The organism is Yimella sp. NH-Cas1 (genome assembly GCF_022359705.1).
In the GTDB taxonomy this organism is placed as follows: domain Bacteria; phylum Actinomycetota; class Actinomycetes; order Actinomycetales; family Dermatophilaceae; genus Yimella; species Yimella lutea.
Genome location: NZ_JAKSGG010000003.1, coordinates 3,090,747 through 3,138,836, shown reverse-complemented (window position 1 = coordinate 3,138,836; position 48,090 = coordinate 3,090,747). Strand labels below are relative to the sequence as shown.

The window sequence follows — 48,090 nt, the reverse complement described above, 5'->3', positions numbered from 1 at the left end:
AGGCTGGGGGCGACTCCCTTGGCGGTGAGCTCGTCGGCGATGTCCCAGTCGTCGGGTAGAGACCGGGTCAGGCGGTCGAGTTTGCTGACCATGAGCGTGTCACCGCGGCGGACGGCGGCCATCGCCTCTCCGAGCCCTGGTCGGGCTCGGCTGGTGCCAGTGAGACCGTGGTCGACGTAGATGTGTTCTGCCTGGATACCGAGGGAGAGGAGCCCGTCGTGTTGAGCGGTGAGGTCCTTCTCGGCGGTGGAGGCCCGGGCCAGGACACCGAACGGCTCGTGCACACCCCCTGGTGCGCTGAGCGATCGAGTGTCCGTGGTGTGTGGAGGCTCGCCGCGCGGAGGAGCACGATGCGGGCTACCATCAGCGCTCGTCAGCCTTCGAGGTAGGCGTCGGCATATGCGGCGCTCGGCGCGATGGGTTGGATGACGTCCAAGAGGACTCCGTCGGGGGCGGCGACGATGAAGTGTCGCTGTCCGAAGTCCTCATCGCGGAGGGTGAGGAGGGGCTCCAGACCGGCCTTGCCGGTGAGCCGGTCGTGGACGGCGTCGACGTCATCCACTTCAAGGTTGAGGATTACCCCCTGCGGGAGAGCGCGGTAGTCGGCGGGGATGGTCTCGTGCTGGTAGGCGAGGACGGCAAGCTCGAAGGTTCCGAGGCGCAGGCTGACGTACCAGTCGGATTCGTAGGTGACCTCGAAGCCGAGGGCGTCGCGGTAGAAGGCGGTCGCAGTGGCGACGTCGTGCGAGGTGACGACGGGGTAGAAGCTGGTGACGGACATGACGTTCTCCTTTACGTACACTGAGGATGTAAGGGAAGAGTACATGCACAACGTACGTAAAGGAAGAGTTCATGCCGCGTGCCTCCGCTGCGGATGCTGCTTTGACCGCCGAGCAAGTCCTGGATGCCGCGACCGCGCTGTTCGCAGCCGGCGGCTTCGCCAGTGTCTCGCTCGATGACGTCGCCCGGGCCGCGGGGGTGACCCGGGGCGCGGTCTATCACCACTACCGCAGCAAGCCGGGACTGTTCCGTGCGGTCGCCGCGAGACTCCAGACGCAGGTTGCCGCGGCGGTGGTGGCAACTGCCGACCGCGAGGCGGGCGCGGTGGAGCAGCTGCGGTCCGGCTCGCACGCGTTCCTCGATGCGATCACCGCGGCTCCGGCCGTGCGGATCCTCCTGATCGACGCGCCGTCTGTGATCGGATGGGAGGAGTGGCGGCGCCTCGACGCCGAGAACTCCGGGGCACAGCTGCGGGAGGCGCTTCGGGACGCAGGCGCCCCCGCCGAGCTCATCGAGGCGATGGCGGCGCAGCTGTCCGGAGCGATGAACGACGCCGCACTGTGGATCGCGCAGCACGACACCCCCGCAACCGCGCGAGAGCAAGCACACGCCGCGCTCGACCGGCTCATCGCCGCCGCGATGGCGTGACCGTCCCAGGACCGCTGTGATCCTTCCGGCGGGAGCGCTCATGTCCAATGTCTCGAACACCGTGCGCTTGGGGTACTCAATCCGTAGACCTCGCGCCTGGATCGCGATGTCCGCACTCGGCGTCGGTTCCGTCCGTCCTAACGTCATGTCGTGCCTCGGTCAGTTCATGGGCTTGAGGCGAACCGACGACCAGTTGTCGGAGAGCGAGATGTTGCCGTTGAGGGTCCAGCCGGACTCCTCGGCGCGCTTCCAGATGCTGTCGCGGTTGATGTCGGCCTTGTTGCCTTTGGGGTAGCCGATCCAGACGGCCTTCGGCGACGAGAGCAGCGGAAACACGCTGTTCAGCAGCGTGTCGAGTTCGTCGCGATCATGGGCGAACATCACCACGACGTCGGTGGTGTCGCGGTCTATCCCGTCGATGACGGTGACGTCCTCGGGGAGGGGGTCGAGTAGCCCTCGGTGCTCGGGCGAGGAACGGCCGAGCAGCAGCTCGGTACCGGGCTTGATCTGGAGCTTCTCCGCGATAGTGCGTGCCATGGTTGGCCTTCCTTGTTCTTATTCGTTCCCTGACATGTGTCAGCCGTGGTCGGGCGGCGCGGGTCGATTCGGTCCGGTCACCGCAGGTGCTGGAGCAGTTCGCTCAATCGGCGCAGGACGTGGCTTCGCCAGCCGCCGTTCATGAACTTCCGGGCGAGTTGCTGCGTGGGGTCGTCGAGATCGAAGCCAGCGTGCTCCAGGAACAGGCGGGTGCCCTTCCCCTCAGGCTGCAGCGTCCAGGTGACCGTGGTCGCCATCCCGTCAGTGTTCTCAGCGTCGGCCCAGCTGATCCGCAGCATCTTCTGGGGTCGCATGTCGAGCACCTGGCATGAGATCTGTCCGGAGAAACCGGTCTGCGCCACCGGACGTGCCCTGAAGGTGAACTTGTGGCCCACGACAGGTTCGAAGTCGTTGGGCATCAGCCACTGGGCCATGAGCTCCGGGGTCGTGAGCGCACGCCACACCTTGGGCGGCGGATGCTGGAAGTACTGGTCAACCTCGATCCGAGTCAGGTCGTCATGTGTGGTCATTCTTCATCCATCTCATCGAGAACGCCGCCGAGCGCGGTCATCCGGTCGCGCCAGAAGCGCTCATACGGTGTGAGCCAGTCGATCAGCTCGACCAACGGTTCACCCGTGACACGGTAGAAGCGGTGCCTGCCTTCCTGTCGCTCGTCCACAAGTCCCGACTCGCGCAGCGAGCGGAGGTGCTCGGAGACGCTGGGACGGGCCATGTCGAACTTCCCTGCGAGTTCCCCGGCGGTGTGCTCACCGCCCAGCAGCGCGTCGAGGATGTCACGACGAGTGGGGTTGGCGAGAGCGCCGAACACCTCGTCCAGCGGTCCACTCTTGAATCGCCGAGGCACAGCGCGTCGCCTTAGCCCTGCAGTACGAAGCCGTTGCCGTCCGGGTCTGAGAAGGTGGCCTGCCGACCCCACGGCATGTCGTTCGGTCCGTCGACGACCACGCCTGCCTCCTGCAGGCGTGCGACGTCAGCGTCGAGGTCGGAGCTGGCGAACAAAGTGCCCTGCCCGCCGCCGGCACTCATTCCGGGGAACGGCTTGTGCAACACGAGGGTGGTGCCGCTCGGGGCACCTACCTCAAGCCAACGGTTCTCGCCGAAGGTCTGGTCGGTCTTCACTTCGAGCCCGAGCGCGTCGACATAGAAGTCGTGCGCACGGTCCTGGTCGGAGACGAATACGGTCACTGTCTTCACTGTGTTGATAGCCATGCTTGCACCTTACGTAGGAAAAAACCTACACGTCAAGCTCAGTGCGCTCAGAGACGCGAAGCAGCAGCCTGCTGGACCTACTGCCTGTTGGACCTACTGATCGACCCCCAGCCCCCAGCGGTGTCACCGCTCAGCGATATCCATCTTCTCGCCGCCAGGCATGGTGTCGAACGAGAACGACAAGTGGTGTCAGGTGAACTCGACAGAATCACCGCCCGGACCAGGCGCACGAGATCGTCCTCACTCTCCAAACGACGACGAGTATTGAAGTCAACTGGCATGTGTCAACGGCACGTGAAAACTGACCCCCAAACGGCAACTGAAAGTTGACCCTCTCCGAGAGCCTGTCCTCGACGTCGAGGCAGGAGATGCGGAGTGTTGGCAGTGGAGGACTGGGCTGAGATCCGGCGGTTGCACCGCGCGGATGGAGTGCCGATCAAGGTGATCGCCAGATCGATGGGGATCTCGAAGAACACGGTGCGCAAGGCGCTGCGTGATGAGGGCCCGCCGCGTTACGAGCGGGCGGTGCGTGGGTCGTTGGTCGATGCGGTCGAGCCGCAGATCCGTGAACTGTTGCGGGTCACGCCGACGATGCCCGCCACGGTGGTAGCCGAGCGGATCGGGTGGGAGCACTCGATCCGGATCCTGCGGACCGGGTCAGCGATCTGCGGCCGGTGTACTTGCCGCCGGACCCGGCGTCGCGCACGACGTATGAGCCGGGCGAGTTGGCGCAGTGCGACTTCTGGTTTCCCGACATCGAGCTCCCGGTCGGGTTCGGGCAGACCAGGACGGCGAAGCGGTTGCCGGTGATGACCACGGTGACTGGCTATTCGCGGTGGTCGGGCGGCTTGTTGATCCCGTCCCGGGAGGCTGCGGATCTCTACGCCGGCTGGTGGCAGCTGGTGTCGACCCAGTTGCAGGGGGTGCCGAAGACACTGGTGTGGGACGGCGAAGGAGCGGTTGGTCGGTGGCGTGCACGCCAACCCGAACTCACCGGCGATTGTCAGGCGTTCCGGGGCGTGCTCGGCACCAAGGTCTACATCTGCAAGCCTGCCGACCCTGAAGCCAAGGGAATGCTCGAGCGGCTCCACGACTACCTGGAAAAGTCGTTCCTCTCCGGTCGCACGTTCACCTCGCCAGAGGACTTCAACACTCAGTTGGCTGAGTTCTTCGCGCGGGCCAACGCCCGTCGGATGCGGGTGCTGGGCTGCAGCCCCGGTGACCGGGTCGCCGCGGACCGCGCCGCGATGATGTCGCTGCCACCGGTGCCGCCCGAGGTCGGCTGGCGCAAGACGATGCGGCTTCCACGCGACCACTACGTCCGGCTCGACTCGAACGACTATTCGGTCCATCCGGCCGTGGTCGGACGCCGGATCGAGATCCACGCCGACCTGGAACGGGTGTGGGTGACGTGTGAGGGCGCGATCGTGGCCGACCATGCGCGGGTATGGGCCCAGCACCAGACCATCACCGACTTCGAGCACACCGTGGCCGCCAAGTTGCTGCGGCAAGGCCGCGGCGACTTGTTGCGGCCGGTCGCGGAGGCGGTCACCGGCGAGGAGGTCGAGGTCCGATCGCTCGGTGTCTACGACCAGATCCTCGGACTCGTTGACGAGCTTGTGGATGAGGAGGTGTCGTGATGGCTGCGCGCACCACCACGAAGACAGCCCCGAGGACAGGACGCGATGTCACCAGCGAGCTGGAGTACCTGACCCGGGCGTTGAAGGCACCGACCCTGCGCGAGTCGGTCGAACGGCTCGCCGAACGCGCCCGCGAGGAAGCCTGGACGCATGAGGAGTTCCTCGCTGCCTGCCTGCAACGCGTAGTGTCAGCACGAGAGTCCCACGGCGGCGAGGGACGAATCCGGGCCGCCCGGTTCCCCTCCAGGAAGAGCTTGGAGGACTTCGACTACGACCACGCCCGCGACCTGAAACGCGAGACCATCGCGCACCTGGGCACCCTGGACTTCGTCGCCGCCAAGGAGAACGTCGTCCTCCTCGGACCGCCAGGAACCGGGAAGACCCACCTGGCCACCGGACTCGCGATCCGGGCCTGCCAAGCCGGCCACCGGGTCCTGTTCGCGACCGCGTCCCAGTGGGTCGACCGACTCGCCGAGGCCCACCACGCCGGCAAGCTGCAAGACGAACTGCGTCGACTGGTCCGCTACCCCGTGCTGGTCATCGACGAGGTCGGCTACATCCCCTTCGAACCCGAAGCCGCCAACCTGTTCTTCCAACTCGTCTCATCCCGCTACGAACGGGCCAGCCTGATCGTCACGTCGAACAAGAACTTCGCCCGCTGGGGCGAGGTCTTCGGCGACGACACCGTCGCCGCCGCGATGATCGACCGGCTCGTCCACCACGCCGAGGTCATCGCCCTCAAGGGCGACTCCTACCGGCTGAAGAACCGAGAACTCGGCCGCGTCCCCGCGGCCGTCACCGAAGAAAACCAGTAACCGAGGGGGTCCGTTTTCGATTGCCGTGAGGGGGTCAGTTTTCAGCCACCGTTGACAGTTGCGACATCGGAGAAGGCGGCCTCCCAGACGCGGCCCTCCTGAACAGCAGTACCGCCGCCAGCCAGAAACATCACCACCCGGCGGATGCTATCGCCAGGTGTGGATCACGACGGGTGGCCTGCTTGGTATCGGAATCAACCTCGCTCATCCTCCCGTGCTCGACTCCCGCAATCGGTCCCATCGAAAATCGTTCACAGGCTATACGCGAAAGTAACTTGACATAACCACGGATCGAGAGGCCCGCACGCGTTTGACGTGCATGAATGCCAGCCATCAGATGCAGTGAGAATCATCCTCATCTGCTGTCGCCACTCATTCCCGCTCTCATAGTGGCGTCAAATGGGGCTGAAAGCGGTCGGAGATGAGCAGACTTCCAATTCTGCTCATCTTTCCTGCATCTCGACAGCAGCAGCTGTCGAGATGCAGCGAACTTTGATCAAACGGCGATTCGATCAAAGTGGGGCCTCGTTTTGGCTCTCATTGGGCATTGCGATTGCACAGATTGGACACTTGTCCGGTGTGAGAACTGTTCTCATCGTGGTCACGTTGCAGCATTCATGCAGGTCAACGAGTCGACGCATTCGCGTGGTCGAGTTATGTACCACAAGGTGTATTGGGCTCCTCTGTCCGAATGCACCGTGGTCCCAACGGGTTTGCGTTGCCATCGCGCCATGTCGAGGGCGTCGACGACCAGCTCGGTGCGCAGGTGGTCAGCGATGGACCAGCCCACGCAGCGGCGGGAATGCACGTCGATCACCGCCGCGCAGTAGACCCATCCCTCGCTGGTGCGGTGCTGGGTGATGTCGGTGACCCACAACCTGTTCGGGGCGTCCGCGACGAACTTGCGTTGCACGTGGTCCTCGAACACCGCCTCGGAGCGTTTCGCGTGCCGCCACCTGCGGCGGTGCACACCCTGCAGCCCGTGGACCCGCATGAGCCGTTCCACGCGTTGCCGGCCGCAGCGGCGGTCCTGACCGAGGGTGAGCTCAGCATGGACACGACGGACCCCGTACGTGCCACGGGCATCAGCGTGGACGGCGATGATCGCGTCGAGCAGGTGCGCGTCCTCAAGGTCACGGCTGCTCGGGCCACGGGTACGCCACTCGTAGTAGCCCGAGGTGGAGACCTTCAACACCCGGCACGTCACCGCCACAGGCAAGCCCTGAGCGGCGAGTTCGTGGACGAACCGGAACCCTATTTTGGGAGCACGTTCTCCCGCGCGAAGTACGCCGAGGCCCGCTTGAGGATCTCGATCTCCATCGCCTGGACTCGAGTCTCCCGGCGCAGCCGGACCAGCTCGGCCCGCTCGTCCTTGGTCAGGCCGTGGCCGGCGTCGATATCGGCTTGGTCCATCCACCGCCTCAGGCATGACTCACTGATCGAGAGGTCCTTGGCGATCTGGGCGATTGGCTTCTCCCTCAAACGCGCTAACTCCACGGCGCGCTGCCGGAACTCCGGCGACTTCGGTGCAGGCATCTCCTGTACTCCTTCCCGAGAGGATCATCCCCTCAAGATCGGTGCCCGGAAACCTCAGGACAGGTCATTGCCGAGTCAGGCCGTGCGGCTGCGGAGGGGAGGCGATCCCCGGAGTCGAGTCTTGAATATTGGCTAACGCCCGGGGAGTGGGAGGGTGAGTATGAGGCGTGTGCCTTCTCCCTGGCCGTCACTGTTGGCGGAGATGCTTCCATGGTGGGCGTCGATGAGAGCTTTGCTGATGGTCAGCCCGATGCCTGAACCTGTGCGGTCGCGGGTGCGGGCGGCGTCACCTCGATAGAACCGTTCGAAGGCGTGCTCGAGTTGTTCGGGGGTCATTCCGTCGCCGTCGTCGATCACGGAGATTGCCGCTTCTTCACCTTGGCGGTTGGCCGCCAGGATGACGGTTCCTCCTGGGGGGTGTGGCGGAGTGCATTGGTGAGGAGATTGGTCAGGACCTGTCCGATGCGGTTTCGATCGACGTGGACATCGAGCCCTGTGGCGGTTGGTGGCTCGACGACGAGGTTGATCCCCTTGGCGGCAAAGGCGTCACGCATGCCCTCGTGGGCCGCCCAGAGAAGATCCCTGACGTGGTGTGGGCGGAGGTCGAGCGCGAGTCGGCCCTCCTCGGCTGTGGAGACCTCGTCGATGTCGTCGGCGAGGCGCGCCAGCCGGCGGGTTTGCTCCTCCAGCGCCGCGCGAGATTCTGGCCCGAGGGCGGCGATGCCGTCGTGGAGCCCTTCGTGGTAAGCGCTCAGGGTCGCGATCGGTGTGCGGAGTTCATGGGCGAGGTCTGACAGCATCCGTCGACGGGTGTCCTCGATTCCTTCGAGCCTGCTGGCCATCGTGTTGAACGCGGTTGCGAGGGTCTCCAGTTCGGTGCCTGAGGCGCTGGTCGGCACGCGCGTGGAGTAGTGGCCACGGGTGAGTTCCATTGCAGCAGTGGTCACCTGTTCGAGAGGGCGGCGGAGCCGTCGGGTGAGGAACCATGTCACCGCGCCGGCAGCGATCAGCGAGATCAGAAGACCGACCCCGACGGAGATCAAGGACGCATCGCGGTAGGCCGTCTCGATATGGACGAGCTCAGGCGAGTTCTGTTGGTGGCCGGACTCGACGAGGTGCTGGTGGAAGATGGGTGGGCCGATCATGGCGGCGACCAGGCCGACAGTGAGGGCACCGGCGACCAGCACGATGGCCTGTCCAGCCAGGAGGCGGGTCGCCAGCCCAGCGCTGTTGGTGCGCGCTGGCGCCATCACCCTTGTCCCATCCGATAGCCCACGCCTCGGACCGTGGTGATGTATCTGCCAGTTTCGGGGTCGTCGCCGAGTTTGCGGCGCAGGTGAGCAACGTGAACATCGACGAGGTGCTCGTCGCCAACCCAGTCCGGTCCCCAGATGTCGTCAATGAGCTGGCGCCGGGAGAACGCCATCGACGGACGGCGCGCCAGAGCCATGAGCAGGTCCCGTTCGGTGGGGGTGAGGGCCACCTCGACGTCGCCCAGGTGCACACGCTGGCCGTCCGGGTCGACACGTAGTGCACCGAACACCCTGGTCGGTTCACTACGGGCGGTCCCGGAGGCGGTGGTGGATCCGGTGCGGGGTCGTCGCAGTACCGCTTGGACTCGTGCGACCAGTTCGCGGACGCTGAACGGTTTGGTGATGTAGTCGTCCGCGCCGACGGACAACCCGATGAGGGTGTCGATCTCGTCCTTTCGGGCGGTGACGACGATGACGTAGCAGTCGGTGAAGGTGCGGAGCTGACGGCACACTTCGATGCCGTCCAGCCCGGGGAGGCCCAAGTCCAGGATCACGACATCGGGTGCTAGATCACGCGCGGCTTGGACGCCGTCTGGGCCGGTGTGGACCACACTGGAGTCGTAGCCAGCGCGGGAGACGTAGGCGGCGATCATTCCGGCCAGCGTTGTTTCGTCCTCGATGATCAGGACTCGAGCGCCCGGTGGTGGTGTCGTGCTCACCCTGACAGTGTCCCTGCCCGCCGCCCACGCCACGACCTCTCTGACGGTGCCGGGGTAGATCTTCGTCAAACCTCAACCTCGCCGCGGTCCGGTCTTGAGGGTCGAGTTGCACTGTGGATCGTGACGGTGCAGCGCGCCACGACGACGGGAAGGGAGGGCGCTCATGATGTGGGGCAACGGGACCGGGATGGGCTGGTGGATGTGGCTCGTGATGGGCGGCGGCGCCCTCGCCTTCTGGGTCGTCATTGTGCTGGTGATCCGGGCCCTGCTCCCGGCCGCGCGCGTCAGGCAGGAATCGGCCCGACCGGATCCGCTCACTCTCCTCAAGGAGAGCCTGGCCCGCGGCGAGGTGAGCCTGGAGGAGTACGAACAACGCCGCCGCCTCATCGTCGATGGCCACTGACAGCGACCACCCAATGAAAGGCATCATGACTTCGCCCCTGCTCTCCCGCCGCAACGTCCTCCTCGGCGGGCTCGGCCTGGCCTCGACCGCAACGTTGGCCGCCTGCACCTCCAGTTCGTCAGGGACGGGGGTTATGCCGTCGCGCACCTTCGGCCCCCCGACGCCAGTCTCCCCCTCACCGGGACAGAAGGTGCTCGAGAAGACGTTGACCGCCCGACCGGTCAGCCTTGACCTGGGCGGGCGGACGGTGGCGACGTGGGCCTACGACGGTGCGCTTCCCGGCCCGTTGGTGCGAGCGACCGCAGGTGACTTCCTGCGCCTCACGCTCGACAACCAGCTCCCCGCAGACACCACGATCCACTGGCACGGCATCCGACTGCCAAACGCCGCCGACGGCGTCCCCGGCCTCACCCAGGATCCGGTCAAGACCGGCGGCAAGTTCGTGTACGAGTTCACCGCCCCGGATCCGGGAACCTACTTCTTCCACCCCCACGTCGGGGTCCAACTCGACCGCGGCCTGTACGCCCCAATGATCATCGACGACCCCACCGACCCCGGCCGCTACGACGCCGAATGGGTTGTGGTTCTGGACGACTGGATCGATGGCACCGGCACCACCCCCGACGAGGTGTTCAAGAAGCTGATCGCCGACGGTGGCCCCGCCAACGGAGGCGGCATGGGCGGAATGGGTGGCATGGACCACGGCTCGATGAGTCGGATGTCGATGGGGACCGGACCCTGGGGTGACGCCGGCGACGTCACCTATCCGCTGTTCTTGATCAACGGCAAACCCCCGACCGACCCGGACGTGCTGGCCGCCAAGCCGGGCCAGAAGGTGCGGCTGCGGGTCATCAACGCGGCTTCCGACACCATCTTCACCGTGGCCCTTGGTGGGCACCGGCTCACCATCACCCACAGTGACGGGCACGCGGTCGAGCCCACCGAGGTGGGCGCCTTCTACATCGGGATGGGCGAGCGGTACGACGCCATCGTCACCCTCGCTGACGGCGCCTTCCCCCTTGTGGCCCGACCGTTCGGCAAGACCAGCGGCGGCCAGGCCATGGCCGTGGTCCGTACCGGCGCCGGCGCTGCTCCTCCGGTTGCCGCTGACCCCAGCGAGTTGGCTGGCCAGGTCCTCATCGGCTCACAGTTGCGCCCGACCGAAGCAGCCAAGCTGCCGGGCAAGGAGCCGGACGCCACCGTCGACCTGGCCCTGCAAGGCTCGATGAAGCCCTACCAGTGGGGCATGAACGGCGCCAAGTACGGCGAGAACGAGCCACTGACCGTCAGGGCTGGGCAACGGCTGCGGATCAACGCCACCAACATGACGATGATGACCCACCCGCTGCACCTGCACGGGCACACTTTCGCCCTGCCCTCGGGGCTGCGCAAGGACACCGTGCTGATGGCGCCCATGCAGTCCTTCGCGATCGACCTCGACGCCGACAACGCCGGCGACTGGATGATCCACTGCCACAACATCTACCACGCAGAAGCGGGCATGATGATCGCCCTGGAGTACCGCTGATGATCACCACCACCCGACGCCGCGTCCTCGTCGCAGGGGGCGTACTCGTGACCACGACGATTCTGGCCGCGTGTGGCGCCACGACCACACCCACCGGCAATACGACGTCCATCGCGACCCCCACCGTGGCCGGAGGAGGGTCAACCTCCACCGCATCAGCAGCCAACCAACCGCCGGTCGCGATCACCCACATCCACGCTGTCGCCCGCGACCCCAAGACCGGTGACCTACTCCTGGCCACCCACGAGGGACTCTTCCGCTACGCCAACGGCGAACTCCTACAGAACGGACCGGTCATCGACCTGATGGGTTTCACCGTCGCCCCGGACGGCACCTACTACGCCTCAGGGCACCCCGGCGCAGGCGTCGACCTGCCCCAGCCGGTCGGGCTCATCACCTCCACCGACTCCGGTCGCACGTGGCGCGTCAGCTCTCGAGGCGGAGAGTCCGACTTCCACGCCCTCACCTCAAGCCCAACCAGCGTGGTCGGCTTCGATGGCACTCTTCGCAGCACCACCGACGGCGAGACCTGGACCACCCGCACCATCCCGGCTGCCCCCCGCACCTTGGCCGCGTCACCGCAAACCGGAGCACTACTCGCCACCACCGAAACCGGGCTCCTCCACAGCACCGACGACGGCCGCTCCTGGAAGGGCCTGACCCCACCCGCGACGGCCCTGCTCGCTGCGTGGGCCGACGAGCAAACCATCGTGATCGCCACCACGAACGGCCAGATCGCGACCAGCAACGACACCGGAGCGACCTGGACCCTGCAACCCAAGCGCATCGGAGCTCCACAGGCCCTGTTCGCCCAACGCGGCACCGACGGCCAGATCGAAACCATCCTCGTCGCCGACGGCGCAGTACTGCGCACCGCCGACGGGGGCGCCACCGTCGAGAAGCTCTTGTGAAGCCCGCATAGACCTAGACCAGATCTTCACCGAACCACGACCCGAGGGCCACATCGACCTCGCAGGCTGAAAGCACCCGGGGACAGCCCCGAGCACCGCAACCGAGACCAAGGGAGCAGCCATGCAACAGCAGAACACCCCGAACCCGACCTACGCACCCCTCACCCCACCCGCCGAGCCGACCCCCACCGAGTCATCCCCCACTGAGCCCGGTCGCCGCAGCGGCCACCACTGGCTGATGTGGCTCATGTGCGTGCCCATGCTGCTGCTCGTGGGCACCTTGATCACGACCGGCCGGCTCGGCGCCGGCGGCCTGCTCTACGCAATGGGCTGCCTGCTCATGATGGGCGTGATGATGGCCTGGATGAACCACGGCACCAACCACGAGCACAAGCCGTGAGAACCCCAACCGCCCCACGACCCAACATCAGGGAATACCCCTAGGGGGTATGCTTGTTGGGAGGGCGTCACCTACAGAAGAGGCCAGACCTGATGAACTCCACCCAGACGTATGCCGTCACTGGAATGACCTGTGGCCACTGCGAGAGCAGCGTCCGCGACAAGGTCTCCGCACTGCCAGGCGTGCAAGCCTGACCGTCAGCGCCGCCACCGGCGAACTGATCATCACTACTAGTGGTCACGTCTCCGACGACGCTGTCGTCAGCGCCGTCGTCGAGGCGGCTACACCGCCCGCCGCAACTGACCCACGCCTAGCCGTGGCGACCACAACGGGCGGCACGAGTTCTGCCGGAGGAGAACCTGGACATGCAGCACGACCATGAGCACCACCAGAGCGTCACCAAGACCAGCCATTCCGTGACCGACCCTGTGTGCCGGATGCAGGTCGATCCCAACACGGCGCTGACCCTCGATCACGAGGGCACGCCATACCACTTCTGCTCTGAGCGTTGCCGCGACCGCTTCCAGGGCGACCCGGCCAGCTTCCTCACGCCCCCACAAGACTCCGACGACGCGGCCTCGCGCAACCAAGACGTGAACGAAGACGTTGCCGAGTGGACGTGCCCGATGCACCCCGAGATCCGCCGTCCCGGTCCTGGGTCGTGCCCGATCTGCGGGATGGCTCTCGAGCCGGTCACCGTCACCGCCGACACCGGTCCCAGCCCGGAACTTGCCGACATGACCCGCCGCTTCTGGGTCGCCACCGCCTTGACCATCCCGATCGTGATCCTCGAGATGGGCCGCCACTTCGTCCCCTTCCTGCATGACCTGATCTCCGCGCGTGCCTCCGTCTGGCTCCAACTCATCCTGGCAACGCCGGTGGTGCTGTGGGCCGGGTGGCCCTTCTTCGTGCGCGGCTGGGCCTCGGTCCGCACCCGCAACCTGAACATGTTCACCCTCATCGCGATGGGCACTGGAATCGCGTGGCTGTTCAGCGTCATCGCGACCGTCGCGCCCGGGATCTTCCCCGCCTCCTTCCGCGGCGACGCGGGCACCGTCGATGTCTACTTCGAGGCCGCTGCCGTCATCACCACCCTGGTCCTGCTCGGGCAAGTCCTCGAGCTGCGTGCCCGCGAACAGACCTCCGGAGCCATCAAGGCCCTGCTGGATCTGACACCGAAGACCGCCCGCCGCATCACGGACAGTGGCGACGAGGAAGAGATCTCTCTGGACACGGTCCAACTCGGGGACCGGCTGCGGGTCCGCCCCGGCGAGGCCGTGCCTGTCGACGGGACAGTCGAGGAAGGCCGCTCAGCAGTCGACGAGTCCCTGGTCACCGGGGAATCCATGCCCGTGACCAAGACAAGCGGAGACACCGTCATCGGCGGCACCATCAACGGCAGCGGCGCCCTGATCATGCGCGCCGAGAAGGTCGGCCGCGACACCATGCTCGCCCGGATCGTCGCCATGGTCGCCGACGCGCAACGCTCCCGCGCCCCCATCCAGCGCATGGCCGACAAAGTCGCTGGCATCTTCGTGCCGGCCGTCATCGTCATCGCCGTCGTCGCGTTCATCGTGTGGGCGCTGGTCGGACCCGACCCCAAACTCGCGCACGCGCTCATCGTCGCCGTCGCGGTCCTGATCATCGCCTGCCCCTGCGCGCTCGGGCTGGCCACTCCCATGTCGATCATGGTCGGCGTCGGACGCGGCGCGGGACTGGGTGTGCTCATCAAGAACGCCGAAGCCCTCGAGCGTATGGAGAAGGTCGACACACTCGTGGTCGACAAGACTGGAACGCTCACCGAGGGCCGGCCCACCGTCACCAACATCGTCACCACCAGCGAACACTCCCAGGACGACCTGTTGCGCCTCGCCGCCGGCGTCGAGCGTGCCTCCGAGCATCCGCTCGCCCTGGCCATCGTCGAAGCCGCCACCGCCCGGAGCCTGCCCATCCCCGACGTCACAGACTTCGACTCACCAGTCGGCCGCGGCGTCATAGGCACCGTCGAAGGACAGGTCCTGGTCCTCGGCAGCTCCGACTTCCTCGACTCCCACCACATCGACACCACCGGCCTCAAGGACCGTGCCGATGAGCTGCGCGGCGACGGAGCCACCGTCATCTACATGGGAGCCGATGGCCGGCTCGTAGGCCTCTTCGCGATCGCAGACCCCATCAAGGCCACCACGCCCGCCGCGCTAAAGACACTGCGGGAGGAAGGCATCCGGATCGTCATGCTCACCGGCGACAACCGCGTCACCGCCCACGCTGTGGCCAAGACGCTCGGCATCGACCAGGTCGAAGCTGAAGTCCTGCCCGACCACAAGAGCGACATCGTCACCAAGCTCCGGAGCGAAGGCCGCGTGGTCGCGATGGCTGGCGACGGCGTCAACGATGCCCCCGCACTGGCTGCCGCTGACGTGGGCATCGCGATGGGATCGGGCACCGACGTCGCCATGAAGAGCGCTGGAGTCACCCTCCTCAAGAGCGACCTCACCGGTATCGTCCGTGCACGCGAACTCTCCGAGAAAACCATGCGCAACATCCGACAGAACCTGTTCTTCGCGTTCGTCTACAACGCCCTCGGCATCCCCATCGCCGCCGGCGTCCTCTACCCCGTCTTCGGGCTCCTGCTCTCACCCATCATCGCCGCAGCCGCCATGGCCCTCTCCAGCGTCAGCGTCATCGCCAACGCCCTACGCCTCCGCGCACAAACCATCGACTGACCCTCAGCAAACTCGAGGACTGGCGCGTCAGTCCAGAAGCACCGTTACCGGACTGTCACCCCGACGACTGTTCGCAGGTCGTTCACGACGGCGAGCTGGCTGCGAGGAACGCGCTCTTCTGGCCTCATATAGGAGGTGACCTCTCCAGATCACTCGCGGGCGATCTTGCACGACCCCACCGAGCGGGCCGATCTCGGCAATGTACGCCGCACGACATCGTGCAGTCTTGGCTGCATCTCGACACGCAGTCCAGCTGTCGAGATGCAGCGAGGACTGACGATGACACGCCTTGAAGATTGACCAAATTGCATCGTCTCACTCGGCCCAGCCAATCTGGCTCTTCGCCGTTGAGCGTGGGTCATAGGTTCAGCCCGCCGCCGATGAGGAGCATGCGCAGGCGGTAGTTGTCGCGGTTGCGGAAGCCGCGGGCGATACGGCGGTGGAGTTCGATGAGCCCGTTCATGGCTTCGGTGCCGCCGTTGCTCGCGCCATGGGTGTCGAAGTAGCCGAGGAACTCGGTACGCCACTGCTTGAGGGTGCGGCCCAGGCGGGCGACCTCACCGATCGGGCAGGTGGTGAAGGTGTCCAGTACTTGTTCGGCGATCTTGCGGCCGGCCGCGTGCGTGGGCTGGTGGTACACGGATCGGACCTGCTGCGCGCACTGCCACGCGAGTTCAACCTCGACGTGCGCCTCGTGCGCGGTGAACGCCGCGGCGAGACGTGCGCGTTGCCGGTCGGTCAGGTTCTCCTGCCCGGCGCGCAGGATGTTCCGGATCCGGTACAACGGGTCGTCACGACGGCCTCGGTGCCCGTGGAGTTGCTGCTGAACCCGGCGGCGGACCTCATCGACCATGTGGGTGGCGAGCTTGACGACGTGGAACGCGTCCAGCACCGCGCGGGCGTCCTCGAGACGATCATCGATCGCGTTCTTGTACCCGTGGAACGGGTCCAACGTCGCGACCTGCACTCGGTCACGAAAGTCTTCGCCGCGGTCGGTGAGCCAGTCGGTGTACACCTTCCCGGACCGCCCCGGGACGAGGTCGAGCAGGCGAGTTCGGTTGTGCCCGTTGGCATCCGGGGTCAGGTCGACCATCCCGGTCAGTTCTTTCGGGCCACGGCCGCCGTGCTCGACTGGCTTGGTGCTGACGTGGTGCCAGACATGCTCGTCAACACCCAGGATCGTGACGCCGTCGAATCGGGCCGGGTCGTCGGCAGCTGCTTGCAGCAGGGGCCGGATCGATTCCCACACGGTGCGCCACCCCGTGCGCCACCCGGTGCCGAGCTGCCGGCGGATCCCGTTGACACTGGCGTGCTCACGTCGGATCTGAGCGATCGCCCACCAACACGCACGCGTGGTCAGCTTGGCCCGTGGCGCCGCAACCCGGTCGTCCTGTTCGACGAACACCGTGCGGGGACAGGAAGGTTCCAGGCATCGCCAGCGTCGCTTACGCCACCGCACTCGGACCGGTCGCCCGAAACAGGGTGCGTCGACCAAGGTCACCACGTCCCGGCCGTGCCCGATCGCGACCACCCCGCATGCCGGGCACCCGACCGGTCCTGGTGCTGACTCGACCGTCACGACCACCCGGCCGGCGGTGTCGTGCTCAACGCCGATCACGTGCAACCCGGGCAGATCAACGAGCAGGTCACACCGGTCGCAGTAGCCGCCGGCAGCGCCGCAGCAGAACGTAGGCTCATCCATGTCGAGGTCCTTGAGGTCAGGGAGGTAGAAGTCCTCTGATCCTCAAGGACCTCGACCCACACCCACCGCACCCCACTCGGCGCGCCGCCTACTCACCCACGCTCAACGGCGAAGAGCCAGTTGTGCCTCGATCACGAGGCACCGAAAGGGGATTCACGATGTCCGACCAGACCGCCGCACCCGCCCGCCGACGCGGTGCTCTCCCGACCCCGCGGCACGTGCTCGCCGCCGCCCGGGCGTTCGCGCCGCCGGTGGCCGCGCCGCTGCAGTTCCTCACTGTGCCGGCCCAGATTTCCATGTGGGGCAACGATGTTCACGGCGACTGCGTGACCGCCGAGGAGGCGTTCGCCAAGGCATGCCACAACCCGGAGATCTTCATCACCGACGCCGAGGTGATCGGCTGGGCGACCTCGCACGGTGTGCTCGAGGGTGCGTACCTGCCCGACGTACTCACCTGGATGCAGCACGACGGTTTCCGTCGCGGCAGCACCGTCTACGACGACGGCGCTCACCTCGCGGTCGACTGGACGAACGCGTCAGCGCTGCGCGGCGCGATCACCCAGGGCCCGGTGAAGATCGGTGTCGCGCCGACCAGCTCGACACCGCCTGGCTGACCACCGGCGGCAGCAACGGGTGGTTCGGCACGGGCTTCCAGCCCGACTCGAACGAGGACCACTGCGTGTCGCTGTTCGGCTACGGCACGACCGGTTGGCTCGCGTCGCAGTTGCACGTGGCCGTGCCCGCAGGTGTCGACCCGAACGCACCCGCGTACGCGTTGTTCACCTGGAACTCGATCGGCATCATCGACCACCCGTCGATGGTCAACATCACCCACGAGGCGTGGGTGCGGCAGCCGACGACGGTGGTCCCGAGCAACCTGCAGCCGTGGCCCGTGCTGCGCCGCGGCGCGAACGGTCATCCTGTGCCGACGCTGCAGCGTCTGCTCAACGCGCACGGTGCGACCTTGACCGCCGACGGCTCGTTCGGTGCGCTGACCGACGCAGCGGTGCGGCACTTCCAGCAGGGTGCCGGTCTCGCCGTCGACGGCATCGTCGGCCCGATCACCTGGTCGCACGTGATCATCACGTGCCGGTCGGGCAGCCGCGGCTCGGCCGTCAAGGGAGTGCAGGTGGAGATCAACTTCCGCAACCTGTCGGGCAACCCGGCCACCGAACTCGCGGTCGACGGGCAGTACGGCCCACTCACGCAGAGCGCGGTGCGGGCCTTCCAGCAGGCGGTGCACGCCGACGTCCCGAACATCACGGCGGACGGCGTGTGCGGCACCCTCACCTGGCAGGCGCTGGTCAGCGGAATGCTGGCGGGCTGATCGCTTGTGCCGCAACGGGGCTCGGGGCCGTGCCGGCTCCGAGCCCTAGGCCTGCCACTGCGGGTCGCGCCCGGCCCGCGCGAGCACCCGGTCTAACTCGGTGGCGTCGTCGCCGACCTCCACCGCCGGACCGAAGATGCCCGGCGTGCCGCCGGTGTCGAAGCCCTGCACGTAGCCCGACAGGACGGCGAGCGTCGCGTCGTCGACGTCGAAGTTCTGGCCGGTGGCCTTGGCGAGATCCCACCCGTGCAGCGTCACTTCACCGAGGGCGACCAATCCCATGACCTCGGCGGGCAACTCGACTCCGCCGGCCCTGGTCATGCCGTCCCATGCGTCGGGCGCGACCCAGGCCTGCGCGAGGGCGTCGGCGCGGGCCGGGATCTGCTCGCGCCAGCCGGACGGCGCCTCGGGCCAGCCGCCCGCGTCCGGGTTGGTGTCGGTGAGCGGACCGAAGTCCTTGTCGGCGGCGGCACGGAAAGCCGCGGTGAGGCCGTCGATGTGGGCGAGCAACTGGGAGACGGTGCGCCCTTCGCACGGCGTGGGCCGCGCGAGGTGATCATCGGTGACTCCGTCGAGCAGACCGGTGAGGCGGTGGGCGGACGGGAGCAGGTCGGGCCGAGTGTCCATGACGCCCACGCTCCCACAGCGAGCACGATCGCAACAGGCCTCGCGGTTCAGCCGCCGACGCCGATCTCGTTGCCGTCGGGGTCGCGGTAGATGGTCTTGCGCACCCCGTTGTCGTACATCTCCTGCGACTCCGGCTCGACACCGCGCGCGGTTGCTTCCTGCACGAACCGGTCGAGGTCGTCGACGAACAGGGTGACCATCGAGTGCCCCGCCTGCTCGGGGCGGACGTCGACGTAGAGGTGCCTATGTTCGGCGATGGTCCAGACCCATTCGTCGCTGTTCGGCTCGAACGACTCGACCTCGCCCAGCAACCGGTCGAACCACTCGACGGCACGGTCGCGGTCACTCACGGCGACACCGGCGAAGAGGTCGGCTTCCATCCGTCGATGCTCCCACCGTCGACCGGCGCGCGGTCAGCCGACGCATCCTCGAATCCGCGCGGATTCGGTCAGCGCGCGGCCGGAGCGACTCGGATGCCCTCGGCGCGCATCGCCGCCAGCGCACGATCGTGATCGCGGAGGGTCGACGACGCGCACGCATCACCCACCACGGTCACGTCGTAACCGAGTCGATGAGCCGAGATTGCGGCGACGAAAACGCCGTGGTCGGTGAGCAGTCCGTCGATGACGACATTGCGGACGGCGCGCAGTTGCAGGTTGGCATGCAGGTCAGGGTTGTCGAACGCGTTGCGCGTCGCCTTGCTGAGCACGATGTCGCCGGGCTCGGGCGCCAGCGCCGGGTCGAACGCGGCGTCGCGACTCGTCGGATCGGCCCTCGGTCCGTCACCAGCATCGAGGTAGCGCAGGCAGAACACCGACGCGCCCTGTGCTCGCCAATGGTCCCTGGTGGCTCTTGCCCGTTTCGTCACTGTGCGGTCGTGCGCGAGGTCGACGATCCAGCCTTGGAAGTCGACCTCGAGCAGCGCCGTAGCGCCCATCAGTAGCGCGATCCCGTTGCTGCCGGCAGGTTGTCCAGCGACTGCAGGTCTTGCTCCGTCAGGTCGATCGCGGCCGCGGCCAGGTTTTCGTCGAGTCGGCCGAGCTTCGTCGTGCCGGGGATCGGGATCACGTGTTCGCCCTGCGCCAACACCCACGCGAGCGCGATCGTCGCCGGGCTGCAGGAGTGCCGGCGCGCGACGTCCCGTACGACCTCGACGATGCGCTCGTTCTGGCGCGCGCTGTCACCCGAGAAGCGCGGCAGACCTGCTCGAAAATCGTTGTCGGGCAACGTATTCACGTCGAGCTTGCCCGTGAGGAAGCCGCGTCCGAGTGGGGAGAACGGCACGAAGACAGCGTCGTGATCGGCACACCACGAGACGACATCGCCGCTGCTCGCGCCGTCGGAGTTCGTGCCCTCACCCAGCGCGTCGCGGGTCCAGAGCGACAGCTCCGACTGGACCGCCGCCACCGGGTGGAGCCGGTGGGCCAGGTCGGCCTGCTCGACCGTGACCTCGCTCAGACCGATCGCCGCCACCTTCCCGGACGCCTCCGCGTCGGCAAGAGCACCCCAGCTCTCCTCGAGCGGAACGGAGCGGTCGACCCGGTGCAGGTAATAGAGGTCGATCCGGTCGACGCCGAGGCGCTCCAGGCTGGCATCGATCGCGGCGCGCAGATGGTCGGGTCGGCCGTTGCGCTCGAGGTGCGGCTTGCCGTCGACGTAACTGGAGACGAGCCCACCCTTGGTCGCGACGATCGCCTCGTCGCGGCGTCCGGCGATTGCTTGCCCGACGAGTTGCTCGTTGTGGCCGGCCGCGTAGGCGTCGCTGGTGTCGAGCAGGGTGATCCCGCGGTCGAGCGCGCCGTGGATCACGACGGCGGCCGCGCGCGGGTCGGCCGACTCGGGCGTGTTGTAGGCCCACGACATGCCCATGCAGCCGAGACCGATCGCAGCCGTGTCGCGACTCAAGGCGGGAATTCGCCTGGTGTTCAAGAGATCTCCTTGGTGAGTGTGCGGTCGGTGGAGCGTTGGAGTCGGCGCACCGACGCCGCAACGGGACGGTTGTCGCAGTCGAGGCCGGCGTCGATCAGCTGCCGATAGTGGTCGACCTTGGCGTCGAGAGCGGCCAGCGCTTCGTCGATCTCGCGGCGGCGCGATTCCAGGCGTTCGCGCGACTCCTGCAGGACGTCGATGCGACGGCCGTGACTCGCAGCGCCCTCGGCGATCAACGCGACGAACTCCTTCATCAGCGAGGTCGGCATACCGGTCGCACGCAGTGCGGCCAGCAACCGGACGAGGTCACGGTCACGACCGCTGTAGGCGCGCCGTCCGTCGACGCCGCGACCGACCGGCGGCAGCATGCCTTCCTTCTCGTACCAGCGCAGCGTGTCCGGGGTCAGACCCGACATCTGCGCCATCTCCGCGATGCCGATCTCTCGGTCTTCGGTTGCCTCGACGAGCTCCATGCGTCGAACGTACGTGCTGGAGTGCACTCCAGCGCAAGTAACCTGCAGCGCCCATACCCTGGATTCGGCGCGACAGGTGGCCGCTTGTGCCCGGCGCAAACGACCATCTGTCGCGCGGATTCGGTGAGGAGGGCGGGCGGGTCAGGGCAGGCGCAGGTCGGTCCACCCCGCCACGTCGCACCGGCCGTCATCTCCGCAGCCGGCCGCGAGCGCGGTGCCGTCGCTGCGCCGGCCGATGGTGTGCTGCGATCCGGCGGCGATCGCGACGATGCCGGTCCAGTCGCCGACGTCGCACTGCCCGGCGCTGTTGTCACCGGCCGCGACGACGCGTCCGGACGATGTGAGTGCGACGCAGTGGTGGCTGCCGGCTGCGATCGCGGTGACGTCGCGCCACTCGTGCACCTCGCGCAAACCGGCCGACGGAGCGCCCGCGGCCACCACGCGACCGGCTCGAGTGAGTCCGAGGGTGTGCAGGTAGCCGGCTGCCACTGCGGCCAGGTCGCGCCACGTCTCGACCGCGCACTGTCCGCGGCGGTCGGCGCCGACGGCGACCGCCGAGCCGTCGGACCGTAGCCCCACCGAATGCCAGTCGCCGCACGACGCAGCCACGATGTCGGCCCAGTCGTCGACATCGCATGCGCCTTCGTCGCGGCGTCCGGTGGCTCGGACGGTGCCGTCGGCCAGCACCGCGAGCGTGCGCCGCCATCCGGCCGCGACACCGACGACGTTCGACCAGAAACCCACATCGCACTGGCCGTCGCCGTTCCAACCGGTGGCGCGCACCGTGCCGTCGGCGATCAGCCCGACGGTGTGCGACCGCCCGGTGTTGCGGAAGGTGTGCACGTTGCCGGCGGCGACGGCTTGCACGGTGGTCCAGTCGCCGACGTCGAGCTCACCGGCTCCCCCGTGCCCGACGGCCAGCACGGTTCCGTCGCGGCGCACGCCGACCGAGTGGCGGCATCCGACGGCGATGGTGGTCACCACTCGATCCTGTCAGCCGGCCGCAGCCACCCTCGAATCGGCGCGACAGATGGTCGCTTTCGACCGGCACAAGCGACCATCTGTCGCGCGGATTCGGTCAGGAGGGCAGCGGTCGAGGTCGGCGAGTGTCAGGCCGAGCCGCTCGGTGCGATCCACCCGGCGGTCACGCCCTGCACGCGGCTGCCGTCGAGGTCGGCGAGCGAGATGCTGGCGAACCGTTCGGCGGCCTCGGAGGTCTGCCAGCGGAAGCGGTAGGTGTCGGAGGTCGCGGCGTCGGCGATGGCGCGTCCGGCGTCGGCGGCCTGCTGTGCGGCGGCGAACGACACCTTGGTGCGGGCCAGGTAGGCGTCGAGCAGCGCGGCGTACGGCCCCTCGCTCGCGGTGCGGGCGGCGTTGTCGACGAACGAGCTGGCGACCGCGGCCGGTTCGACGACGCTCACCCAGACGCCGACCTCGCGGGCGACGACGGCGAGCGACTGCATGAAGCCCTCGACCGCGAACTTCGCCCCGCAGTAGGCGTCGGCGAACGGCTGACCCACCACGCCGCCGACGCTGGTGACGGTGAGGATGCGCCCCTGTCCGCGCTCGCGCATGGCGGGCAGCACCGCCTTGGTGAGGCGCACCGGGCCGAGGTAGTTGACCGCGAGTTGGGCTTCGATCTCGTCCATCGTGAGGTCTTCGGCGGTGCCGACGCAGCCGCGTCCGGCGTTGTTGATCAGCACGTCGATGCCGTCGTGTTCGGCGGCGATGGCCGCGAGGCGGTCGCCCGCGGCGGGGTCGGTGACCTCGAGTTCGGCGATGCTCACCGACACCCCGGCTTCGTCGGCGGCCTCGAGCAGAGCGCTCGCGCGGGCGGTGTCACGCACCGTGCCGACGACGTCGAGGCCGCGCTTGGCCAACTCGACAGCGGCGAACAGACCCATCCCGGACGACGCTCCGGTGACGACTGCGGTGGTGGTCACGCGAACTCCTCGAGCCGGGCGGGTGCGGACTCCGATCAACCTAGTGCCGCGCGGCCGCCTCCGGCTGGTGCTTCTGGGGCGCCGTCGAGCCGGGGCGCAGGTCGAGCCTGCGCAGCAGCTGAGCGTTGAGCGCGACCACGACCGTCGAGGCCGACATCAGCAATGCCCCGACCGACATCGGCATCACGAAACCGATGGGCGCGAGCACACCGGCCGCGAGCGGCACGGCGACCAGGTTGTAACCGGCGCCCCACGCGAGGTTCTGCACGCTCTTGCGGTACGTCGCACGCGACAGCTCGATCACCGACAGCACCGAGCGCGGATCGTCGGACGCCAGGATGATGCCCGCCGAACCGATCGCCACGTCGGTGCCGGCACCGATCGCGATGCCGACGTCGGCCGTGGCCAGTGCGGGCGCGTCGTTGACGCCGTCGCCGACCATGGCGACCTTCCGTCCCTCGCCCTGCAACTCGGCCACCTTCGACGCCTTGTCCTCGGGGCGGACGCCGGCGAAGACTCGGTCGATGCCGAGCTCGGCGCCCACGGAGTGCGCGACCGCCTCGGCGTCGCCGGTGATCATGACGACCTGCACACTGCGCTCGTGCAGCGCTTGCACCGCGGTGCGCGACTCTTCGCGGATCTCGTCGGCCAGGCGCAACGCACCGGCCACCGCACCGTCGACGACGACGTGCAGGATGATCGCGCCCTCCTCGCGCCAGTCGTCCGCGACGGCGAGTTCGTCGCCGCCGATCTGATCGAGCAGGGCCGGCCCACCGACGCGGACGGTGCGTCCGTCGACGTCCGCCGACACTCCGACTGCGGGGTGGGAGGTGAAACCGTCGGCCTTCGGCACGGTGAGCTCGTGCTGCTCGGCGGCCCGCACGATCGCGTGGGCGAGTGGGTGTTCGGAGTCGGCCTCGGCCGCCGCAGCCAGCGCCAACAGGTCGTCGGCGGAGAGCGGTTGCAAGTCGGCGGGCTGCACAGCGGTGACCGTCGGCTGGCCCTTGGTGAGCGTGCCGGTCTTGTCGAAGAGGACGGTGTCGACCGAACGCATCGACTCCATCGCGAGGCGGTCCTTCACCAGCACGCCGGCGCGCGCGGCGCGCTCGGTGGCGATCGAGATCACCAACGGAATGGCCAGGCCGAGAGCGTGCGGGCAGGCGATGACGAGCACGGTGATCGTGCGCACGACGCCGTCGTCGGGCAGGCCAACGAGGGCCCACACCACGAAGGTGATCAGGGCCGAGCCGAGCGCGAACCAGAACAGCCAACCGGCAGCCGTGTCGGCCAGCCGCTGCGCCCGCGAACCCGACGCCTGTGCGTCGGCCACCAACTTCTGGATGCCGGCGAGCGTCGTCCGGTCGCCCGTCGCCGTCACCTCGACCCGCAGACCGGAGTCGGTCGCGATCGTGCCGGCCACCACCGCGTCGCCGACCTCGCGGCGCACGGTGCGCGACTCACCGGTGATCATCGCTTCGTCCATCGCCGCCGAACCCTGCACGACGCGTCCGTCGGCCGGCACGCTGCCGCCCGGGCGGACGACGACGATGTCGCCGGCCCGCAGGTCGGACGGCGAAACGGTGGAGATCTCGTCGCCGTCGACACGCTCGGCCTCGTCGGGCAGCAACGCCGCGAGCGAGTCGAGAGCCGACGTCGTGCGGGCCAGCGACCGCATCTCGATCCAGTGACCCAGCAGCATGATCACGACCAGCAGCGCGAGCTCCCACCAGAAGTCGAGATGGTGCGGCAGCAGCCCGAGAGTCGCGCCCCACGACGCAACGAACGCGACCGTGATCGCCAGCGCGACGAGCAGCATCATGCCGGGCTGACGCGCCTTGACCTCGCCGACGGCACCGGTCAGGAACGGCCGCCCGAACCACACATAGAGGACGGTGCCGAGCACCGGCGGGGCGGCGTCGATCAGGACGTTGTGCGGCAGGTCGTAGCCGACGAGGTCGGCGAACATCCGCGACAGGAGAACGGTGGGAATCGCAACGACGAGCGAGCCCCAGAAGAGCCTCCGGAACATCGCGACATGGTCGCCGTGACCGCCGTGACCGCCGTGACCGCCGTGACCGCCGTGACCGCCGTGACCGCCGTGACCGCCGTGACCGCCATGGCCGCCATGCCCAGCGTGGTCGGCATGCCCAGCGTGACCGGCGTGTTCTTGGCTCGACTGCTCGGCACTGACGGCGCCGTGGTGTTCATGGCCGGCGTTCTGCGGTTCCGTACTCATGTCATCCTCTCGCATAATACCCCCTGGGGGTATTTGGTCATGGCTCGTGCAACCAACGACCGCTCGACACCGTTCCCGAGAACCATGGAGATTTCACGAAGATCGTGTGACGTGTCGATCGCTTCGGCACGGTCCTTCCCCCACGGACCCGACCGTGGTCGAGACTGGCCCGATGAAGGCGCCCCCGAATGACCACCGGACGCGGGTTCTCGTCGTTGACGACGAAAAGGCCCTGGCCGGCATGATCGCCAATTACCTCGATCGCGCAGGGCATCGGGTGCGCGTGGAACACACCGGCACCGACGCCGTCTCGGCCGCGCGCGACTGGGTGCCCGATGTCATCGTTCTCGATCTCGGGCTGCCCGGCCTGGACGGCGTCGAGGTATGTCGTCGGGTGCGCACCTTCTCGGACTGCATGGTCTTGATGGTCACCGCTCGGGACGACGAGACCGACACCCTGATCGGCCTCTCGGTGGGCGCCGACGACTACATGACCAAGCCTTTCAGCGTCCGCGAACTGGTCGCACGAGTGGGTGTGCTCCTGCGTCGTCCGCGCGGTGCATCCACACAAGTCGCGGCAACGCTGCGACTGGGCGACCTCACCGTCGACACTCACGCGCGCGAGGTACGCCTCGCCGACTCGCAGATCCAACTCACTCGCACCGAATTTGACTTGCTCGCAACGTTCTTGGGCCAACCACGACGTGCGTTCGACCGCCGAGCGCTCATCGAAGCCATCTGGGGCGTGGACTGGGTGGGCGATGAGCACCTCGTCGACACCCACATCGCGCACCTGCGTCGAAAGCTGGGCGACGACGCGTCCAATCCACGCTTCATCGAAACGGTGCGCGGCGTCGGTTACCGAGCGGGCAGCGGATCATGAGGACTGTCGGCAGCCGATCTCGAAGCCTGGTGACCTGGCTGCTGATCGCTCAGGCCGTTGTCCTGTGTGTCACTGCGGTCGTCGCCACGGTGGCCGCCGCGGTGATCGGCCCGCCCCTGTTCCATGAACATCTGCATCTCGCCGGATCCGACACCTCGGGGTCCACCTTCGACCACGTCGAGGAGGCATTCCGGTCCGCGGGGCTCCTCACCTTGGGGGCCGCACTCCTCGCAGCCATCGCTGCCGCCGGCCTGGTCACCGTCGTCCTCGGCCGACGACTGACCGGCCCACTGCAGGACCTCGCCTCAGCCGCCACGCGTCTCGCGGACGGCCACTACGGGGCAACGGTCGCGCAGCCGACCCGCCTGAGCGAGCTTGCTGCGGTCGGCACAGCGTTCAATCGAATGTCGGCCCAGCTCGCCAGCACCGAGCAGGTGCGCCAGCAGATGCTCTCCGATCTCGGCCACGAGTTACGCACACCGCTCGCCACGATTCAGGTCTACCTCGACGCGGCCGACGACGACGTGACGAGCGGTCACGAACTCACGGCCGTGCTGCGCGAACAGGTGACCCGTCTCGACCGGCTCACGAGAGATATCAACGCAATCTCGCGGGCGGACGAATCCGCGATCACCCTCGAACGCAACCCGATCGACGTCGCCGAGCTGCTCGCTTCGGTCACTGGCCCTCGCCAAGAACACCTCAGAGCGCGCGGCCTCACGCTGGACGTGTCCGCGCCGTCCGGGACGACGCTACGCGGCGATCGCCTGCGCCTGCAGCAGGTGCTGACGAACCTGCTCGACAACGCGGAGCGACACACGGCGGACGGCGGACGAATCCGGGTCACCGTCCGACCCGAGCCCCAGGCAGTGTCGATCGAGGTGGCCGACGACGGCGACGGCATCGGCGAGGAGCACCTGGCGCACGTTTTCGAACGGTTCTACCGCACCGACACCGCGCGCGACCGAGACCACGGAGGCGCGGGCATCGGCCTCGCGATCTGTCGTTCGGTGGTGCTCGCGCACGGCGGGTCGATCACGGCGCACAGCAACGGGTTCGGCACGGGCGCACGCTTTCGGATCACCCTGCCAACTCCATGAAAGCTCCATAGAACCTCGACCCGCACGTCAGATCGGTGGACGAGTCTTGTTGGTATGAAACACCTTTCGACGATCACCCTCGCCGGCGCCGCCGTGCTCGCACTCACGCTCACAGCATGCGGAAGCGACGACAGCAGCCACTCCGCGGGGCACGGATCGATGATGTCCTCGGCCGCGTCACCGGCGACTGCAGCCGGCAGGCAAGGTGACATCAGGTTCGCGCAGCAGATGATCCCGCACCACCGCCAGGCGGTGCAGATGGCCGACATGGCGCTCAACCGGCAGGGCGTCTCGGCCGACGTCACCCGCCTCGCGGCCGCCATCAAGAAGGCACAGGATCCCGAGATCAACACGATGACCGGGTGGCTGAAGTCGTGGGGCGCGACCGTGCCGACCGGCGGCGATCACTCGGGCCACGACATGAGCAGCATGAACGGCATGAGCGGCACGGGCGACATGACCGGAATGATGTCGCAACAGGACATGGACATGCTCGGCAAGGCGACAGGCCCGGCGTTCGACCGGATGTGGCTGACGATGATGGTCAAGCACCACCAAGGCGCGGTCACGATGTCGTCGGACGTCAAGAAGACCACCGACAACCCGGAGGTCAGCAGCCTTGCCGACTCGATCATCAAGGCTCAGAACGCCGAGATACGCACGATGCAGGACTTGCTGAAGACCCCCGCGGCCTGAGCTCTTGCGGATGGATCCGACCAGCAGGCAACCACCTTCGTGACCTAGGCAGCCAGTCGCGCCTTGCGCTTGTCGTAGGCCCAGCCCGGCCCGCGCAGCAGGTACGACCAGCGGTCGGCCCAGTTGTCGGCGGAGCTGACATCGGCGAACATGTCGGCCCACTCGTGACCGGCGATGCGCAGCGGGTTGAAGGTGTCGATGTTGGTGGTGCCCTGACAAGTGCGTCAAGCGGCCCGGTTCTGTCGGCCCGCAAGACGGAATCCGGATCATGTTCGACACCGTCCGCCACGAGAGTTTTCAACTGATCGCCGACGTTTCTCGTCCATGCCTGGCCGGAATCGGAGAAATAGTCTTTCATTCTCGCTGTACACTTCTTTGCCGGGTGGGTGACACCCGCGCGAAGCACAACATTGAACCGTTCAAAAATCAGTTCACCAAAATACTCCTCTACGAAAAGATCTTCCATTTCGGACTCGTTCATTCCAACAACGGAGACCACTGTGGCGTCTTGGTGCCTGAATCCCGGTTCCTTCTCCAAGGCCTCCAATGCTTTGCGACCAGCCCCGTCGTTATCCAGCAATGCATGTACACGGCACACACCGTCGTAGTACAGTCGATACTGATAGGCGACATTGGGGGCGCCAGTAGTGCACTCGATCCTCAGTGTCCCATTACTCAGTGCGGATGAAATCGCCTTACTGCGACGATTCAAGAATGTCGTGATGATGCGCTTGTCACCGTACCCCTCCACCAACAACACGACATTGGCAGATTGCAGATTGTCCGCAACTCGAACACCTAGAACATCACGAATCTGAGTCAGTGATGTCGCTTGCACCGCGCGGTTCTCTTGGATGATGATGTTCCCCGAGACATCACCCCGACCGACGAGCAAAGGACTGTGCGTTGTGATGACGACCTGCTGCTCTTGCGCAATCTCATCAAGGACCTTTCGGAGCTCGTGAACGGCCTTGGGTCGGTCGGGAGTCGGCGGCGTGCTCGACGATTTCCGACCGACCGGCTGAACCGTCCCAGCAGATGCCCAGACGACCAATCCCCGTCCCCGCTCCAGCAGTCGACGACATCGACTACCCGTGCACCTACCCGTGAGCTCACAGGCTGTACGCCCGAGTAACTTTACATAACTACTGCCGCGCCGATCGCCATGTTCCTGACCTGCAGAAACATCGCGACCCCTTGTCAGCGAGAACAGTTCTCACCTCGAACAAACTTCCAAGTTGTGCGATTCTCGATGCCAAAACGACCTGAAAACTGCCCCTACTTTGATCAAACCCCGATTCGACCAATGTTCGCTGCATCTCGACAGCAGCAGCAGGTCATCAACTCAGAAGTTCTGCGCCATGTCCTTGAATCGCGAGTAGTGGCCCTGGAACGCCACCGTGATCGTGTCGGTCGGGCCGTTACGGTGCTTGGCCACGATGACGTCCGCCTCGCCGACGCGCTCGGACTCCTTGTTCGTCTGGTCTTCACGGTGCAACAGGATGACCATGTCGGCGTCCTGCTCGATGGAGTTGTGGACGCTGATTCCGTTCGCCACGAAGTTGTGGGCGCCGAGCACGGTCGCGTCGAACGTCTCCTCCAGACCGTCGAGTTCGACCGACTTCACGGTGTCCCACATGACGTCGTTGATCGCGAACAGTTCGAGGTCTGCCGAATCCAGCACTGCCGCAACGCGGCCCAGGCGCTCGCGGCTCGGGGCGCGCTTCCACATGGTCGACCCGCAGAACTGCGAGTCCATGGCCGCGGCGAACTCACGGTGCGTCATCCCCTGATCAGACATGACCTGCTTGACGGTGTCCCAGACCTGCACCGGCACGGTGTCGACGTTGGTGTTGTTCTGCTTCTCACGAATGATCCCGAGCAGTTCGGCCGCCTGAACCGACCGCGCACCGTGCACCCCGATCTCCTGGAGGAATCGGCGCTGACTGTCCGATCCGGAGACGTCGATCGTGTACCCGTCGCGGTAGTTGCCCTCGCGGGTCACTCGCGTACGCGTCGAGATGCCGAACCGCAGCAGCAACTGGCTCAGGTCGTCCACGAGCCGGCGCGAAGTCGAGGCGTAGTAGATGCGCCCACCCGACTTCGACTTGTTGACGGTCACCGATCCGTCGGTCGCCCAGATGTGGTTGATGAACAACGCGATCTGACGCTTCGAAGCAAGGAACATCGACTCCGGCACGAATTTCTCGTGGCTACGAAGCCCGAACAGTCCGAGTCCGTCAAGCCATTCGGTGATCGGGTTTCGCTTTCCATGATCGAGCCGATACGGCGCGCGAAGTCGCAAGGTCGTGCAGCGAGCAGCCGCGTACTCGTCTCGCACCGAGACGATCCCGAAAGCGGACAGCGCCGCTTGAGAAACCACTTCCAGGTTCGCCTCGTCGATGGACGCGTACCGCAGCGGTTGACCCTTCACAAACGACCCGTCGCCGATGAGATGCGCGAGCAGAATGATCCGAGCCTTGTCGTCCCACGGTTCGAACCTCTCCGGCGCCGGCACGTGCCGTGGGACGGCGACCCGGTCGCCTTCCTTGAGGTCACCCAGCGCGCGCCATCCGTCGTACGACATGAGGGGGTGGTTCTCGGTGAGTCGCAACGTTTTTCCGGACACCAACGTCAACCGGAAGACCGGCTTCACACCGCTGCGGAACGCATGCGTCATCGTCCGAGTGACCAAACGCTGCCGGTCGTCCAGGGCCCAGACCGGGACGTCCTTCTCTCCCGATGCAACCAACTCACCGATGGTGATCTCAGCCCCGGTGTCGGCGCGCAGGATGCGGGAGTCGGCCGTCAGACAACCCGATTCGCGAAGGTCGCTCATCTGCGGACGCTTGTCGGTGCGCTGCTCCGGGCCTCGGTTCAGCTGCGAGATCGCGATGACCGGCACCTCGAGTTCCTTGGCAAGCAGCTTCAGCGCACGCGAGAACTCCGACACCTCCTGCTGACGCGATTCGACCTTCTTGCCGGACGTCATCAGTTGCAAGTAGTCGATGACGACGAGCTTGAGGTTATTGCGCTCCTTCAACCGGCGGCACTTGGACCGGATCTCCATCAGCGACATGTTCGGTGAGTCGTCGATGAACAGAGGAGCGTCGGAGATGCGGCCCATCGTCTTGGCGAGCTTGGCCCAGTCCTCGTCGCGCATCGTGCCCTTGCGCATGTGCTGCAACTGGATCTCGGCCTCGGCCGACAGCAGACGCATCGAGATCTCCACCTTGCTCATCTCCAGACTGAAGATGACCGAGGTCATGTTGTTCTTGATCGACGCAGCGCGCGCGATGTCCAGACCAATTGTCGATTTGCCGACAGCCGGCCGGGCGGCGATGACGATCATCTGGCCCGGGTGCAGACCGTTGGTCAAGGTGTCGAGGTCGTGGAAGCCGGTGGGCACACCGGTCATCTGACCGCCGTGCGAGGACGCGGCCTCGATCTCGTCGGCGGTCTGCTCGACCACCTCGCCCAGGCGCACGTAGTCCTCGGTGTCCTTGCCGGCGGTGACCCCGAAGATCTCCGCCTGCGCCGCATTGATGACGTCGACGACGTCTCCCCCGCCGTCGGACTGCCCCATCTGCACGATGCGGGTGCCGGCTTCGACCAGTCGGCGCAGCACCGCCCGCTCGGCGACGATCTGCGCGTAGTACCCGGCGTTCGCCGCGGTGGGCACCGACTGGATCAGCTCGTGCAGGTAGGGCTGGCCGCCGACCCGCTGCAACTCGCCACGCTTGGCGAGTTCGTCGGCGACGGTGATCGCGTCGGCCGGCTCACCGCGTCCGTACAGGTCGATGACCGCTTCGTAGATCATCTCGTGTGCCGGGAAGTAGAAGTCGCGGCCGTTGACGACCTCCGCCGAGTCGGCGATGGCGTCCTTGCTGATCAGCATGCCGCCGATCACCGACTGCTCGGCGTGCCGGTCCTGCGGCGGAACGAGGCCGGGCGCGTTGCCGCCGGAGTGGTCGGAGCCACCCGAGTCGGCGTACGCCGGGTTCAGATCGTCCACGACATGCCCTGCTTCCTGCTGCTCTGAACTCCCGACACCACTGCACCAGCCACCACCGACAACGACCTCATGCGCTGTTCGACACCGGGCTGACAGGGAACCGTACGACGCGGTTCACCGACCCGCCAAACAGTCGGCTCACCTCCCTGTGCGCAACCTGGGGACAACGTGTGTGACCGGCTGTGGAGCATTGCTCACAGGCTGTGGACAACGCTGTGCATAACGTGGAGAGGCGGCACTGACCTGCAAAAACAGATTGTTCACAGCTGTACCACTGGGTGAGACACACTCCGTTCCCCCTCTGAGGGTGCGAACACGAATCGGCCCGCACGACCGGATAGCTGGTCGTGCGGGCCGTGACCCGGGGGCTGGAATCAGCCGTTGGTGCTGGTGACGAACACGCCACTGGAGTAGTTCGTGCCACGCTCGACCGAGTTCGGCAGCGAGTGCGAGCGCCAGGTGTTGCAGTCGATCAGGCCGAAGTGCAGGTGCGGACCGGAGGAGTTTCCGGTGTTGCCCGACGTCGCGATGGGCTGTCCCTGCGCGATCGGCTGACCGGCCACCACGCGGTACGCCGACAGGTGGAAGTACACCTGGCACGCGCCGGAGGCGTCCTTGATCCGGACGTACATGCCGCCGCCCATCGAGGTGTACCCGGTGTCCTGCACCACGCCCGCACGCGAAGCCACGAGCGGGGTGCCGACCGGCATGCCGAAGTCGATGCCGTGGCGGTTGTAGGAGGTGTGATGCGACCAGGATCCACCCGGACCCTGGGTGATCTTGAACGTGCCGCCTTTGGCCCACGGCATGCGGTACGGACCGCTCGGGTCACCTACGGGCCGGGTGACCGGTCCGGTCGTGTCGGTGGTCGTGGTGCCGGGGGTGGTCGTCGTTCCGGTCCCGGTCGTCGGACCGCCGGTACCCACACACGGGAAGCCATCGAGTGCACGCCAGGTGGCCGAGTCCACGGTGCCGGTCACGGGAAGTGACTTGGACGCCTGGTAGGCACGCACCCGGGCCAGCGTGGCGGGACCGAACGAACCGTCGACGGTCAGCCCACCCAGGCGCTGCTGCGCGGTACGAACCAGATCGCCCGTGCTGCCGAAACGCAGCGTGGAGACACGGCAGACCTTGCCCTCGCCGGCCTTGCCCGGAAAACCACCGAGCGCCGCCCACGTGGCCGGACCGACGCGTCCGTCCACATACAAATTCTTGGACGCCTGGTAGGACATCAGACGGCTCTGCGTCGCCGGTCCGAACGATCCGTCGACGACCAGTCCGCCCAAGCGCTGCTGCAGCGTCTTGACCAGCTCACCCTCCGAACCGATGGACAGCCAGACGACGTTCTGCGCCGCAGGCGTGCGAACCACCGACGGTGCTGCCTTGGGTGCTGCCGCGGGTGCAGCGGTCGGAGCGGCCGCTTCTGCTGCTGGCGCCAGCACCGTCGCCGCACCGGTCGGGACGGTGACGGCGACACCGACTCCGGCCATCAGGCGGGGCGAGGTGATGGCACCGGCCGCCGGGTTGGGGCGTCGCTTCAGGTGGCGGGGTGCGGGGGAAGTGCGGAGCAAGATGTTCAGCCTTTCGGGGGTCGGGCGCGACGGTTCGCAGTCGGGGGGCTCGTCAGCTGACGAAGCGGCCGAAACCGGTGGGGGTGTTGTAGATCGGCTGCAGACGAACGACCTGGCCCGGGTACGGAGCCGCGATCATCCTTCCTTCGGACACCCAGATACCGACGTGGTAAGCAGGCGAACCGAAGAAGACGAGGTCACCCGGCTGCGGCGTGCTGACCTTGGTCAGGAAGCGCTGCTGCGCGCTGGCCACGCGCGGGATCGACAGACCGACTTTGGCATACACGTACTGCGTCAGGCCCGAGCAGTCGAAACCGCCGGAAGGAGTCGCTCCGCCCCACACGTACGGGATGCCGAGGTACTGCTTGGCGGTGTCGATGATGCGCTGGCCCACCGTGCCGTCGGCCGGCGGTTCGGGGGTGGTCGGGGGGTGTGCGATGTCGCAGGGGAATCCACCGATGGCCGCCCAGGTCGCGTCGTCGACGACTCCGGTGACCGGCAGACCCTTGGACGTCTGCAGCGCACGGACCGAGGCCAACGTTGCCGGGCCGAAGACACCGTCGACAAGAACGTTCCCACCCAGGCGCTTTTGCAGTTCGACGACCACGGCACCGGTCGAGCCGAAGCGGACGGTCGTGACATCGCAGGCCGCAGGAGGCGTGACCGGGGGCGGGGTCACCGGGGGAACGGGCGGCTCCGGGGTGGTCGGCGGCTCCGGAGTGACGGAGGTGGGGAAGCCACCCAGCGCCTGCCAGGTGACCGGACCGACGACACCATCGACGTACAAGTTCTTCTGCGTCTGGAAAACACGCACCGCACGCAGTGTGGCCGGACCGAAGTCACCGTCCACCACGATGTTCAACCGCTGCTGGACGACCTTCACCAACGCACCGGACGAGCCGTAACTCAGGCTCACGACACCGTCGGTCCGCGGCGGGGTGGTGGGCGTCCCCGGCGTAGGCGGTTGCGGGGTGGTCGGCGGAGCCGGCGGCTCCGCAGTGACGGAGGTGGGGAAGCCACCCAGTGCCTGCCAGGTGACCGGACCGACGACACCATCGACATACAGGTTCTTCTGCGTCTGGAAAGCACGCACCGCACGCAGTGTGGCCGGACCGAAGTCGCCGTCCACCACGATGTTCAACCGCTGCTGGACGACCTTCACCAACGCACCGGACGAGCCGTAGCGCAGGCTCACCACATTCGTCGGCGCCGTAGGAGCCGTCTTGACCGGCGTCGCGGCGATCGGCGTCGCGGCCGGTCGCGCTGCCTGAACCGGCGCAGCGGCTTGCGCCGGGGCTGTCATCGTGCCGACAGCCGTCGTGGGGACGGCGAGGGCCGTTCCACCGAGAACGAGGGACTTGCGGGCGGCAACCTTGCCCAGGAGACCCGGGCGCTGCTTCTGGTGCCGAGGCGTGGTGATCGTCATCGGGCCCTCTCGATACGTAGTCCGTCGTACGTGTCTTCGGTCAGCCGCTCGCTCCTGATCGGTCAGGGTGACGACGTCCCGGTGGACCGGGGACGGGCTGCCGGAAGGACTATGCCCGCTCTGGGAGTTCTGGGGTAGTCGTGAGTGATGTAAAGCGGCGTGTCAGTTCTTGCACATGGGATTCATGTGACGTATGTGGCAACAGCGACAACCCGGAAGACGGTGGTTGAACGTGCACATTTTCGCGCCATCATTGACATCTGGCGCCGCACGCATACCAGGGGCGCCGAACGGACGAATCGAACGACACGCCGAAACACGGGTTTCTTGTAATTATCTCGCATCTTGAGATATCGGACGTCACGGCGACGTCGACCGTCGACGAAGTAGCATGTGCGCAGCAATTTCCGCCGGCCCTGCGTGCGTCCCGATCACGGCCAACTCGGTTGTCGCACAGCCGACTTGGCCACCACGCCTGAGCGCACAAACGCGCCGATGTCGAACGACGTCCCGGCACACGATTCGGTTGGTCAAGCGTGCATCACGACTTCCCGACACAGCGCGAGGGCTGGCCTTCGTCGCCCGAAAACGCAGCTTGCCCCGCACCGATCAGGTGCGGGGCAAGCTGAGATGTCGAGCAGGGGCTGACGATCAGTAGCGACCGTAGTTCTTGTAGCCCCAGATCTTCTTGGTGACGATGGAGGTACCGGGCATACGCGCGGACACCTCGTAGCCGTTGCCGGCGTAGATCGACACGTGGTACGCCGGGAAACCGGAGAAGACTAGGTCGCCGGGCACCGGGCTGTAGACGCGGCGTGCGCCGGCCTGCTGGGCACTGGCGGTACGCGGAATGCTCTTGCCGGCCTTGCGATGGACGTACTGCGTGAAGCCGGAGCAGTCGAAGCCGTTCGGCGTGGTGCCGCCCCAGACGTAGGGAACACCGTGGTACTGCTGCGCGATGCGAACGATGGACGACCCGCTGGTGCTCGTGCGCGGTGCGCTACGCGAGACGTACCCGCCGCCGGGCACTCCACCGAGGGCGCGCCAGGTGGAGTCACCGACATAACCGTTGGCATAGATACCGGCTCGGCGCTGAACCGACTTGACCGCCCAGAGGGTCTGCGGACCGTACGAACGGTCCTTCGCGATGGCGTAGCCCTTGCGCTGCAGGCGGTACTGGAGCAGTTCGACCCAGTAGCCACGTGCGCCGTAGCTGACGTTGTAGGCACCGGCGGCCTTGATCGGAGCGGCCTTGGCCGACGATGCGACCGCGGCGGGAGCCGGAGCTGCGCTGGCGGACTCGGACAGAGCGACCGGAACCACGGTTACGGTGGCGGCTGCAACAGCCAGACCGCGGCGGCTCACGATGGAGGAGACGACGCTCTGCTCCTGCTTGAGATGGCGAGGCTTGTAGGAACCCATTGCGGGGAAGACCCTTCGGCACTTGACGACGTGTTGACAAAGCTGCGCGGTCGACCGGAAGTGGTCGGCCGCGGTACTGCTGAGCGCTTCTGCTTCCCCCAAGTCAGCGTGGCGCCCGCACTACTGTGCACCAAACTCGGTTCGGTTCCGAACCGGAGGCAAAATTTTCGTCAAGGCTGCACACAGGGCTCCGCAGGGGCCCTCGACGAGGAGTCGCTCAACGGCCAACCACCCGGCCGTGACCATTCCGTGATTATCCGCGCTATTGCAGGCATGTCGGGACTTCGGCTTAACCGCCCGACAGGGACCCTCCACACCCCTCTCGCGCGTCCACATCGTGGGATCTTTGTGTCCCAATATTCGAGATGGCACCCAGCCCGGTGGGCCGGTAGCGTGTCCCACATGCGCGATTCCGCTGCACAGGCGCCACCCATTTCACTTCAGTACCGTCGACCTCGGGCCGGCAGCGGCCTGTGAACCGCGACTCATCCGCGATGGACGTCGCCCCGGTCGATCCACGCGACGTCCTCCGTCTTGCCGTACCGGCTTTCCTCACGCTCATTGCCGAACCGTTGTTCCTACTCACCGACAGTGCGATCGTGGGTCACCTCGGCACCGTGCCGTTGGCTGCTCTCGGAGTTGCGTCCGCCGTCCTGCTCACTGCCGCCGGCGTATTCGTCTTCCTGGCCTACGCGACGACCTCGGTGGTGGCTCGTCGTATCGGTTCCGGGCGACGGACGGCAGCCCTCGAGGCCGGGGTGGACGGTATGTGGTTGGCGATTCTGCTCGGCGTCCCCACCGCTGCCGGGGTTGCGGTCTTCGCCGAGCCGTTGTGCCGGGTCATGGGAGCGGACGGCGCCGTCCTCGATCCGGCAGTCACCTACCTGCGGATCGCCGCACTCGGCATCCCGTCCCTGCTTGTCGTGTCGGCCGCCACCGGAGTCCTGCGGGGCTTCCAGGACACCCGCACTCCCCTGGTCATCGCCACCGCGGGCTTCACCGCCAACGCGATCCTCAACTATCTTCTGGTGTATCCGCTCGACCTCGGTATCGCCGGGTCGGCGATCGGCACGGTGATCGCGCAGAGCGGCGCCGCGGCGGCCTTCGCGTTCCTGGTGTTGCGCCGGGCAGGTGCGGCGGGTGCCCGTCTCGCCTTCCACCCCGGGGACGTCCTGGCGGCGGCCCGTGTCGGCGCCCCGCTGCTGGTCCGCACCATCGCCCTGCGTGCGGCGTTCCTGCTCACCACCTGGGTGGCAGCCGCCCTCGGAGTGATCCCGCTGGCTGCTCACCAGGTCGCGATGAACGTGTTCAGCCTCCTCGCCTTCGCCCTCGACGCCCTGGCCATCGCCGCGCAGGCACTCATCGGTACCGGCCTGGGCGCCGGGGACGCTCCCTACGCGCGGCGCGCCACGTCCTTGATGACCCGCTGGGGCTGGCTCGGCGGACTCGGGTTGGGCGTGATCACCGCCGCGTCCGCTTGGATCCTTCCCCCGCTGTTCACCTCCGACCCGCAAGTGCGCTCGACTCTCACGGTCGCGCTCCTGGTGCTGGCGGTCACGCAGCCGATCTCCGGAGCAGTGTTCGTGCTCGACGGCGTCCTGATGGGCGCCGGAGACAACAGGGCTCTCGCATGGCTGTCGATCGCCACCCTGGCCGCGTACGTGCCCGTGCTGCTGCTCGCGCGCGAGCTGGGCACTTCGAAGTCACCGCAGGTCGGCATCGCCCTGCTCTGGGGAGCGCTGGCCTGGTTCATGGCGGCGCGCTGGTTCGCGTTACGGCAACGCGCGCGTTCGGACGCGTGGCTGGTGGTCGGTGCGCGCTGAAACCGGGACAGAAAGGACTGCGACCCCGCTCGTGACGAGCGGGGCCGCAGCCGTGACTGCCGGGTCGAGCCTTACTTGGCGGCGACCACGTTCAGCTTGAGGGTGGCAGCGACCTCGGGGTGCAGGCGCACCTCGACCTCGTGCTCACCGAGCGAACGGATCGGCTGCTTGACCTGGATGGTGCGACGGTCGACGTTGCCGGCACCGGCGTCCTTGACCGCGTCGGCGATTTCGGCGGTGGTGACTGCACCGAACAGGCGGCCGGACTGACCGGAGCGTGCCTGCAGGTTGACCTTCGCGTTCTCCAGCGAGCCCTTGAGCGCCTTGGCGTCGTCGAGCGACTTCACAGCGCGGACCTCGCGGGCCTTGGTGATCGACTCGACCTGCTTCTGGCCGCCCTTGGTCCACGGGGTGGCCAGGCTGCGGGGAAGCAGGTAGTTGCGGGCGTAGCCGTCCTTGACGTCGACGACGTCACCGGCGGAACCGAGGCCGTGGACCTCGTGGGTCAGGATGATCTTCATGTCTGTGTCCTTTCCTACGCCGGGGCTCAGCGAGCCGACGACGAGTACGGCAACAGGGCCATCTCGCGCGCGTTCTTGACGGCGTTGGCGATCAGGCGCTGTTCCTGCACGGACACACCGGTCACGCGGCGGGCGCGGATCTTGCCGCGGTCGCTGATGAACTTGCGCAGCGTTGCGACGTCCTTGTAGTCGATCTTCTCGACCTTCGCCGCCTTCAGCGGGTTGGCCTTCTTCTTGGGCTTACGCACAACGGGCTTGGCCATCGTGGTGCTCTCCTTCTACTTCAGGGAGCCCGAGCGAACTCGGGATGGTGATGTTGATGAGTGGTGCGGGGTTCTCGCCCGCACCGGTTGAGTCAGGACTCGATCAGCGGTGGATCAGAATGGCGGTTCGTCGTAGCCGGGGCCGGCGTTCCATCCGCCGCCCTGCTGGCCACCACCGGAGTTGCCCCCGGAATTTCCCCCGGAGTTGCCCCCGCCGTAGTTGTTCGAACCACCGGTGGCCCACGGGTCCTCCTGCGGCGCACCGCCGCCGAAGTTGCCGCCCTGGCCGGAGCCGCCCTGCTGTCCGCCACCGAAGTTGCCGCCGCCACCGCGCTGGGTCTTGTTGACCTTTGCGGTTGCGTAGCGCAGCGAGGGGCCGACTTCGTCGACGTCCATCTCGACCACGGTGCGCTTCTCGCCTTCCTTGGTCTCGAACGAACGCGACCTCAGGCGACCCGACACGATCACGCGCGAGCCGCGGTTGAGCGACTCGGCGACGTTCTCGGCGACGTCACGCCACACCGAGCAGCGCATGAACAGCGTTTCGCCGTCCTTCCACTCGTTGGTCTGACGGTCGAACTGCCGCGGCGTGGACGCCACGGTGAAGTTCGCGACAGCGGCTCCGGACGGCGTGAACCGCAGTTCCGGATCCTGAGTGAGGTTGCCGATGATGGTGATGACGGTGTCGCCGGCGGCCATGGTGTTGTCCTAACTCGTGACGAAGAGGAATCAGGCGTCGGCGCGCAGCAGCTTGGTGCGCAGGATGGACTCGTTGAGACCCAGCTGGCGGTCAAGCTCCTTGGCGGTTGCCGACTCCGCGGTCATGTTGACCACGGCGTAGATACCCTCGGACTTCTTCTTGATGTCGTAAGCCAGGCGACGGCGGCCCCACAGGTCGATGTTGTCGACGGTGCCACCATCCTTGGTCACGACTGCGAGCATCTTGTCCAGCGAGGGCTGGACCGTGCGCTCGTCAAGCTCGGGGTCGAGGATGATCATGAGTTCGTACTGACGCATGCGTAAACCCACCTCCTTCGGTCTTGAGCGGCCACGTCGATCTGACGTGACAGGAGGTTTACTGCGTGTCCTGCGTCCCGGTAGCGGCGCCGACGGCGTCGTCCACGGTGAGCAGAACGTCGGTCAGTCTAGAGGCGGTCGCTGACAATCAGCGAATCGCGGCCGTCGCCTGTGGAGAAGCCGGTCCCTTCGTCCGCGGCTGTGGACGACTGCCGTGTCGTCCATTCCTCGTGCCGCGCGGCACCGTCCGGGTCATGGAAGTCCTGAAGTTCCTCGGCCGTCTCCCAACTGATCCAGGTGATCGCGCCCCAGGCGATCAACCGGATGAGAGCGAACACCAGGTACAGGGCTGCCGGGACGCCCTTGTCGACGTCGGAACGTGAGGCGATGTAGAGCATCGTCAACACGAAGTACGCGACCTCGACCCCGGCCCACAGCAAGTGTTCACGCCAACGGACGGCGGTGAGCGCGAGCAAGGGAAGGATCCACAGCGCCTGCTGCACCGGGAAGGTCTTGCCGGTGGCCATCACGATGACCAGCATCGTGAGCGCAAGGGGAGGCAGTGGCGTCAGGTGCCTGGGACGACGCACCAGGTACACGCCCACCAGCAGCGCCAGCACCCAGCCGGCGACCGCCAGCCAGGTCGCGGTGGACGCAGCGACCGGAACCTTCAGCAGGGTCAGCACGAACCACGGTGAGCCGTAGCCGGGTGCTGCCGCGTTCCAGGTGCGGTACACGGTGAAGGGATCGCCTCCGGCGAGATGAGCGACCCCGAAACAGGCGACGACCACGGCCGTACCTGCGGCGAGCAGACGGGTCAGGTCGGCCGTGCGCCGGTCGCGCAGGGCGACCAGCACAATGGCCGCCACGATGATCAACGGATACGTGCGCGCCATGACCGCCGCCCCGAGCAGCACGCCGGCGGCCAGCGAATTGTCCCGGAGCCAGAGGACCAGGCCGATGGTCGCGAGCGCGACACCGAACGCGTCGAAGGAGACGAGCGAGGCGGTGATCAGCACCGGGCTGAGCGCCAGGTGAGCGGCGAGCCAGGGGGTGTCACGCAGGGCGCCGGCCAGCGCGATGACTGCGGCCGCCACCGACAACGCGATCACGACTGCCCCGAACGCGAAGTAGTACTGCTGGACCGCGAGCGTCGAGCCGTCCGGCGTGATCTGTCGGATCACCCAGTGCAGGACAGCGGTCAGCACCGGCTGGTTGTCCCCTGCCGACCCCTTGGCCCACGGCCCACCTTCGGTGGTGAGCCCGACGGCCAGGTCGGAGTAACAGGTCCGCCACAAGGAGTCGGGCGCTCCCCAACCGTTGCTGATGCAATACGCCTTGCTCAACGCGCCGAGCGCGACCATCACAGACGCGAGCGCACTGAGCACCGTCACCGAGTAGGAGATGCCCCGTCGACCGACTGCGGCGTAGCGCCCGACGGGTCCGCCGATCACCTGACTGCTCCAACCGGCGACCCCCTCCCCGCGACTGGGGACGGTGAGGCGCAGGTCGTCGTTCGCGGGCCCGGTCACGCTGCGCAGGATACGACGGTCACGACGGACGAAGCGATCAGGGAGCCGGGACCGATGCCGGTGCGGCCGCCGGGGCTGCCGGTGCGGTGGGTTGGGCGGCCGGTGCGGTCGGCTGCGGCACCGTCGTGGTCGCCGGTGGACGCGTAGTGCTGGTCGGGACCGACGGCTGCGTCGTGCTCGGCGGCGCGGACGTCGTCGTCGGTGCCGTGGTGGTGGACGTGCTGCTCGACGTCGTGGTCGAGGGCGGCGACGAACTCGGCGTCGAGGTCGGGCTCGAGGTCGGCGACGACGTGGTCGTCGTGGTCGTCGTGGTCGTCGCGGGCGGCGCCGGCCTCGATGACGTCGCCGTCGGACGGCGGGTCGTCGCGGGCGGCGGCACGTACTTGGTGGCAGGCTGCTTGCCCTTCACGTTGCCGGGCTCCGGCAGCTTGGCAACCGGTTGCCCCTTCAGTGCCGCGTTCATGTATTCGGCCCAGATCGTCGCGGGCACGGCACCGCCGTAGAACTCGGCTCCGGCGGCTTCTCGCAAGGAATCGGTACCGTCGCCGGCGTACATACCGACCGACGTGGTGAGCTGGTTCGGGGTGAAGCCGGAGTACCAGGCGGCCTTGAACTCGTCGGTCGTGCCGGTCTTACCTCCCGAGGGACGCGTGAATCCGGCACCCTGCAGCGACGGGTAACCGGTGCCTCCTGCCTCGTTGACACCGGCCATCGCGTTGACGACGTCAGCGGCGACGTCCTTGTCGATGGTCTGTTCGGTCTTCGGCTCGGCCGCGTAGGAGTAGTCACCGGTGACGCTGGCGACCTTGCTGATGAAGTACGGGGTCGCGCGCTTCCCCTCGCTGCTGATCGTGCTGTAGGCGCGAGCCATGTCGATGACGCGCGTCGAGGCGGTACCGAGGATGTTCGTGGTGTCGTCGGCCAGACCGGGGCTGGTCTGCGGAATGCCGGCCTTGATCGCCGCGGCACGGGTCTTGGCCGGACCCATCTCCATGTTGAGGCGAAGGAATGCCGTGTTGACCGACTTCTTCATCATGAACGACAGATCCACCGAACCGTAGGACACACCGAGGTTGTTCTGCAGCGGCTTGTCGAGACCGGGCAGCTTGACCGGGCTGTTGCCGTCGAAGCGGCTGTTCAGGCTGTAGCCGTTCTCCAATGCACCGACCAGGCCGAAGGCCTTGTAGCTCGATCCTCCCTGCGGAGCGGCTTGGGTCGCGGAGTTGTAGTTGTTCTTGCGGTAGTCCTTGCCGCCGTACATCGCGACCACGGAGCCGTCCGGCTTCTGCGAGACCAGTCCGGCACGCAGCGGGATCGACGAGACCGCGGGGACGTTGTCCTCGACGGCCCGGACGGCAGCGTCCTGCGCGTTCTTGTCGATCGTCGTCGTGATCCGCAGACCACCGCGGTCGATGTCCTCGTCGCTGAGCTTCAGCGTGCTCTTCAACTCGTTGCGCACCGAGGCGGTGATGTAGCCGGTCGGCCCGCTGCCGTACGTCGGCGCCTTGCGCGGCTGCACCGCCGGGAAGCGGATCTGGTCCTTGGCCTGCTGAGTCATCCAGCCCATGTCCACCATGCCGTTGAGCACGTAGTCCATGCGTCCACGGACGGCGGTCTTCGCGCGCTCGCCGTTGGCCGGGTCGTAGATGCCCGGGGCGTTGATCACCGAGGCGAGGAATGCACCTTCGGCCGGGGTCAGCTTGGAGACGTCCTTGTCGAAGTAGACCTTCGAGGCCGACTGGATGCCGTAGGAGTTACGCCCGAAGAAGATGTTGTTCAGGTAGTTCTTGAGGATCTCGTCCTTGGTGTACTTGCGGTCGATCTTGATCGAGATCATGACCTCTTTCAGCTTGCGGCTGACGGTCCTGTCCTGAGTCAGGAAGTAGTTCTTGACGTACTGCTGAGTGATCGTCGAACCACCCTGCTGCTGACCGCCGCGCAGGTTCGTCCAGAACGCACGCACGATGCCGGTCGCACTGACCCCGTTGTTGGTGTAGAACTTGCGGTCCTCGGCGGCCAGGAACGCCCGCTGGACGTGCAGCGGCACCTTGGCGAGTTCGACGTCCTCGCGGTTGACCGAGCTGAACCGGTCAAGCTCGGTCTTCCCGTCGTTGTAGTAGACGATCGAGACCTGCTTGGCGGCGTCGGCGTTCGGTTGAGGGATTTCGGTGCGCATGTAGACGAACACGAGGGCGGCGAAGCCGAGCAGGCCGAGAATGACGAAACCGAGCATCGTGCGCAGCGCAACCTTGAGCCACAGCGGCTGGTTCCTGCGTCCGGAGCGCCTTGCCTCGCCACGTCGACCGCCGACGGCACGGCGACTGCTGCGCTGTGCGGGGCGGGATTCCTGCGAGTCATCGGTGTCTGCCACCGAACGAGCGTAACGCCAGATTCGGACAACCCCGGTCCGTGCGTTATCAGGTGACTCGGTCGCGAGTGTTCGCGGGTGACCGTCGACACGCCGATGTATCGACTCGATACATCGGATGAGCTATCGTCGTGCAGACAAAGTAGTTCCATGTCAGCTCCCACGAACATTGCACGTGTTTGTTTCTCGAAAGGTGGTCCCATGTCTCGCCGTGGCGCCACCCTCGAGTTGGCTGTCCTCGGGCTGCTGCACGAACAGCCGATGCACGGGTACGAACTGCGAAAGCGCCTGGGCGGAATCCTCGGAGCGTTCCGGGTGGTGTCGTTCGGATCCCTGTATCCGTGCCTGAAGTCACTGGTGTCCCGCGGATGGATCACCGAGCACACCGATTCGGCGGCCTCCAAGCGTGCCCGGATCAGCTACGAACTCACCGCCGAGGGCAAGGAGCAGTTCCAGACACTCATGGAACAAGCCGGCCCGGCGACGTGGGAGGACTACAGTTTCGATGTCCACTTCGCCTTCTTCGGTCGAGCCGACCGCGAGGTGCGACTGCGCATCCTCGAGGGCCGGCGCACCCGGCTCGAGGAGCGACTCGACACCGCACGCGAGCAGGCCAGGATCCGGCGCGAACGCAGCGACCGCTACACCGCCGAGCTGCACCGACATGGTCTGGAGTCGACCGAGCGCGAGGTGCGCTGGCTGACCGAACTGATCGAAACCGAGCGCAATTCATCACCCGACCCCTCCGGGTCACCGCACAAGCCCTGACAACAAGGAGATTCACTCATGGGTTCCATTCGCGTCGCCATCGTCGGCGTCGGTAACTGCGCCAGCTCGTTGGTGCAGGGTGTCGAGTACTACAAGGACGCGGACGCCACCGCGACCGTCCCCGGTCTGATGCACGTGAAGTTCGGCGAATACCACGTCAACGACGTGGAGTTCGTCGCTGCGTTCGACGTCGACGACAAGAAGGTCGGCAAGGACCTCGCCGAGGCGATCAACTCCTCGGAGAACAACACGATCAAGATCTGTGACGTCCCGACCTCCGGCGTCGAGGTGCAGCGCGGCCACACCCTCGACGGCCTGGGCAAGTACTACCGCCTGACCATCGACGAGTCCGCCGCCGAGCCGGTCGACGTGGTCAAGGCGCTCAAGGACGCCGAGGTCGATGTCCTCGTGTCTTACCTGCCGGTGGGTTCGGAAGAGGCCGACAAGTTCTACGCCCAGTGCGCGATCGACGCCGGCGTCGCCTTCGTCAACGCGCTCCCGGTCTTCATCGCCTCCGATCCGGAGTGGGCGGCGAAGTTCGAGGCTGCAGGCGTGCCGATCATCGGCGACGACATCAAGAGCCAGGTCGGCGCGACCATCACCCACCGCGTGATGGCCAAGCTGTTCGAGGACCGCGGCGTCGCGCTCGACCGCACCTACCAACTCAATGTCGGCGGCAACATGGACTTCAAGAACATGCTCGAGCGCGAGCGCCTTGAGTCCAAGAAGGTCTCCAAGACCCAGGCCGTCACCTCCAACCTGCACGGGTCCCTCGCCGGCGTCGGTGCCGACGACCGCAACGTGCACATCGGTCCCTCGGACTACGTCGCCTGGCTGGACGACCGCAAGTGGGCGTACGTGCGCCTGGAGGGTCGCGCCTTCGGTGACGTGCCGCTGAACCTGGAGTACAAGCTCGAGGTCTGGGACTCCCCCAACTCGGCCGGCATCATCATCGACGCCATCCGTGCGGCGAAGATCGCCAAGGACCGCGGCATCGGCGGCGCTCTGTTGTCGGCGTCGTCGTACCTGATGAAGAGCCCGCCCGAGCAGCGCGAGGACACCGAGGGCCGCACCAAGCTCGAGGCATTCATCAAGGGCACAGAAGAACGCTGACGAAGGAAGCGTGCTTCGTGGGTGCCCGCAGGTTGAGTAAGCCCTGCGGCTGAGGGACGAAGCCGCAACGGGCGCATCGAAACCCGGGCACAGAAGAACGCTGACGAAGGAAGCGTGCTTCGTGGGTGCCCGCAGGTTGAGTAAGTCCTGCGGCTGAGGGACGAAGCCGCGACGGGCGCATCGAAACCCGGGCACAGAAGAACGGTAGTTCGACGTGTCGAAAGGCCCCGGTCGCTCACGCGACCGGGGCCTTTCTTCTTTCAGCCGGAACCGACTCGGGTGTGAGACCCGTCACCTCTTCCGTGGGTGCGCAACCCGGCGCTCCACAGGAGGGGGTAAGTCATGAGGAACATGAAGATCACCGGTTCTTTGGCGGTTGCGGGGGCGATCGCGATCGGTGGGATCGGGCTGGCGAACGCCGGAGGTGCTTCGGCACACAGCGCGTCGGACGTCATCCGTCAGGGGTGCGGTTCGGGCTATTCCGTCGTGAAGGACGGACACCGAGGCATCTACAAGAATGGCAAGAAGTGGGGGGACGTCTACCTCACCTACAACGCATCCAACGGGATGAACTGTGTCGTCACCCGCAAGGTGGCCTGGCACGGCACGTACACCCCGACGCTCGCGCGTCTCGACGTGGCGAACGACGGTCGCGGCTACGTGCAGGACTGGAAGAAGTACAAGTACTTCGCAGCCACGAAGGCGTACGGCAAGGGCAAGTGCGTCGCCTACTGGGGCGACGTCCGTCCGGGCTGGGACGCCAGGCCGCACGCGTCCGCCGGCCGCTGGACCTGGGGTAACTGCGGCTGACACCCAGCACATGAGGAAGGCCCCGGCGTGATGCCGGGGCCTTCTTCATGCGTGCTCACAACTGCAGTTCGGACGTCTTCTGCTGGGCGAACTTCTGGCTGACGAAGGCGTGGCTGGCCAGGATCTGCTCGGCTCCGAGTTCCTCGGCCCGCTCCATCACCGCGTGGACGCCGTCGGACAACAGGTCGAGTTGCTCGTTGAGAAGGTCCTGACCGGTGCGTCCGTCGCGCAGCGGGCTGGTGTCGGCCCGTGCGGGCGACAACGCGAGGTAGGCCCCGATCGCCTCGACCGCGAAGTCGTGCTGGATCTGCTCGACCTCGAAGCGCAGCTTGTCGCCGGCCGGGCCGCGCTCGTCGATGTAGGCGAGCGCCTCGAAACATTGCAGGTTGAGCGCCTTGGCGCGTTTGGCACTGTCGGACGGCAACCGCGGGTGCTGCGAGAGCACGGTGAGGTTCTGCGGCTGCGGCATCGGCTGGGCGCCCATGTGGGAGAACGCCTGCGGCACCGGCTGCGTGACCGGCCAGGCCAGCGGTGGGGGCCAGCTGTTGGCGACGGCCTTGCCCTTCGGCTTGGTGGATTTCGAGCCGTTCATCAGCGAGATCGCCGTCGCGACCACGAGCGGGATGAAGACCCACCCCGCCCCGAAGACACCGAAGGCGGCGGCCGTTGCCAGCACCCGCAGACCGTGGTTGCTGTGCTTCTTCAGGATGTTGCCGCCGGCGAACGCGAAGCAGGCCGCGAGTGTGATTCCTGCCGCCGGGTGCACCACCCAGCCCGCACCGAGGACGGTCAGCATCAGCATCAGTACGGCGAGGATGATCGCGCGCCGGTTGCCGTCGTGGCCCTTCTGCCAGACCACGCCCGCGTACATCGCGAGCAGCAGACCGGCGATCGGGTGGACGATCCACATGACAGCTCCCTTCGACGCGGGCTCACCTGTCGTTTCAGAGTACGTCGCGTGGACGGGGTTGGACAGGTGCCGACAACTACTGTCGGGTCAACGCCCGGACGGCCTGTCGGGTTTCCCCGAACCTCAGCAGGTCCTCGGTGAAGGCGTTGAGGTCCTTGGTAGTGCTGACGAGCGCCCCGGCAGCACCGAACACCGACGGGTCGAAACTGTTCAGCGGGTAGGTCTGTTGCCGGCGAACGCGGTACCGACCAGGAACGGACCCTTCGTGCCGGCGGTCGTCGGGTAGCTGGTCTGATTCACCCCGGCCGGCTTGAACACACGGCGCTCGAGCAGTTGCGGGAGCTTCTGTGGCTCCGGCTGATCTGGCGACATTGACGTTTTCGGATCGGCCGCGCCGACGGACCCGGCGGCATAGGCTCACCACAGTCATCTGGTCACCTGCTTGGTCACATTCGGAACGAGGAACACCGTGCGCACCGACACCTTCCTGCT

Annotated in this window: 47 protein-coding genes and 2 pseudogenes (1 of these 49 cut by a window edge); 18 read left to right on the top strand and 31 right to left on the bottom strand. The window is 66.7% G+C overall.

The genetic code is table 11. The annotated features are described in order from the left end of the window. Positions 1-284 (bottom strand): recombinase family protein (locus MF407_RS15455; RefSeq protein WP_239702828.1); only part of this gene is annotated, 284 nt, incomplete at its 3' end. A gap of 89 nt (positions 285-373) precedes the next feature. Then, positions 374-781 carry a VOC family protein gene (locus tag MF407_RS15450; protein ID WP_239702827.1) on the bottom strand — a complete coding sequence of 136 codons (408 nt, stop codon included), beginning with the start codon at positions 779-781 and terminating at the stop codon, positions 374-376. 71 nt (positions 782-852) lie between these two features. On the opposite strand from MF407_RS15450, the gene MF407_RS15445 reads away from it, so the two are divergent. After that, positions 853-1,428 (top strand): TetR/AcrR family transcriptional regulator, encoded by a 576-nt coding sequence (locus MF407_RS15445; protein WP_047312964.1) that lies wholly within the window; start codon positions 853-855, stop codon positions 1,426-1,428. A 159-nt stretch (positions 1,429-1,587) separates the two neighbouring features. Here the strand turns inward: MF407_RS15445 and MF407_RS15440 are convergent, their stop codons facing one another. From MF407_RS15440 to MF407_RS15425, 4 genes are all read right to left on the bottom strand, one after another. Next, entirely contained in the window at positions 1,588-1,965 is a 378-nt protein-coding gene (locus MF407_RS15440) for a DUF3052 family protein (protein ID WP_129627208.1), read from the bottom strand. 77 nt (positions 1,966-2,042) lie between these two features. After that, the gene (locus MF407_RS15435; protein ID WP_239702826.1) at positions 2,043-2,495 is read right to left on the bottom strand and encodes an SRPBCC domain-containing protein; all 453 of its coding nucleotides are present in this window, start codon (positions 2,493-2,495) and stop codon (positions 2,043-2,045) included. Continuing rightward, a complete protein-coding gene (locus MF407_RS15430) occupies positions 2,492-2,830 on the bottom strand; it encodes a metalloregulator ArsR/SmtB family transcription factor (RefSeq protein WP_129627202.1) in 339 nt (112 codons plus the stop codon). Before MF407_RS15430 ends, MF407_RS15435 begins: the two co-directional genes overlap by 4 nt. An 11-nt stretch (positions 2,831-2,841) precedes the next feature. Then, complete coding sequence (locus tag MF407_RS15425) at positions 2,842-3,195, bottom strand: VOC family protein (protein ID WP_129627199.1); 354 nt, start codon at positions 3,193-3,195, stop codon at positions 2,842-2,844. Positions 3,196-3,570: 375 nt separating this feature from the next. On the opposite strand from MF407_RS15425, the pseudogene istA reads away from it, so the two are divergent. Together istA and istB are read left to right on the top strand one after the other, a co-directional pair. Beyond that, a pseudogene (gene istA / locus MF407_RS15420) lies at positions 3,571-4,835 on the top strand (IS21 family transposase). Next, positions 4,835-5,650 carry an IS21-like element helper ATPase IstB gene (istB, locus tag MF407_RS15415; protein WP_129627193.1) on the top strand — a complete coding sequence of 272 codons (816 nt, stop codon included), beginning with the start codon at positions 4,835-4,837 and terminating at the stop codon, positions 5,648-5,650. Before istA ends, istB begins: the two are co-directional and overlap by 1 nt. Before the next feature lie 601 nt (positions 5,651-6,251). On the opposite strand, the gene MF407_RS15410 is transcribed toward istB, so the two are convergent. The 4 genes and pseudogenes from MF407_RS15410 to MF407_RS15395 all read right to left on the bottom strand — a co-directional run bounded on the left by MF407_RS15410 (position 6,252) and on the right by MF407_RS15395 (position 9,158). Continuing rightward, entirely contained in the window at positions 6,252-6,863 is a 612-nt protein-coding gene (locus MF407_RS15410) for an IS3 family transposase (RefSeq protein ID WP_239702932.1), read from the bottom strand. Positions 6,864-6,904: 41 nt separating this feature from the next. After that, positions 6,905-7,186 carry a transposase gene (locus MF407_RS15405; protein ID WP_129627187.1) on the bottom strand — a complete coding sequence of 94 codons (282 nt, stop codon included), beginning with the start codon at positions 7,184-7,186 and terminating at the stop codon, positions 6,905-6,907. A gap of 132 nt (positions 7,187-7,318) precedes the next feature. Beyond that, positions 7,319-8,436: pseudogene (locus MF407_RS15400) on the bottom strand (ATP-binding protein). Continuing rightward, the gene (locus MF407_RS15395; protein WP_239702825.1) at positions 8,436-9,158 is read right to left on the bottom strand and encodes a response regulator transcription factor; all 723 of its coding nucleotides are present in this window, start codon (positions 9,156-9,158) and stop codon (positions 8,436-8,438) included. Before MF407_RS15395 ends, MF407_RS15400 begins: the two are co-directional and overlap by 1 nt. A 163-nt stretch (positions 9,159-9,321) precedes the next feature. Here MF407_RS15395 and MF407_RS15390 point away from each other — a divergent pair, with 163 nt between their 5' ends. The 5 genes from MF407_RS15390 (at position 9,322) to MF407_RS15365 (ending at position 15,123) form a co-directional block, all read left to right on the top strand. Next, positions 9,322-9,561, top strand: coding sequence for an SHOCT domain-containing protein (locus tag MF407_RS15390; protein WP_115921511.1), 240 nt, complete (start codon positions 9,322-9,324; stop codon positions 9,559-9,561). Positions 9,562-9,586: 25 nt separating this feature from the next. Beyond that, the gene (locus tag MF407_RS15385) at positions 9,587-11,089 is read left to right on the top strand and encodes a multicopper oxidase family protein (protein ID WP_165584943.1); all 1,503 of its coding nucleotides are present in this window, start codon (positions 9,587-9,589) and stop codon (positions 11,087-11,089) included. Then, positions 11,089-12,000 carry a F510_1955 family glycosylhydrolase gene (locus MF407_RS15380; RefSeq protein ID WP_239702824.1) on the top strand — a complete coding sequence of 304 codons (912 nt, stop codon included), beginning with the start codon at positions 11,089-11,091 and terminating at the stop codon, positions 11,998-12,000. Before MF407_RS15385 ends, MF407_RS15380 begins: the two co-directional genes overlap by 1 nt. A gap of 121 nt (positions 12,001-12,121) precedes the next feature. After that, the gene (locus MF407_RS15375; RefSeq protein WP_129627175.1) at positions 12,122-12,400 is read left to right on the top strand and encodes a hypothetical protein; all 279 of its coding nucleotides are present in this window, start codon (positions 12,122-12,124) and stop codon (positions 12,398-12,400) included. Between the two features lie 365 nt (positions 12,401-12,765). Next, the gene (locus MF407_RS15365) at positions 12,766-15,123 is read left to right on the top strand and encodes a heavy metal translocating P-type ATPase (RefSeq protein ID WP_239702823.1); all 2,358 of its coding nucleotides are present in this window, start codon (positions 12,766-12,768) and stop codon (positions 15,121-15,123) included. A gap of 358 nt (positions 15,124-15,481) precedes the next feature. Here MF407_RS15365 and MF407_RS15360 read toward each other — a convergent pair whose 3' ends face one another. Next, on the bottom strand, positions 15,482-16,825 hold the full coding sequence (locus MF407_RS15360; RefSeq protein WP_239702822.1) for an ISL3 family transposase: 1,344 nt from the start codon (positions 16,823-16,825) through the stop codon (positions 15,482-15,484). A 158-nt stretch (positions 16,826-16,983) separates the two neighbouring features. Here MF407_RS15360 and MF407_RS15355 point away from each other — a divergent pair, with 158 nt between their 5' ends. Together MF407_RS15355 and MF407_RS15350 are read left to right on the top strand one after the other, a co-directional pair. Next, positions 16,984-17,439, top strand: a complete 456-nt coding sequence (locus MF407_RS15355) for a hypothetical protein (RefSeq protein ID WP_239702821.1) — start codon at positions 16,984-16,986, stop codon at positions 17,437-17,439. A 65-nt stretch (positions 17,440-17,504) separates the two neighbouring features. Continuing rightward, positions 17,505-18,152 (top strand): peptidoglycan-binding protein, encoded by a 648-nt coding sequence (locus tag MF407_RS15350; protein ID WP_239702820.1) that lies wholly within the window; start codon positions 17,505-17,507, stop codon positions 18,150-18,152. Between the two features lie 45 nt (positions 18,153-18,197). On the opposite strand, the gene MF407_RS15345 is transcribed toward MF407_RS15350, so the two are convergent. The 8 genes from MF407_RS15345 to MF407_RS15310 all read right to left on the bottom strand — a co-directional run bounded on the left by MF407_RS15345 (position 18,198) and on the right by MF407_RS15310 (position 25,375). Further along, positions 18,198-18,779, bottom strand: coding sequence for a TIGR03086 family metal-binding protein (locus MF407_RS15345; protein WP_129627157.1), 582 nt, complete (start codon positions 18,777-18,779; stop codon positions 18,198-18,200). A 47-nt stretch (positions 18,780-18,826) separates the two neighbouring features. Then, complete coding sequence (locus MF407_RS15340; RefSeq protein ID WP_129627154.1) at positions 18,827-19,159, bottom strand: VOC family protein; 333 nt, start codon at positions 19,157-19,159, stop codon at positions 18,827-18,829. Between the two features lie 68 nt (positions 19,160-19,227). Beyond that, on the bottom strand, positions 19,228-19,716 hold the full coding sequence (locus MF407_RS15335) for a cysteine hydrolase (RefSeq protein WP_129627151.1): 489 nt from the start codon (positions 19,714-19,716) through the stop codon (positions 19,228-19,230). Beyond that, entirely contained in the window at positions 19,716-20,708 is a 993-nt protein-coding gene (locus MF407_RS15330) for an aldo/keto reductase (protein WP_239702819.1), read from the bottom strand. Before MF407_RS15330 ends, MF407_RS15335 begins: the two co-directional genes overlap by 1 nt. After that, positions 20,705-21,181, bottom strand: a complete 477-nt coding sequence (locus tag MF407_RS15325; RefSeq protein WP_205744797.1) for a MerR family transcriptional regulator — start codon at positions 21,179-21,181, stop codon at positions 20,705-20,707. Before MF407_RS15325 ends, MF407_RS15330 begins: the two co-directional genes overlap by 4 nt. Positions 21,182-21,322: 141 nt before the next feature. Beyond that, complete coding sequence (locus tag MF407_RS15320; protein ID WP_129627148.1) at positions 21,323-22,162, bottom strand: chromosome condensation regulator; 840 nt, start codon at positions 22,160-22,162, stop codon at positions 21,323-21,325. Between the two features lie 128 nt (positions 22,163-22,290). After that, a complete protein-coding gene (locus tag MF407_RS15315) occupies positions 22,291-23,124 on the bottom strand; it encodes an SDR family NAD(P)-dependent oxidoreductase (protein ID WP_205744795.1) in 834 nt (277 codons plus the stop codon). Positions 23,125-23,164: 40 nt separating this feature from the next. After that, positions 23,165-25,375: a heavy metal translocating P-type ATPase gene (locus tag MF407_RS15310; protein ID WP_239702818.1), complete on the bottom strand. Its 2,211-nt coding sequence runs from the start codon at positions 25,373-25,375 to the stop codon at positions 23,165-23,167. 157 nt (positions 25,376-25,532) lie between these two features. Here MF407_RS15310 and MF407_RS15305 point away from each other — a divergent pair, with 157 nt between their 5' ends. The 3 genes from MF407_RS15305 to MF407_RS15295 are packed head-to-tail and all read left to right on the top strand — an operon-like array spanning position 25,533 to position 28,039. Then, positions 25,533-26,243 carry a response regulator transcription factor gene (locus MF407_RS15305; protein ID WP_141927172.1) on the top strand — a complete coding sequence of 237 codons (711 nt, stop codon included), beginning with the start codon at positions 25,533-25,535 and terminating at the stop codon, positions 26,241-26,243. A gap of 29 nt (positions 26,244-26,272) precedes the next feature. Then, positions 26,273-27,343: an ATP-binding protein gene (locus tag MF407_RS15300; RefSeq protein ID WP_170221638.1), complete on the top strand. Its 1,071-nt coding sequence runs from the start codon at positions 26,273-26,275 to the stop codon at positions 27,341-27,343. A 54-nt stretch (positions 27,344-27,397) separates the two neighbouring features. After that, on the top strand, positions 27,398-28,039 hold the full coding sequence (locus MF407_RS15295; protein ID WP_141927175.1) for a DUF305 domain-containing protein: 642 nt from the start codon (positions 27,398-27,400) through the stop codon (positions 28,037-28,039). A 1,345-nt stretch (positions 28,040-29,384) separates the two neighbouring features. Here the strand turns inward: MF407_RS15295 and MF407_RS15290 are convergent. From MF407_RS15290 to MF407_RS15275, 4 genes are all read right to left on the bottom strand, one after another. After that, positions 29,385-32,054, bottom strand: a complete 2,670-nt coding sequence (locus MF407_RS15290) for a replicative DNA helicase (RefSeq protein ID WP_170221639.1) — start codon at positions 32,052-32,054, stop codon at positions 29,385-29,387. Positions 32,055-32,428: 374 nt separating this feature from the next. Next, positions 32,429-33,625, bottom strand: coding sequence for a peptidoglycan-binding protein (locus MF407_RS15285; RefSeq protein WP_239702817.1), 1,197 nt, complete (start codon positions 33,623-33,625; stop codon positions 32,429-32,431). Positions 33,626-33,677: 52 nt separating this feature from the next. Beyond that, positions 33,678-35,051 (bottom strand): peptidoglycan-binding protein, encoded by a 1,374-nt coding sequence (locus MF407_RS15280; protein WP_239702816.1) that lies wholly within the window; start codon positions 35,049-35,051, stop codon positions 33,678-33,680. Between the two features lie 651 nt (positions 35,052-35,702). After that, a complete protein-coding gene (locus MF407_RS15275; RefSeq protein WP_239702815.1) occupies positions 35,703-36,473 on the bottom strand; it encodes a peptidoglycan-binding domain-containing protein in 771 nt (256 codons plus the stop codon). Between the two features lie 494 nt (positions 36,474-36,967). On the opposite strand from MF407_RS15275, the gene MF407_RS15270 reads away from it, so the two are divergent. After that, positions 36,968-38,296: an MATE family efflux transporter gene (locus MF407_RS15270; RefSeq protein WP_129626471.1), complete on the top strand. Its 1,329-nt coding sequence runs from the start codon at positions 36,968-36,970 to the stop codon at positions 38,294-38,296. 71 nt (positions 38,297-38,367) lie between these two features. Here MF407_RS15270 and rplI read toward each other — a convergent pair whose 3' ends face one another. The 6 genes from rplI to MF407_RS15240 form a co-directional block, all read right to left on the bottom strand. After that, the gene (gene rplI, locus MF407_RS15265; RefSeq protein ID WP_129626473.1) at positions 38,368-38,817 is read right to left on the bottom strand and encodes a 50S ribosomal protein L9; all 450 of its coding nucleotides are present in this window, start codon (positions 38,815-38,817) and stop codon (positions 38,368-38,370) included. A gap of 26 nt (positions 38,818-38,843) precedes the next feature. Next, positions 38,844-39,080, bottom strand: coding sequence for a 30S ribosomal protein S18 (gene rpsR, locus MF407_RS15260; RefSeq protein WP_115921520.1), 237 nt, complete (start codon positions 39,078-39,080; stop codon positions 38,844-38,846). Between the two features lie 114 nt (positions 39,081-39,194). After that, the gene (locus MF407_RS15255; RefSeq protein ID WP_239702814.1) at positions 39,195-39,779 is read right to left on the bottom strand and encodes a single-stranded DNA-binding protein; all 585 of its coding nucleotides are present in this window, start codon (positions 39,777-39,779) and stop codon (positions 39,195-39,197) included. A 30-nt stretch (positions 39,780-39,809) separates the two neighbouring features. After that, positions 39,810-40,097 carry a 30S ribosomal protein S6 gene (gene rpsF / locus MF407_RS15250; RefSeq protein WP_129626477.1) on the bottom strand — a complete coding sequence of 96 codons (288 nt, stop codon included), beginning with the start codon at positions 40,095-40,097 and terminating at the stop codon, positions 39,810-39,812. A 128-nt stretch (positions 40,098-40,225) separates the two neighbouring features. Further along, positions 40,226-41,629, bottom strand: a complete 1,404-nt coding sequence (locus tag MF407_RS15245) for a glycosyltransferase family 87 protein (protein ID WP_239702813.1) — start codon at positions 41,627-41,629, stop codon at positions 40,226-40,228. A 37-nt stretch (positions 41,630-41,666) separates the two neighbouring features. Continuing rightward, positions 41,667-44,000, bottom strand: coding sequence for a transglycosylase domain-containing protein (locus MF407_RS15240; protein WP_129626481.1), 2,334 nt, complete (start codon positions 43,998-44,000; stop codon positions 41,667-41,669). A gap of 198 nt (positions 44,001-44,198) precedes the next feature. Between MF407_RS15240 and MF407_RS15235 the strand changes: the two genes are divergently transcribed. The 3 genes from MF407_RS15235 to MF407_RS15225 all read left to right on the top strand — a co-directional run bounded on the left by MF407_RS15235 (position 44,199) and on the right by MF407_RS15225 (position 46,688). Continuing rightward, positions 44,199-44,765, top strand: a complete 567-nt coding sequence (locus MF407_RS15235; protein ID WP_239702812.1) for a PadR family transcriptional regulator — start codon at positions 44,199-44,201, stop codon at positions 44,763-44,765. Between the two features lie 18 nt (positions 44,766-44,783). After that, positions 44,784-45,878 carry an inositol-3-phosphate synthase gene (locus MF407_RS15230; protein ID WP_141927186.1) on the top strand — a complete coding sequence of 365 codons (1,095 nt, stop codon included), beginning with the start codon at positions 44,784-44,786 and terminating at the stop codon, positions 45,876-45,878. A 342-nt stretch (positions 45,879-46,220) separates the two neighbouring features. Beyond that, the gene (locus MF407_RS15225; RefSeq protein WP_129626487.1) at positions 46,221-46,688 is read left to right on the top strand and encodes a hypothetical protein; all 468 of its coding nucleotides are present in this window, start codon (positions 46,221-46,223) and stop codon (positions 46,686-46,688) included. A 55-nt stretch (positions 46,689-46,743) separates the two neighbouring features. On the opposite strand, the gene MF407_RS15220 is transcribed toward MF407_RS15225, so the two are convergent. Next, the gene (locus tag MF407_RS15220; RefSeq protein WP_129626489.1) at positions 46,744-47,598 is read right to left on the bottom strand and encodes a hypothetical protein; all 855 of its coding nucleotides are present in this window, start codon (positions 47,596-47,598) and stop codon (positions 46,744-46,746) included. Positions 47,599-47,808: 210 nt separating this feature from the next. After that, positions 47,809-47,970, bottom strand: coding sequence for a hypothetical protein (locus MF407_RS15215; protein ID WP_168990273.1), 162 nt, complete (start codon positions 47,968-47,970; stop codon positions 47,809-47,811). 97 nt (positions 47,971-48,067) lie between these two features. On the opposite strand from MF407_RS15215, the gene MF407_RS15210 reads away from it, so the two are divergent. Continuing rightward, positions 48,068-48,090: the start of an alpha/beta hydrolase gene (locus MF407_RS15210; protein ID WP_239702811.1), read on the top strand. Its footprint extends 925 nt past the window's final position; 23 of the gene's 948 nt are visible here — the first part of the coding sequence; the start codon lies at positions 48,068-48,070; its stop codon lies off the right edge, out of view.

Coding starts and splice junctions, on each gene's coding strand:
- MF407_RS15450 (WP_239702827.1), bottom strand. CDS start 781: ATGTCCGTCACCAGCTTCTACCCCGTCGTCACCTCGCACGACGTCGCC.
- MF407_RS15445 (WP_047312964.1), top strand. CDS start 853: ATGCCGCGTGCCTCCGCTGCGGATGCTGCTTTGACCGCCGAGCAAGTC.
- MF407_RS15440 (WP_129627208.1), bottom strand. CDS start 1,965: ATGGCACGCACTATCGCGGAGAAGCTCCAGATCAAGCCCGGTACCGAG.
- MF407_RS15435 (WP_239702826.1), bottom strand. CDS start 2,495: ATGACCACACATGACGACCTGACTCGGATCGAGGTTGACCAGTACTTC.
- MF407_RS15425 (WP_129627199.1), bottom strand. CDS start 3,195: ATGGCTATCAACACAGTGAAGACAGTGACCGTATTCGTCTCCGACCAG.
- istB (WP_129627193.1), top strand. CDS start 4,835: ATGGCTGCGCGCACCACCACGAAGACAGCCCCGAGGACAGGACGCGAT.
- MF407_RS15405 (WP_129627187.1), bottom strand. CDS start 7,186: ATGCCTGCACCGAAGTCGCCGGAGTTCCGGCAGCGCGCCGTGGAGTTA.
- MF407_RS15390 (WP_115921511.1), top strand. CDS start 9,322: ATGATGTGGGGCAACGGGACCGGGATGGGCTGGTGGATGTGGCTCGTG.
- MF407_RS15385 (WP_165584943.1), top strand. CDS start 9,587: ATGACTTCGCCCCTGCTCTCCCGCCGCAACGTCCTCCTCGGCGGGCTC.
- MF407_RS15380 (WP_239702824.1), top strand. CDS start 11,089: ATGATCACCACCACCCGACGCCGCGTCCTCGTCGCAGGGGGCGTACTC.
- MF407_RS15375 (WP_129627175.1), top strand. CDS start 12,122: ATGCAACAGCAGAACACCCCGAACCCGACCTACGCACCCCTCACCCCA.
- MF407_RS15365 (WP_239702823.1), top strand. CDS start 12,766: ATGCAGCACGACCATGAGCACCACCAGAGCGTCACCAAGACCAGCCAT.
- MF407_RS15360 (WP_239702822.1), bottom strand. CDS start 16,825: ATGGATGAGCCTACGTTCTGCTGCGGCGCTGCCGGCGGCTACTGCGAC.
- MF407_RS15355 (WP_239702821.1), top strand. CDS start 16,984: ATGTCCGACCAGACCGCCGCACCCGCCCGCCGACGCGGTGCTCTCCCG.
- MF407_RS15345 (WP_129627157.1), bottom strand. CDS start 18,779: ATGGACACTCGGCCCGACCTGCTCCCGTCCGCCCACCGCCTCACCGGT.
- MF407_RS15340 (WP_129627154.1), bottom strand. CDS start 19,159: ATGGAAGCCGACCTCTTCGCCGGTGTCGCCGTGAGTGACCGCGACCGT.
- MF407_RS15335 (WP_129627151.1), bottom strand. CDS start 19,716: ATGGGCGCTACGGCGCTGCTCGAGGTCGACTTCCAAGGCTGGATCGTC.
- MF407_RS15325 (WP_205744797.1), bottom strand. CDS start 21,181: ATGGAGCTCGTCGAGGCAACCGAAGACCGAGAGATCGGCATCGCGGAG.
- MF407_RS15310 (WP_239702818.1), bottom strand. CDS start 25,375: ATGCGAGAGGATGACATGAGTACGGAACCGCAGAACGCCGGCCATGAA.
- MF407_RS15305 (WP_141927172.1), top strand. CDS start 25,533: ATGAAGGCGCCCCCGAATGACCACCGGACGCGGGTTCTCGTCGTTGAC.
- MF407_RS15295 (WP_141927175.1), top strand. CDS start 27,398: ATGAAACACCTTTCGACGATCACCCTCGCCGGCGCCGCCGTGCTCGCA.
- MF407_RS15280 (WP_239702816.1), bottom strand. CDS start 35,051: ATGACGATCACCACGCCTCGGCACCAGAAGCAGCGCCCGGGTCTCCTG.
- MF407_RS15275 (WP_239702815.1), bottom strand. CDS start 36,473: ATGGGTTCCTACAAGCCTCGCCATCTCAAGCAGGAGCAGAGCGTCGTC.
- MF407_RS15270 (WP_129626471.1), top strand. CDS start 36,968: ATGGACGTCGCCCCGGTCGATCCACGCGACGTCCTCCGTCTTGCCGTA.
- rplI (WP_129626473.1), bottom strand. CDS start 38,817: ATGAAGATCATCCTGACCCACGAGGTCCACGGCCTCGGTTCCGCCGGT.
- rpsR (WP_115921520.1), bottom strand. CDS start 39,080: ATGGCCAAGCCCGTTGTGCGTAAGCCCAAGAAGAAGGCCAACCCGCTG.
- MF407_RS15255 (WP_239702814.1), bottom strand. CDS start 39,779: ATGGCCGCCGGCGACACCGTCATCACCATCATCGGCAACCTCACTCAG.
- rpsF (WP_129626477.1), bottom strand. CDS start 40,097: ATGCGTCAGTACGAACTCATGATCATCCTCGACCCCGAGCTTGACGAG.
- MF407_RS15235 (WP_239702812.1), top strand. CDS start 44,199: ATGTCTCGCCGTGGCGCCACCCTCGAGTTGGCTGTCCTCGGGCTGCTG.
- MF407_RS15230 (WP_141927186.1), top strand. CDS start 44,784: ATGGGTTCCATTCGCGTCGCCATCGTCGGCGTCGGTAACTGCGCCAGC.
- MF407_RS15225 (WP_129626487.1), top strand. CDS start 46,221: ATGAGGAACATGAAGATCACCGGTTCTTTGGCGGTTGCGGGGGCGATC.
- MF407_RS15220 (WP_129626489.1), bottom strand. CDS start 47,598: ATGTGGATCGTCCACCCGATCGCCGGTCTGCTGCTCGCGATGTACGCG.
- MF407_RS15215 (WP_168990273.1), bottom strand. CDS start 47,970: ATGTCGCCAGATCAGCCGGAGCCACAGAAGCTCCCGCAACTGCTCGAG.